General features: G+C 62.7%; 53 protein-coding genes (2 of these 53 running past the window's edge). 43 read left to right on the top strand and 10 right to left on the bottom strand.

Annotated features, from left to right (window positions below):
* Both clpA and clpS read right to left on the bottom strand, forming a co-directional pair.
* A protein-coding gene (gene clpA / locus XalbCFBP2523_RS01230; protein ID WP_045760663.1) for an ATP-dependent Clp protease ATP-binding subunit ClpA crosses the window boundary here: on the bottom strand, positions 1-1,672 show its 5' portion. It extends 614 nt beyond the left edge of the window; the window shows 1,672 of its 2,286 coding nt (coding positions 1-1,672); the start codon lies at positions 1,670-1,672; its stop codon lies off the left edge, out of view.
* A gap of 127 nt (positions 1,673-1,799) precedes the next feature.
* Positions 1,800-2,120, bottom strand: a complete 321-nt coding sequence (gene clpS, locus XalbCFBP2523_RS01225) for an ATP-dependent Clp protease adapter ClpS (protein ID WP_045756821.1) — start codon at positions 2,118-2,120, stop codon at positions 1,800-1,802.
* A gap of 144 nt (positions 2,121-2,264) precedes the next feature.
* On the opposite strand from clpS, the gene XalbCFBP2523_RS01220 reads away from it, so the two are divergent.
* The 5 genes from XalbCFBP2523_RS01220 to XalbCFBP2523_RS01200 all read left to right on the top strand — a co-directional run bounded on the left by XalbCFBP2523_RS01220 (position 2,265) and on the right by XalbCFBP2523_RS01200 (position 6,279).
* Positions 2,265-2,723: an NUDIX hydrolase gene (locus XalbCFBP2523_RS01220; protein ID WP_012915954.1), complete on the top strand. Its 459-nt coding sequence runs from the start codon at positions 2,265-2,267 to the stop codon at positions 2,721-2,723.
* Positions 2,720-3,913 carry a tRNA 2-thiouridine(34) synthase MnmA gene (gene mnmA / locus XalbCFBP2523_RS01215; protein WP_012915953.1) on the top strand — a complete coding sequence of 398 codons (1,194 nt, stop codon included), beginning with the start codon at positions 2,720-2,722 and terminating at the stop codon, positions 3,911-3,913. Before XalbCFBP2523_RS01220 ends, mnmA begins: the two co-directional genes overlap by 4 nt.
* Entirely contained in the window at positions 3,910-4,524 is a 615-nt protein-coding gene (gene hflD, locus XalbCFBP2523_RS01210) for a high frequency lysogenization protein HflD (RefSeq protein ID WP_045765700.1), read from the top strand. Before mnmA ends, hflD begins: the two co-directional genes overlap by 4 nt.
* Positions 4,525-4,662: 138 nt before the next feature.
* Complete coding sequence (locus XalbCFBP2523_RS01205) at positions 4,663-5,853, top strand: methyl-accepting chemotaxis protein (protein WP_045765699.1); 1,191 nt, start codon at positions 4,663-4,665, stop codon at positions 5,851-5,853.
* Between the two features lie 123 nt (positions 5,854-5,976).
* A complete protein-coding gene (locus XalbCFBP2523_RS01200) occupies positions 5,977-6,279 on the top strand; it encodes a hypothetical protein (RefSeq protein ID WP_012915950.1) in 303 nt (100 codons plus the stop codon).
* Between the two features lie 46 nt (positions 6,280-6,325).
* On the opposite strand, the gene XalbCFBP2523_RS01195 is transcribed toward XalbCFBP2523_RS01200, so the two are convergent.
* The 3 genes from XalbCFBP2523_RS01195 to XalbCFBP2523_RS01185 form a co-directional block, all read right to left on the bottom strand.
* Positions 6,326-7,645: an ABC transporter ATP-binding protein gene (locus XalbCFBP2523_RS01195; RefSeq protein ID WP_045757993.1), complete on the bottom strand. Its 1,320-nt coding sequence runs from the start codon at positions 7,643-7,645 to the stop codon at positions 6,326-6,328.
* A gap of 16 nt (positions 7,646-7,661) precedes the next feature.
* Entirely contained in the window at positions 7,662-9,416 is a 1,755-nt protein-coding gene (locus XalbCFBP2523_RS01190) for an ABC transporter permease (RefSeq protein ID WP_045765698.1), read from the bottom strand.
* Between the two features lie 579 nt (positions 9,417-9,995).
* A complete protein-coding gene (locus XalbCFBP2523_RS01185; RefSeq protein WP_407070978.1) occupies positions 9,996-12,827 on the bottom strand; it encodes an EAL domain-containing protein in 2,832 nt (943 codons plus the stop codon).
* 118 nt (positions 12,828-12,945) lie between these two features.
* On the opposite strand from XalbCFBP2523_RS01185, the gene XalbCFBP2523_RS01180 reads away from it, so the two are divergent.
* Positions 12,946-15,045, top strand: a complete 2,100-nt coding sequence (locus XalbCFBP2523_RS01180) for a PAS domain-containing sensor histidine kinase (RefSeq protein ID WP_045765697.1) — start codon at positions 12,946-12,948, stop codon at positions 15,043-15,045.
* A 4-nt stretch (positions 15,046-15,049) separates the two neighbouring features.
* Positions 15,050-16,774, top strand: coding sequence for an EAL domain-containing protein (locus tag XalbCFBP2523_RS01175; protein WP_012915945.1), 1,725 nt, complete (start codon positions 15,050-15,052; stop codon positions 16,772-16,774).
* A 101-nt stretch (positions 16,775-16,875) separates the two neighbouring features.
* Here XalbCFBP2523_RS01175 and XalbCFBP2523_RS01170 read toward each other — a convergent pair whose 3' ends face one another.
* The 4 genes from XalbCFBP2523_RS01170 to flgA form a co-directional block, all read right to left on the bottom strand.
* Positions 16,876-18,063, bottom strand: coding sequence for an ATP-binding protein (locus tag XalbCFBP2523_RS01170; RefSeq protein WP_301272240.1), 1,188 nt, complete (start codon positions 18,061-18,063; stop codon positions 16,876-16,878).
* A gap of 129 nt (positions 18,064-18,192) precedes the next feature.
* Complete coding sequence (locus XalbCFBP2523_RS01165; protein WP_012915943.1) at positions 18,193-18,537, bottom strand: flagellar protein FlgN; 345 nt, start codon at positions 18,535-18,537, stop codon at positions 18,193-18,195.
* Positions 18,534-18,851 carry a flagellar biosynthesis anti-sigma factor FlgM gene (flgM, locus tag XalbCFBP2523_RS01160; RefSeq protein WP_045765696.1) on the bottom strand — a complete coding sequence of 106 codons (318 nt, stop codon included), beginning with the start codon at positions 18,849-18,851 and terminating at the stop codon, positions 18,534-18,536. Before flgM ends, XalbCFBP2523_RS01165 begins: the two co-directional genes overlap by 4 nt.
* Before the next feature lie 66 nt (positions 18,852-18,917).
* Complete coding sequence (flgA, locus tag XalbCFBP2523_RS01155; protein WP_045756820.1) at positions 18,918-19,562, bottom strand: flagellar basal body P-ring formation chaperone FlgA; 645 nt, start codon at positions 19,560-19,562, stop codon at positions 18,918-18,920.
* 121 nt (positions 19,563-19,683) lie between these two features.
* Here flgA and XalbCFBP2523_RS01150 point away from each other — a divergent pair, with 121 nt between their 5' ends.
* From XalbCFBP2523_RS01150 to XalbCFBP2523_RS01090, 13 genes are all read left to right on the top strand, one after another.
* A complete protein-coding gene (locus XalbCFBP2523_RS01150; protein ID WP_045757250.1) occupies positions 19,684-20,628 on the top strand; it encodes a chemotaxis protein in 945 nt (314 codons plus the stop codon).
* Between the two features lie 145 nt (positions 20,629-20,773).
* Positions 20,774-21,172 (top strand): flagellar basal body rod protein FlgB, encoded by a 399-nt coding sequence (gene flgB, locus XalbCFBP2523_RS01145; protein ID WP_012915939.1) that lies wholly within the window; start codon positions 20,774-20,776, stop codon positions 21,170-21,172.
* Between the two features lie 3 nt (positions 21,173-21,175).
* Positions 21,176-21,583, top strand: coding sequence for a flagellar basal body rod protein FlgC (flgC, locus tag XalbCFBP2523_RS01140; protein ID WP_012915938.1), 408 nt, complete (start codon positions 21,176-21,178; stop codon positions 21,581-21,583).
* Between the two features lie 41 nt (positions 21,584-21,624).
* On the top strand, positions 21,625-22,305 hold the full coding sequence (locus tag XalbCFBP2523_RS01135) for a flagellar hook capping FlgD N-terminal domain-containing protein (protein ID WP_012915937.1): 681 nt from the start codon (positions 21,625-21,627) through the stop codon (positions 22,303-22,305).
* Between the two features lie 25 nt (positions 22,306-22,330).
* Complete coding sequence (flgE, locus tag XalbCFBP2523_RS01130) at positions 22,331-23,554, top strand: flagellar hook protein FlgE (RefSeq protein ID WP_045765695.1); 1,224 nt, start codon at positions 22,331-22,333, stop codon at positions 23,552-23,554.
* 175 nt (positions 23,555-23,729) lie between these two features.
* Positions 23,730-24,485: a flagellar basal body rod protein FlgF gene (locus XalbCFBP2523_RS01125; RefSeq protein ID WP_045765694.1), complete on the top strand. Its 756-nt coding sequence runs from the start codon at positions 23,730-23,732 to the stop codon at positions 24,483-24,485.
* A gap of 94 nt (positions 24,486-24,579) precedes the next feature.
* On the top strand, positions 24,580-25,365 hold the full coding sequence (gene flgG / locus XalbCFBP2523_RS01120) for a flagellar basal-body rod protein FlgG (protein ID WP_012915934.1): 786 nt from the start codon (positions 24,580-24,582) through the stop codon (positions 25,363-25,365).
* A 23-nt stretch (positions 25,366-25,388) separates the two neighbouring features.
* Positions 25,389-26,087: a flagellar basal body L-ring protein FlgH gene (flgH, locus tag XalbCFBP2523_RS01115; protein ID WP_012915933.1), complete on the top strand. Its 699-nt coding sequence runs from the start codon at positions 25,389-25,391 to the stop codon at positions 26,085-26,087.
* An 8-nt stretch (positions 26,088-26,095) separates the two neighbouring features.
* The gene (locus XalbCFBP2523_RS01110) at positions 26,096-27,214 is read left to right on the top strand and encodes a flagellar basal body P-ring protein FlgI (protein ID WP_012915932.1); all 1,119 of its coding nucleotides are present in this window, start codon (positions 26,096-26,098) and stop codon (positions 27,212-27,214) included.
* Between the two features lies 1 nt (position 27,215).
* Positions 27,216-28,418 carry a flagellar assembly peptidoglycan hydrolase FlgJ gene (locus XalbCFBP2523_RS01105; protein WP_045765693.1) on the top strand — a complete coding sequence of 401 codons (1,203 nt, stop codon included), beginning with the start codon at positions 27,216-27,218 and terminating at the stop codon, positions 28,416-28,418.
* An 11-nt stretch (positions 28,419-28,429) separates the two neighbouring features.
* A complete protein-coding gene (gene flgK, locus XalbCFBP2523_RS01100; RefSeq protein ID WP_045757990.1) occupies positions 28,430-30,304 on the top strand; it encodes a flagellar hook-associated protein FlgK in 1,875 nt (624 codons plus the stop codon).
* Positions 30,301-31,506 (top strand): flagellar hook-associated protein FlgL, encoded by a 1,206-nt coding sequence (flgL, locus tag XalbCFBP2523_RS01095; protein ID WP_045765692.1) that lies wholly within the window; start codon positions 30,301-30,303, stop codon positions 31,504-31,506. Before flgK ends, flgL begins: the two co-directional genes overlap by 4 nt.
* Before the next feature lie 734 nt (positions 31,507-32,240).
* Positions 32,241-33,425, top strand: a complete 1,185-nt coding sequence (locus XalbCFBP2523_RS01090; protein WP_045765691.1) for a flagellin — start codon at positions 32,241-32,243, stop codon at positions 33,423-33,425.
* 98 nt (positions 33,426-33,523) lie between these two features.
* Here the strand turns inward: XalbCFBP2523_RS01090 and XalbCFBP2523_RS17305 are convergent, their stop codons facing one another.
* Positions 33,524-33,655, bottom strand: coding sequence for a hypothetical protein (locus XalbCFBP2523_RS17305; RefSeq protein ID WP_268989570.1), 132 nt, complete (start codon positions 33,653-33,655; stop codon positions 33,524-33,526).
* Between XalbCFBP2523_RS17305 and fliD the strand changes: the two genes are divergently transcribed.
* The 23 genes from fliD to XalbCFBP2523_RS00975 all read left to right on the top strand — a co-directional run.
* Positions 33,624-35,018, top strand: a complete 1,395-nt coding sequence (fliD, locus tag XalbCFBP2523_RS01085) for a flagellar filament capping protein FliD (protein WP_045765690.1) — start codon at positions 33,624-33,626, stop codon at positions 35,016-35,018. The two genes, XalbCFBP2523_RS17305 and fliD, sit on opposite strands and share 32 nt — an antisense overlap.
* Positions 35,019-35,175: 157 nt before the next feature.
* Positions 35,176-35,595 (top strand): flagellar export chaperone FliS, encoded by a 420-nt coding sequence (fliS, locus tag XalbCFBP2523_RS01080; protein ID WP_012915926.1) that lies wholly within the window; start codon positions 35,176-35,178, stop codon positions 35,593-35,595.
* On the top strand, positions 35,592-35,900 hold the full coding sequence (locus XalbCFBP2523_RS01075) for a hypothetical protein (RefSeq protein ID WP_045765689.1): 309 nt from the start codon (positions 35,592-35,594) through the stop codon (positions 35,898-35,900). Before fliS ends, XalbCFBP2523_RS01075 begins: the two co-directional genes overlap by 4 nt.
* Positions 35,897-36,475 (top strand): PilZ domain-containing protein, encoded by a 579-nt coding sequence (locus XalbCFBP2523_RS01070; RefSeq protein ID WP_045765688.1) that lies wholly within the window; start codon positions 35,897-35,899, stop codon positions 36,473-36,475. Before XalbCFBP2523_RS01075 ends, XalbCFBP2523_RS01070 begins: the two co-directional genes overlap by 4 nt.
* A gap of 91 nt (positions 36,476-36,566) precedes the next feature.
* A complete protein-coding gene (locus XalbCFBP2523_RS01065) occupies positions 36,567-37,199 on the top strand; it encodes a response regulator (RefSeq protein WP_012915923.1) in 633 nt (210 codons plus the stop codon).
* A 270-nt stretch (positions 37,200-37,469) separates the two neighbouring features.
* Positions 37,470-38,870: an RNA polymerase factor sigma-54 gene (gene rpoN, locus XalbCFBP2523_RS01060; RefSeq protein ID WP_045765687.1), complete on the top strand. Its 1,401-nt coding sequence runs from the start codon at positions 37,470-37,472 to the stop codon at positions 38,868-38,870.
* A gap of 14 nt (positions 38,871-38,884) precedes the next feature.
* A complete protein-coding gene (locus XalbCFBP2523_RS01055; protein WP_012915921.1) occupies positions 38,885-39,268 on the top strand; it encodes a response regulator in 384 nt (127 codons plus the stop codon).
* Positions 39,265-40,752: a sigma-54 dependent transcriptional regulator gene (locus XalbCFBP2523_RS01050; protein ID WP_045765686.1), complete on the top strand. Its 1,488-nt coding sequence runs from the start codon at positions 39,265-39,267 to the stop codon at positions 40,750-40,752. The genes XalbCFBP2523_RS01055 and XalbCFBP2523_RS01050 overlap by 4 nt, the downstream gene beginning before the upstream one ends.
* 289 nt (positions 40,753-41,041) lie before the next feature.
* Positions 41,042-42,211, top strand: coding sequence for a DegT/DnrJ/EryC1/StrS family aminotransferase (locus XalbCFBP2523_RS01045; RefSeq protein ID WP_045765685.1), 1,170 nt, complete (start codon positions 41,042-41,044; stop codon positions 42,209-42,211).
* Entirely contained in the window at positions 42,208-42,432 is a 225-nt protein-coding gene (locus tag XalbCFBP2523_RS01040) for an acyl carrier protein (protein ID WP_012915918.1), read from the top strand. Before XalbCFBP2523_RS01045 ends, XalbCFBP2523_RS01040 begins: the two co-directional genes overlap by 4 nt.
* A 3-nt stretch (positions 42,433-42,435) precedes the next feature.
* Positions 42,436-43,476 (top strand): ketoacyl-ACP synthase III, encoded by a 1,041-nt coding sequence (locus XalbCFBP2523_RS01035; RefSeq protein WP_045765684.1) that lies wholly within the window; start codon positions 42,436-42,438, stop codon positions 43,474-43,476.
* Between the two features lie 2 nt (positions 43,477-43,478).
* On the top strand, positions 43,479-44,240 hold the full coding sequence (locus tag XalbCFBP2523_RS01030; protein WP_045765683.1) for an SDR family NAD(P)-dependent oxidoreductase: 762 nt from the start codon (positions 43,479-43,481) through the stop codon (positions 44,238-44,240).
* A gap of 14 nt (positions 44,241-44,254) precedes the next feature.
* Positions 44,255-45,016: an SDR family NAD(P)-dependent oxidoreductase gene (locus XalbCFBP2523_RS01025; protein WP_045766700.1), complete on the top strand. Its 762-nt coding sequence runs from the start codon at positions 44,255-44,257 to the stop codon at positions 45,014-45,016.
* Positions 45,013-45,660 (top strand): NeuD/PglB/VioB family sugar acetyltransferase, encoded by a 648-nt coding sequence (locus XalbCFBP2523_RS01020; RefSeq protein WP_045765682.1) that lies wholly within the window; start codon positions 45,013-45,015, stop codon positions 45,658-45,660. Before XalbCFBP2523_RS01025 ends, XalbCFBP2523_RS01020 begins: the two co-directional genes overlap by 4 nt.
* A 24-nt stretch (positions 45,661-45,684) precedes the next feature.
* Complete coding sequence (locus tag XalbCFBP2523_RS01015) at positions 45,685-46,824, top strand: aromatic ring-hydroxylating oxygenase subunit alpha (protein WP_045765681.1); 1,140 nt, start codon at positions 45,685-45,687, stop codon at positions 46,822-46,824.
* Entirely contained in the window at positions 46,821-47,438 is a 618-nt protein-coding gene (locus XalbCFBP2523_RS01010; protein WP_045765680.1) for an acetyltransferase, read from the top strand. Before XalbCFBP2523_RS01015 ends, XalbCFBP2523_RS01010 begins: the two co-directional genes overlap by 4 nt.
* A 173-nt stretch (positions 47,439-47,611) precedes the next feature.
* Entirely contained in the window at positions 47,612-48,745 is a 1,134-nt protein-coding gene (locus XalbCFBP2523_RS01005) for an FkbM family methyltransferase (protein ID WP_045765679.1), read from the top strand.
* 225 nt (positions 48,746-48,970) lie between these two features.
* Positions 48,971-52,495 (top strand): glycosyltransferase, encoded by a 3,525-nt coding sequence (locus tag XalbCFBP2523_RS01000; protein WP_045765678.1) that lies wholly within the window; start codon positions 48,971-48,973, stop codon positions 52,493-52,495.
* Between the two features lie 241 nt (positions 52,496-52,736).
* Positions 52,737-53,099 (top strand): flagellar hook-basal body complex protein FliE, encoded by a 363-nt coding sequence (fliE, locus tag XalbCFBP2523_RS00995; protein ID WP_012915908.1) that lies wholly within the window; start codon positions 52,737-52,739, stop codon positions 53,097-53,099.
* Positions 53,100-53,110: 11 nt separating this feature from the next.
* The gene (gene fliF, locus XalbCFBP2523_RS00990) at positions 53,111-54,820 is read left to right on the top strand and encodes a flagellar basal-body MS-ring/collar protein FliF (protein ID WP_045765677.1); all 1,710 of its coding nucleotides are present in this window, start codon (positions 53,111-53,113) and stop codon (positions 54,818-54,820) included.
* A gap of 10 nt (positions 54,821-54,830) precedes the next feature.
* Positions 54,831-55,820, top strand: a complete 990-nt coding sequence (fliG, locus tag XalbCFBP2523_RS00985) for a flagellar motor switch protein FliG (RefSeq protein WP_012915906.1) — start codon at positions 54,831-54,833, stop codon at positions 55,818-55,820.
* Complete coding sequence (locus XalbCFBP2523_RS00980; protein ID WP_045765676.1) at positions 55,817-56,434, top strand: FliH/SctL family protein; 618 nt, start codon at positions 55,817-55,819, stop codon at positions 56,432-56,434. The genes fliG and XalbCFBP2523_RS00980 overlap by 4 nt, the downstream gene beginning before the upstream one ends.
* On the top strand, positions 56,431-56,779 hold the beginning of the coding sequence (locus XalbCFBP2523_RS00975; RefSeq protein ID WP_012915904.1) for a FliI/YscN family ATPase. 1,028 nt of this gene lie beyond the right edge of the window; the window shows 349 of its 1,377 coding nt (coding positions 1-349); its start codon is at positions 56,431-56,433; its stop codon lies off the right edge, out of view. The genes XalbCFBP2523_RS00980 and XalbCFBP2523_RS00975 overlap by 4 nt, the downstream gene beginning before the upstream one ends.

The raw sequence follows: 56,779 nt of genomic DNA, 5'->3' as shown, positions 1-56,779 counted from the left end.
CGATTTTCTCGGTCAGCAGGCCCCCTTGGTCGAAACCAACATAGCCTGGAGGCGCGCCGATCAGCCGGCTGATCGAATGCGGCTCCATGTACTCGGACATGTCGAAGCGTACCAGTTCGATCCCCAACTGCAGCGCCAGTTGCTTGGTCACCTCGGTCTTGCCGACGCCAGTGGGACCAGCAAACAGGAAATTGCCGATCGGCTTCTCCGGATTACTCAGGCCCGAACGTGCCAGCTTGATCGACGACGCCAGGGTCTCGATCGCCGTATCTTGACCGAAGATCACCATCTTGAGGTTGCGCTCCAGGTGCTGCAGCACGTCCTTGTCGGTGGCGCTGACCTGCTTGGTCGGAATCCGCGCCATCTTGGCGACGATGGTTTCGATCTCCTCAATGTCGATCAATTCCTTGCGCTGGCCTTCCGGCAGCAGCCGCTGCCGCGCCCCGGCCTCATCGATCACGTCGATCGCCTTGTCCGGCAGCAGGCGGTCGCCAATGTGCTTGACAGACAGGTCGACGGCAGCCTGCAGCGCTTCATCGGCGTAAATCACACCATGATGCGCCTCATATTTGGGCTTGAGTCCCTGCAAAATCTCGAAGGTTTCGCCCACCGTCGGCTCGACGATGTCGATCTTTTGGAAGCGTCGAGCCAACGCACGGTCCTTCTCGAAGATACCGCGGTACTCCTGGAAGGTGGTCGAGCCGATGCAGCGCAACTCGCCCGAGGACAGCGCTGGCTTGATCAGGTTGGAGGCATCCATGGTGCCGCCGGATGCCGAGCCGGCACCGATGATGGTGTGGATCTCGTCGATGAACAGCACCGCATTGGGAACCTTCTTCAACGCACTCAGCACGCCCTTGAGGCGTTTTTCGAAATCGCCGCGGTACTTGGTACCGGCGACCAGTGCGCCCAGGTCCAGCGAAAAGATCACCGCATCGGCCAGCACCTCGGGCACGCTGCCTTCGACGATGCGCTTGGCCAAACCCTCGGCGATAGCGGTCTTGCCCACGCCAGCCTCACCCACGTACAGCGGGTTGTTCTTGCGACGGCGGCATAGCACCTGGATGGTGCGTTCGATCTCGTCGGCACGACCGACGAGGGGATCGATCCGGCCGTTGCGCGCCTGTTCGTTCAGATTCGTGGCGAACTCAGCCAACGCATCTCCTTTGGGCTCGCCCTCGCCCACCTCGCTCCTGGCTTCTCCGTCGACGGATGGTGAGGCATGTTCGCCTTCCTCGCCCATTTTGGCGATGCCGTGCGAAAGGTAATTGACGATATCCAGCCGGGTGATGTCCTGCTGGTTCAGGAAATACACCGCATGCGAGTCCTTCTCGCCGAAGATCGCGACCAACACGTTGGCGCCAGTCACTTCTTTCTTGCCGGAGGACTGCACGTGATAGACCGCACGCTGCAAAACCCGCTGAAACCCCAGCGTCGGCTGGGTATCGCGACCGTCATCTTCGGCCAACCGCGCCACCGAGGCGTCGATGGCCTGTTCCAGATCGTTGCGCAGGCGATCGACATCTGCTCCACATGCCTTGAGCACGGCTTGCGCAGACGGATTATCGAGCAGAGCCAATAGCAGGTGTTCGACCGTCATGAATTCGTGACGGGCTTCCCTGGCGCGCTTGTAACACTGGCCGATGGTCTGCTCTAGATCTTTGCTGAACATGATTCACTCCGACGTCTATTGCCGACAATATTTGGCTTGAGTTGCGAATTACCACAACCGTATCGGATCAGTGTGTTCAGACCGCGTTAGTGTGTCCTAGCAGGCCGATGACCGACGCCTAGCACTATCAGGTTTTTTCCATCGTACACAACAGGGGGTGCTGGTTCATCCGCGAGAACTCGTTCACCTGAGCCACCTTGGATTCAGCCACCTCTCGGGTGTAAACGCCGCACACTCCGCGACCGCGCGTATGCACATGCAGCATCACCTGGGTGGCCCGCTCCAGATCCAAGGCAAAAAACTGCTGTAACACGGTCACCACGAACTCCATCGGGGTGTAATCGTCGTTCAGCAGCAGCACTTGGTACATCGGCGGGCGGGCGGTCTCCGGCTTGCCGGCCTCCACCATCACGCCATGGTCGTGCTCAGGGGAATTCTTACGGGGCATCGCGCAATTATATACGCCCCCTGTCCAGCGGGATTGGACGACCGCAAGCACTGCCCGCACAATTCTCTTCCCTCCGATAGCGTTTCGCATGCATCCGACGATTGCGATGGATACCGAACTCAACGACGGCAAGGACGCGCTCTGATGACACTGGCAATGTCACACTGGCAGCCCGATGTGACCGTGGCCACCATCGTGGCGCACGATGGCCGCCTGCTGCAGGTGGAAGAGGCCATTGGCGGCGCGTTGGTACTGAACCAGCCTGCTGGTCATCTGGAGCCAGACGAAAGCTTGGTGGAGGCCGCAGTGCGCGAGACACTGGAAGAAACCGGCTGGCAGGTGCGCCCAACCGCGTTCATCGGCGCCTACCAATGGAAGGCTGATAATGGCCGCCATTACCTGCGCTTCGCTTTTGCTGCCGAGCCGCTGGCACACAACCCACAGCGGCCGCTGGATACCGGCATCGTGCGCGCGTTGTGGATGACCCCGGCCGAGTTACAGCGCGCCAGATCGCGCTGGCGCAGCCCGCTGGTGTGGCAGACCGTGGCCGATTTCCTAGCCGGGCAACGCTATCCGTTAGATTTGGTGCGACAGTTGGCATGAGCACAACACGCATCATGGTCGGCGTCTCCGGGGGGGTGGATTCGTCGGTAGCGGCTTGGCAACTGGTGCAACAGGGGCACACGGTTTCTGGGCTGTTCATGCAGAACTGGGCAGACGACGGCAACGGCGATGTGCACGACAGCGCGAGCATCGCTGAAGACAGAAAACCAAAAGCGACCACATGCCGCGCCGAAGCAGACCGACGCGATGCGGTGGCGGTCTGCGGAATGCTCGGCATTCCATTCCATTTTCGCGACTTCTCCAAAGAATACTGGCAAGGCGTATTCGCACACTTCCTCGCCGAATACGCCGCTGGGCGCACTCCCAACCCGGACGTACTATGCAATCGCGAGGTCAAGTTCAAGCATTTCCTAGACGCGGCACGCGACCTTGGCGCCGAGCGGATCGCGACCGGCCACTACGCGCGGGTGGCATTCGTCGATCGCCGTTGGCGGCTGCTGCGCGGGCTGGATCGCAACAAGGACCAAAGCTATTTCCTGCACCAGTTGGGCCAGGCACAACTCGCTGCGACCCTGTTTCCCGTGGGCGAGCTGCCCAAGGAACAGGTGCGACGCATCGCCCGCCAGGCGGGTTTGCCGACCCACGCCAAGAAGGACTCCACTGGCATCTGCTTCATCGGCGAACGCGACTTCCGCACATTCCTCAGCCGCTACCTGCCGGCCCGGCGCGGCGAGATCCGCGACCCGCACGAGCAGATCGTGGCCGAGCACCCCGGCGTGTTCTATTTCACCCTGGGCCAGCGCGAAGGCCTAAACATCGGTGGCGTACGTGGCCGCGCCGCAGCGCCGTGGTACGTGATCGGCAAGGATGTGGCGCGCAATGTGCTGTACGTCGACCAGGACCGCGACAGCCCCCATCTGATGGCCACACAACTGCGCTCGGAAAGCGCCCATTGGATTGCCGGCGCACCGCCAGCGCGGCACTTCGCATGTCGTGCGCAAACCCGCTACCGGCAAGCCGACGAACCGTGCATGGTCGAGATCCGCGATGATGGCACTCTGACGGTACAGTTCACGCGTCCGCAACGGGCCGTGACTCCGGGGCAATCTCTGGTGCTGTACCAGGGCGAGGAGTGCCTGGGCGGAGCCGTGATCGCCACCACCGATGCCCCGCTGGAGCGCCGCCTGGCGCAGCGGACGCCTGCAACACACGAGGACACCAACCGATGATCGACACCATGGACACGCGTATGCTGGCGCTGGCAGGCATGGCCCAGGCCCTGCAACAGGTACGCCGCATCGCCGAAACCGGCCATTCGGAGGCATCGCTGGTGCGCACTCTGCTCGACAGCGTGTTTCGGATCGATGCACCGAGCGCGGAGGCGGTTTACGGCCACCGCAGCGACTTGGTGCCTGGCATGCGCTTATTGCACCAGTACTTTCGCAACCAGGGTCAGGACGAGGTCCTGCCACGGCTGGCGATGGCGGTAATCCAATTGGAGCGCCGTCTCGTCAGCGACACCGAAACCGACGCCAAAATCAGCGTCGGCATCGCCCGGACCGCCTTGCTGCTGAAACAGCATGGCGACAGCACACATCCTGAGGTGATCGAAGCACTGGGCCAGCTCTATGCTGGAACTATCAGTCACTTACGTCCTCGGGTGATGGTGCAAGGGAATCCACACTATCTGGGTCAGGCGGGGGTGGTCGCGGAGATCCGTGCCCTGCTGTTGGCCGCAGTGCGCTCTGCGGTACTATGGCGACAGCTGGGCGGTAGTCTGTGGGATTTCCTGCTTGCCAAGCGGCGCATGCGCGAAGCCGTGGACCTGGCACTGCGCTGAACGTCAACGCTGACGCCACCACAGGCTGGCCGTATTAGGTTACGTATCCGACAACCGCGCGACGATCAGCGCGAGGCCGCACCTAAAGAGCGCGACGGGGCGGCCGATACTGCAATCGTGACTTTGCCGAGAACGTCCATGTATTCACGCCTACTGATCCGTCTGGCCGCTCCGCTTGCCCTGACGCTGCTGTTCCCCATTGCTGCCGGCTTGGATTGGCCAGCCCCGGTCCGCTGGGCCATTCTCACCACGATGACGTTGAGTTGGTTGGGCTTCGCCGCCTGGACCGCATACAGCCAAAGCCGGCGCTCGCCGGAGCAGGCCAAAATCATGCGTGAACAGGATCAGTTGCTGAACGAGCTGCGGAGCTTCGTGGGCAATGAGATCGATGGGTCACGCAGCGATATCGAACGTGCCCGCGAACTGATCCGCCAGGCGGTCAGCGGCCTGGGAAACAGCTTCGAAGCGATGAATCGCAAATCCCGTCAGCAGAGCGTGGCGCTGGCACGGATCGTGGATCGCACTGGCGAAGATGGCGGTACAGGGGTGGACGTGGCCCGCTTCGCCCAACATGCCAGCCAGCGCATGGAACAGTTGGTGGAAGCGCTGGAACAAGTCAGCGGCCAGAGCACCACCACGGTGCACTACATCGACGACATGTCGCAGCACCTGGACGGCATCTTCGCCCTGCTGGAGGATGTCAAGTCGATCGCCGACCAGACCAACCTGTTGGCGTTGAACGCGGCCATCGAAGCGGCGCGCGCCGGCGAAGCGGGCCGCGGCTTCGCGGTGGTGGCCGACGAGGTACGCAATCTGTCCGAGCGTTCCACCACCTTCAACGAGCAGATCCGCAAGCTGGCGCACAGCTCCAAGGATGCGATCGCCAAGGTGCGCGAGACGGTCTCGCACATGGCCTCCCGCGACATGGACCGCTCCCGCGAGGCCCGTGCCGAGGCAGCGGCGATGTTGGATAACGTGGCCGCGATCAATCACTCCCTCGGCGACAGCATGCGCGAGATCTCCGAATGCGGTCGCGCCATCGACAGCAGTGTCGCCGAAGCCGTGCGCGCCCTGCAGTTCGAGGACATCGCGACCCAGGCGCTTGGCGGCGTGCATACCCACATGGACCGACTGGCCGCGATCAACCGCGAAGCAGTGGCCCTCCAGGAACTGTTGCACCGCAACGGCGGAGTATTCGACAGCGAACTGATCGATGCGCTGCAGCGGGTCGGTAAGCGTCTGCGCGATATGCGTACGGAATGGGAGCGCCCACCGCACAAGCCGGTGGCACAGCAGAGCATGGGCGCAGGCACGGTGGAATTGTTCTGAGCCTGCCGTGACCATTTCCGCGCTATGAACCGACACGTCCCCGGCTCTACCGGGGCGTGTCGTCTATGCCCTACCCGCTTGGCCTAGCCGATGTATTTCCAGTCCCTATCCAGAGGTGCGGTCATGTCCTGCGATGAGCGCAGCGATCCGCGCGACCCGGCACCGGACGCACCGGTACCGGACGCAGTTGCTCCAGCAGTGGCACTGCGTCAGCAGACGGGCAGCATACTGCGCAGATTGGAAACACTGGCCCAGGCCGAGCTGTACCAGATGCGCATAGCACGCCCCTCCATGCCGCAGGGCGCCTGCATTGCCGACAGCGTATGGGCCAGTCTGGCCTGGGACATGGGACTGAACGGAACCGCCATCGACGCTGCCGGCACACCGGCTCCGATCGTCGATTTTGTCTTGCACGACATCGACTAAGCGATTCTCGCCGCTGTCACGTTGACGTCGCTGATTCGCGTCCCCTTCAAGTCGGATTTTCCAACGAGAACAAGTCCGCCTGCTTGTCGTAGGCGAAATATTCGGCGTAGCGCGCCCAGCTGGTCACCGCCTGCACGGTTTCCATCGCGTAGTCCTCTGACATGTGATCCTCCAGTTCGTCGCGGAAGCGGCGTGCCGGCGCATGGTGCGCTGGGCGCTCGTCGAGCACGCGACGGATGTGCGCGGCCAGCGGCACATAGGTCGCTAGGTGCTGGGCAAACAGTTGCTTGCGCGCATCGGTGCCGAGTTCGGCGAAGCGCTGCCCCGCAGGGGTCAACTGCAGATCGCCCTGTTCGAAGACGGCAAAACGCAACAATTGCAGGGTCTCGGCAATCGGGAAAAGCTCATCGACTTCCAATTGCAGGCTGGCCGCCAGTGGCGGCAAGTCGGCGCGGCCATGGTAAGGCTCAGCTGCAACCGCCTCGATCAGGCCAGCCAGAAGATTACTCGACACCCGCGGCAGCACCATGGCGATGCCGCTACCGGGGAACACGCCCTCGCGCGCATGCGGCCGCTGCGGGCTGGACGTCATGCGCGCGTAGATGTCGTCGACCAGCGCGCGGAACGCTGGCGCCAGGCGATTGCGCGGCTGTGGCAGCGTGACCTGGATCTCGCCAATCACTCGCCCCGGATTGGCACCGAAGATCACGATACGGTCGCACATCAACACCGCTTCCTCGATGTTGTGGGTCACCATCAGGATCGATTCGATCGGCATGCGACCTTCCGACCACAGATCCAGCAGGTCGGTGCGCAAGGTTTCGGCTGTCAGCACGTCCAGCGCAGAGAAGGGCTCGTCCATCAGCAGCAGCTTGGGGCGCACCACCAGCGCCCGCGCCAGACCCACGCGCTGGCGCATGCCTCCGGACAACTCCTTCGGGTAAGCGCCTTCGTAGCCATCCAGGCCGATCAGGTCGATCGCTGCCAAGGAGCGGCGGCGCCTTTCGTCGACCGCCACCCCACGCGCCTCCAGTCCCACTTCCACGTTCTGCAGTACGGTCAACCAAGGGAACAACGCGAAACTCTGGAATACCATCGCAATGTCGTCCGGCGCTTGATCCGGCGCAGCGTCGCGGAAGGCAATGCTGCCGGCGCTGGGCTGTAGCAAGCCGGCGATGGCACGCAGTAAGGTCGACTTGCCCGAACCGGAACGGCCGAGTAGACCGACGATCTGCCCAGAGTTCAGGGTCAGGTCGACGTCCTCCAGCACCACCAACGGGGTTGCCCCGCCCTTGTCGTAGCTCTTGCGCACACCCTGTACGCGGACCAGCGGGGCGCGCTCGGGAGCGCTTGCGGAAAAGCTCATGATCGGTCTCCCTGGGTCAGTCGAAACGCAGGCGGCGTTCGGCGAAGACATATAGCCGCCGCCACACCGCACGATTGAAGATACTCACGAACAGCGACATCACCGCCACGCCGAGCAGAACCCGTGCGCCGTCGCCAGCAGCGGTGGCACGAGCGATATAGGAGCCCAGGCCGTAGGCCTGCACATGGCGATCTCCCCAACTGGCAAGTTCGGCCACGATGCTGGCATTCCAGGAGCCGCCAGAGGCCGTCAGCGCGCCAGTCACGTAATACGGGAAAATGCCCGGCAGAATCACCCGCCGCCACCATGTCCACGAGCGCAGCCGGTAGATGGTGGCGGCCTCGCGCAGGTCGGTGGGAAAAGCACTGGCGCCGGCAATCACATTGAACAGGATGTACCACTGCGTCCCCAATATCATCAGTGGCGACAGCCAGATGTTCGGATTGGCGCCAGTGGCGACGATCGCCAAAACCGCAAACGGGAATAGGACGTTGGCGGGGAACGCGGCCAGGAACTGCGCCAACGGCTGCACCCGCTGCGCCACCTTCGGACGTAGACCGATCCAGACCCCAATCGGCACCCATACCAGGCTGGCCAGCGCAATCAGTACCACCACCCGCAGCAACGTGGCCAGGCCGCCGCAGAACGCATCGCCCAGATCGTGCAGACTTAGATGGCGGCGGCCGTAGTCGAAGGCGAACCAGGCCGCAGTCAATCCCGCGGCAGCCAGCGAGACACTCCAGAAGCGATCACCCCAGATCGCGCCGCGCCCCCGGGACGCCTCCGCTGTGCTCACCGACGCTCGTCGCGGCGCCCATCGCAGCAGCAAAGTGCGCTGCCAGGCCCAGGACAATGGCGCGGCCAGGCGCTTGACCAGGCGTGTGCGCCGAAGCAAGTCGTACAACCAGGACTGCGGCTTGTTCTGCGAGGCGGTCAACTCGGCACGGAACTTGTCCGACCAGGCAACGATGGGGCGGAACAGCAATTGGTCGTACAGTGCGATCAGCACCGCCATCGCCAGGACCGCCCAAGCGACCGCGCCGAAGTTGCGCTGGCCGATCGCCAGTGCCAGATAGGCGCCGATGCCAGGCAGCTCAAGGGTGTGATCGCCAACGGTGATGGCCTCCGAAGCGACGACGAAAAACCAACCGCCGGACATCGACATCATCATGTTCCAGATCAGCGACGGAGTCGCATAGGGCGCTTCCAGCCGCCAGAACCGCTGCCAGGCGCTCATGCCGAAACCTCGGGCCACCTCGTCCAGATCGCGCGGCACATTGCGCAGGGACTGGTAGAACGAGAACGCCATATTCCAAGCTTGGCTGGTGAAAATGGCGAAGATCGAGGCCAACTCGGCGCCGATCTGCCGCCCTGGGAACAGGCCAAGGAAGAAAGTCACGGTGAAGGTAAGGAAGCCCAGCACCGGCACCGACTGCAGGATGTCCAGGGCTGGCACGATCACCCGCTCGGCGCGTCGGCTCTTGGCTGCCAGAGTCGCCACCACGAAGGTGAACAACAACGAGGCCGCCATTGCCGCAAACATACGCAAGGTCGTGCGCAGGCCATACTCAGGTAGTTGCCACAGGTCTAGCGACACCGAGGTTGTGCCGGGCGGCGGCAGCGGCGCGCGCATGTCGGCAGCACCGTGCAGCAACAGCACACCCAACCCCAGCAGCAATGCGAACACCATCAGATCGTGCAGGTTGGGCAACACACCGGGACGTATCTCGCTCTGTCCGGGCGCGGAACGGTCACGAACGAATGGAACCATATGGAAGATCCGGCAAAGGCGGCAACAAGCCGCGGCAATTGAAAAATACGCTGGCGCGATCGCGCAGCCGAACGCTCAGTCTGAGCGGGAAAAATGTACGCTGCGGGTCAACCCCTTTCGGCGAGTCCCTACGCGATAACGGACGACCGGCATGCGGCAGCGCGCACGCGCCTGTATCGCTGGGCTGAGGCGCGCCGCAGCGCACGCCAGCGCAGGTGTGGAGACGGACTAGCCGTCCTCGTGGTAGCGGGCAATAGCAATCGCGATGACAGGCACATGGACGGCTCCGGATGCGGAAATGCCATAGGCCAACGCTTGGAGTCTTCGCGGATCGAGCTTGCGTCTTGCGGAAATCGCGCCAGCATCGCAACGAGGCTAGCGAATGATCCCGTCCTGAGCGGACGGGACCCATCTGGGACAACCCAGACCATGGCAATCCTGTCAGCTCGGCAGCTGCAGCAGCTTCGGTCTAGGATGACTGTCCAAGGTGAGTGGCCTCTGGCCGGGAACGATGGGGGCGCAGTATAGCCAGCCCATCAGCTACCGCAAGTCCAGCCCGTGATCAGGGCTGGCGTACATTCACGGCGTCGCCAGCTCCAGGCACGGTTGAGATGCCGATACGGCATGCTGGCGCGCACGCAACCATGCGGCCAGTTCACGCGGCGGTAGCGGCCGCGAGTGCAGATAGCCCTGGATTTCGTCGCAGCCCTGTTCGCGCAGCAGCTCATCCTCCTGCACTGTTTCAACCCCCTCTGCCACCACCTGCATCCCCAATGCGTGACCCAGTTGCACGATCGCCTGGGTGACCTTGGCGGTACCGCTGTCGTGCAACATGTCCTGCACGAAGCTGCGGTCGATCTTGAGCCGTTGCACTGGGAAACGATTGAGGTAGTGCAAATTGGAAAATCCGGTACCGAAATCGTCCACCGCCAACAGTATGCCTTCCTGCTCGAACAGTTCGAAGCAGCGCCGTAACGATTCACTGTCGCGGATCAAGGCGGACTCAGTCAGTTCCAGTTCCAGTCGCTTCGGAGACCAACCGTTGCGCTGGCATAGCTCGATCACCCGCTCGGCGAAGCCACGGTCACGTAACTGCATCGCCGAGACGTTGACCGAGATCCGGTCGAAACTCAGCCCGGCCTCATGCCAGGCTGCTGCCTGGCGGCAGGCCTCGCTGATCACCCAGTCGCCCAGGCGCACGATCTCCCCGCACTCTTCCGCGATCGGGATGAATTCGGCCGGATTGCAATGGCCATGGCCAGGACGGTACCAACGCAGGAGCGCTTCGATCGCCGGCGGATGCCCCTCTACCGTATGCACCAGCGGCTGGTACACCAGCGAGAATTCCTCGCGGTCCAGCGCTCCATGCAGCGCGTGCTCGATCTCCAGACGCCGCTGCGCGCGTAGCAACACGTCCTGGCTGTAGTAGTGACAGGTATTGCGGCCGGATTCCTTGGCCGCATACATCGCCGCGTCGGCTGCGCGCAGCAGACTATCGAAATCCTGACGTCCCTCTTCCATCAGCGCGATGCCGATGCTGGCACCGATTTTGATGACGTTCTCGCCATTGGGCAACGGCTCGGCCAGCGCCGTGATTAGCTTGCGGGCGACGTGTCCAGCGTCGCCGGGTTCGGCCAGATCGCGCAATACCAGAACGAACTCGTCACCGCTTAAGCGAGCCAACAGGTCGCTGGTACGCAGTTGCTGGTGCATCCGCGATGCGGCCAACTTCAACAAGGCATCGCCAGCGGCATGACCGAAAGAATCATTGATACTTTTGAAACCATCCAAATTGACGAACAGCATCGCCAACGTGCTGCCTCGTTCTATCGCATCGTGCATTGCCTTTTCGGACTGTTCGCGCAATAATTGTCGGTTCGGCAGTCCGGTCAACAGATCGTAGTGCGCCAGCAGTTCGATGCGTTCGTTGGCCTCGCGTTCGTGAGTGATGTCGCGAAACAGCACCACGAAGCGAGGCGGTAGACCATCGCGTTCGTCCAGCTCGATCAGGACCTGCACCCAGATACGCTGGCCCGACGGACGATGGAAACACAGGTCCAACTGCTCCGGAAGACTACCTTCGACGATCCGCGCTAACGCAGCCTCGAACGCATCGCGCGAGTCTTGTGTGTATAGCGAAAGCGCCTGGTCAAGCTCGATGGTTTCCTTGCGCAAGCCGTGGATGCGATAGCACTCCTCGGTCCACTGCATCCGCCGGGTGGACACTTCGATCTCGCAGCCACCGATCTTGCCTAGCGCCGAGACACGGTTGAGTAGTTCGGTACGCCAGCGAATCAGCGCATCGGTCTGGCGCTGCTCGGTGATGTTCTGGACCTGGCCTAAAACGCGTTGAATGGTGCCGTCGCCCTCCAATTGCGGCTGTGCCCAGACCCGCAGATGCAACGGCGCTTGACTGCCAAGCGGCAGTTCCACATCGAAATTGACAGGTTTTTTATCGCTCAACATGCGGCGCCAGATCGAGACCAATTGCGCCGACGAATCACGACTGAGCAGACGCAGCCAACCGCGGCTGTTCGGCACCTGCTGTTCGTTCAAGCCAGTGACACGTTGGAACTCGTGCGAGCACCAGAACTGGTCATGTCGCGGGTCCCAGGACCAACTTCCCATGCCAGTCATGCGCTGTGCCTCACGCAGCAAGGTCTGTTGGTCAAGCAGACGCTGCTCCAAAAGCTTCTGTTCGTGGATATCCGTATGCGTGCCAACCATACGCAGCGGACGACCGTCGGCGGTCCGCGCTACGATCCGGCCACGGTCCAGGATCCAGTGCCACTGCCCGTCCTGCCCGCGTAGGCGGAACTCGCACATATAGGTCGCGGTACGACCCTCGAAATGGGCACGGATCGCCTGTTGCAGGCGTTCCTTGTCCTGGCCATGTACGAGCGGCAGCAAGCTGTTGAAACCGTGGACCGGGGCGTCGCCAGCGTAACCAAGCATCTGCTTCCAGCGCTCGGAACGGAAGATCTTGTCGCTGGGAATGTCCCAGTCCCATAGGCCGTGGTCAGCACTGTCCAGAGCAATCTCCCAGCGCGTGGCGCCATCGCTACCGACCGGCTCGGGAACGCTCAAGGTGTAAGCAAGCAGGGCGCCGCTCTCGTCGCGTACGCAGCGCAACCAACCGTCCAGTCGCCGCCCAGCGGTACCCGGCAGCGTGCAGGCCAGCATGTTCTCACCATCGACCAGTCGCTCGCGCACGTCACGCATGAGCTGGGCATAGGCCTCCACGGTGCGCGGCAACCCCAGCATCTGCGCTGATTGGTTGGCAGCCAGGGGCCTACCTTCGGCGTCCAGCAGGACAAGTGCCGAGGTAAGCGGATGCTGCAGCAAGCTTGCAATGAGGCCTTGATCCACGCCCAGATGCTCCGTTTCGCCACGCAGAATAGCTGTGGACATGGGGGATAGCGGCACCTAGCAGTATTAATTGAGCGCTGGAAGCCGGCGATGGGCCGCAGCGTCCATCAACGGCTAAGATGTTCGCCAGAGACGAATCACTGCAACGGGCTGCCGGAGCATGCAATCACCACACGAGAGCTCTCCACCTGCCCAGGCACCATCCGGCATACGCCTGGCAAAACGGTTGGATCGCGGCATCTGGCGCACCGTCCTGTTGTACCTTGCGCTGGGCCTGCTCTGGTCGATCGCCAGCGAGTTGCTACTCGCCTATTTCGTGAAAGACTCCGCAACTCTGGTTGCCTTACAGTTGCTGAACGAAGCTCTGTTCCTGGCGCTGACCGCGATTGCCCTATACCGCTTGCTACATCCGCTGGTCCGTGGCGCGATGCAGTCACATGCGCGCTTGGCACTGTCCGAAGCCGGTTACCGGCAGATGTTCCAGACCAATTCCAGCCCCATGCTTGTCTACAACCTGGAAAGCCTGCGGGTCATTGACGCCAACCCCGCCGCGTTGACCTTCTTCGGCTGGTCCCACGATGAGTTTGTCGGGCTGGAACTAGCGAAGTTATGGCCGCCCAGCGTCAGCGCGCGCATGGCGGAGGTGATCGAGACAATCCGGCAGTCGCCGTCCAAGACCAGCGTGGTCGCCGAACCGTTGTGCATGCGCGACGGCAGCCAGCGCATGGCCGAGGCCCGCAGCAGCAGCCTGGACTACCAGGGACACCAGGCACGCCTAGTGGTCATCAGCGACCGTAGCGCCGAATACGATGCGCAGCAGCGCCGCGATCAAGCCTTGCAACACCTGCAAGAGGCGCAAGCCATCGCGCGCCTTGGGTCGTGGCAACTTGACCGGGCCAGCGGCCTTGGCACTTACTCCGACCAAGTCTACCGCATGCTGGGACGGGGTGTACCGGAGCATGTACGGCAGCATCGTCTGGATGAGTTACTGATCCCCACCGATGTCGCCTCGCAGGCGCGCCTCCAGCGCGTAATCGAAGATCTGTGCGGCACCAAGCCACTGCAACTGGACATGCTACTGCCAGTGCTGGCAGCCGATGGTCAGGCGCGCATGTTGCATCTGCGTGCCGAGTCGGCCAACGACGAGCACAGCGCCGCCTGCGTACGCGGCACCCTGCAGGACGTAACCGAACACGAACGCTCCAGGCGTCTGCTGCACGAGCGCGAGGAGCAGTTTCGCGAACTGGTGCGGGTGCTGCCGGACGGTGTGGTCATCCTGCACCAGGAACATGTGATGTACGCCAATGCCGCCTGTGCCGTGCAGTTCGGTTACGATGGCGAGAACCTACTAGGGGAACCATTGCAGAGCCTGGTGGACAGCGCCAGCCTGGCGCAGGTACGCGAGCAGATGGGCACTGTCGGGGCCAAGGGCGAGCCCGGCGTCGCTGCGCGCATGCGCCGCCGCGATAACTCATTGTTCCACGCTGGGTTATCGTTCGGTAACGTCCGCTACAGCGGTCGCGATTGCAAACTGCTGATTGTGCGCGATCTCAGTGAGCCCGAGCGCATCCGCGATGCGCTGGCGCAGAGCAACCGCGAACTGCAGGCGATGGCACGGCGTCTTTTTTCGTTGCAGGAAGATGAGCGCCGCGCGATTTCGCGCGACCTGCACGACGACATCGGCCAGGCGATTACCGCCATGAAGCTGTCCGCGCATGCCGCACTGGACGAAACCGATGCCGCACGACGCCGCGAGGATCTCGCCGAGATCGTGCAATTGGCCGACAGCAGCATCACCAAACTGCGCAACCTGTCTACCCTGCTGCGCCCTCCGCAACTGGACGCGCTAGGCCTGGAAGCGGCATTGCGCTGGCAAGCAGGCATGCTGTTTCGCGCTTCAGCGGTGCGCCTGCATCTGGAGATCGCGATGCTGCCCGAGCGCCCTAGCAGTGAGGTCGAGCAAGCCTGCTTCCGCATCGCTCAGGAGAGCCTGACCAACGTACTGCGTCATGCCAGCGCCGGTGAGGTGCGGATGACGCTGAGCGACGAGCAACACTGTCAGCTGCACCTAGAGGTGGTCGATGATGGCGATGGCTTCGATCCGACCGGACCGCGTGGTTTAGGCCTGATCGTGATGCGCGAGCGGGCGCAGAGCGCCGGCGGTACCCTGCAAATCGATACCGCCCCCGGCACCGGCACCCGGGTGACACTGTATCTGCCCTACACCACCGCGACGACGCCCCCCTCACTTGGATCTTGACTCGATGTGGAATCCCGCTGCCGCCAACACTGCGGACGACGAACTGCCCTCGCGCCTGGGTGCCGGACACCCGGCGCTGACCGGAATGATCGCCGAAGCGCTGGCAGGCGGACCGGGGGTGATGCTGCTTCACATCGACATCGACCACTTCGCCTCGATCAACGAGAACATGAATCCGGAGGTCGGCGATCAGGCTTTGGCCCTGCTGACGCACCGGCTACAGGCCCACCTGCGTGGCCGTGGCTTGCTATGGCGCCACGGCAGCGACGAACTGGTCATGGCGGTGCCGCGTACCGCTGACGTACCGGCAGCGGAAACATTCGCCGAGGAAATTCGCCAACAGATCGAACTGCCGCTTTCGGTGCTGCCCTACACACTCTTCATGACCGGCAAAATCGGCGTGAGCCTGTGCCCGGAACATTCGACCCGTCTGTCCACTCTGCTCGACTATGCCGAGGACGCGGTCTATCAAGCCGCACGCGAAGGCGGCAACCTGGTTCGCCTCTATGCCGCCGATGGCCAGCCCAGCGCGCACAGCGAAAGCATCATCTCGCGGCAGATCATCGACGCCATTCCCAACGGCGAGCTGCGCCTGCGCTACCAACCGATGGTCAGCGCGCGCGACGGTCGCGTGGTCGGCATGGAGTCGCTGCTGCGCTGGCAGTCACCGACACTGGGAATCCTCGTCCCCGAGCGCTTCATGCGCACCGCCGAGCGCCTGGGGGTGATCGTGCAGATCGGCACCTGGGTGATGGAAGGCGCATTGCGCCAGGCGCGGCTGTGGCGCGACCAGGGTTTCGACGACTTCACCATCGCGGTCAATGTGTCCACTTTGCAACTGCTGCGGCCGACCTTCTTCAACGAAGTCATGTCGGCGCTGCAAGCCGCCGGCGTGCCGCCGCAAATGGTGGTATTGGAGATCAACGAAAGCGCGCTGACCAACAACGTCAATTTCGTCTACGAGACCCTGGCCAACCTGTGCCACGAAGGCATCAGCCTGAGCCTGGACAACTTCGGCACCGGCGATTCCAGTCTCAGCGCGCTGGTGCGCTATCCGGTGGACAAGCTCAAGATCGACCGCAGCTTCATCAAGAGCGCACCTGCCGGCAACCGCGAGGCGGCGATCGCCCGCGCGATTATCGCCATGGGGCACCAGTTAGGCATGGTGGTGATCGCAAACGGCGTTGAATCGCAGGCGCAACTGGGTTTCCTGCGGCGCAACGACTGCGACATCTTCCAAGGCTACCTGTTCGGTGAACCGATGTCGGCCGAAGCGGCGGGCATGGCGTTGCGGCGCCGTTACCTGCGCCCGGAGTCCTTCGCCGAAACTCGACCAGACCGCACACTGCTGTTGCTGGACGACGAGGAAAACGTACTGCGCTCGCTGGTCCGGCTGTTCCGCCGCGACGGCTACCGGATCCTTGCCGCCGGTAACGTCCGCGATGCCTTCGATCTGCTTGCCACCAACGACGTGCAGGTGATCTTGTCCGACCAGCGCATGTCCGACATGAGCGGCACCGAGTTCCTCGGCCGGGTCAAGATGCTCTACCCCGATACCATCCGCCTGGTGTTGTCCGGCTACACCGACCTCGCTACCGTGACCGATGCGATCAACCGAGGAGCGATCTACCGCTTCCTGACCAAACCCTGGAACGACGACGAACTGCGCGAGCACATCCGCCAGGCGTTCCGCACACACGACGATCAACGCAGGGATGGACAACTATGAGGTAGCGACGGCACTGGTGTGCAAAACCCAGGGAAAGTATCGGTCGCCATGTGTACATGTCGCCCTTGCTATCGACGTCGCAGGTGACGAGCCCAGCGACATCACTTGGGCTGACGCACCGGAATCACGATTCTGAAGGTCGAACCTTCACCGACACTGCTGGACACGTCAATACGGCCATGATGCTTGTTGACGATGCCGTAGGAGATCGACAGGCCCAGCCCGGTACCACTGCCGACCGGCTTGGTGGTGAAGAAAGGATCGAAGATGCGTTGCAATAGATCGGCCGGAATACCAGCGCCGGAGTCCTTGAACTCGATCCAGACCTGATCGCCATCCTGACCGGTACTGACGACGATGGTGCCACGCTCCCCGATCGCCTGGCCAGCGTTGAGCAACAGGTTCATGTACACCTGATTGAGCTCCGATGGCAGGCACTCAACCAGCGGCAAATTGCCGTAGTGGCGCTCCAGGATAACCTTGTACTTGAGCTCGTTCCAGATGATGTTGATCGTGGATTCAAGACCCGAATGCAGATCCACCAGCTTCCATGAGTCCTCGCGACCGGAATACGAAAAATCCTTGAGATCGCGAACGATGCTTGTCACCCGCTCGATACCCTCGCGCGACTCGGCCATCAGTTGCGGCAGATCGCGGCTGATGAAGTCGATGTCGAAGCGGTTGCGGATGTCGTCGATCTCCGGAATCAACGCCTTCGGTTCCGGCGCGCGCAACGCGCGCTCGTATGCTTCGATCAGGGTGAACAGGCTGCGTAGATACTCTTGCAGGCTGCCCAGATTGGAATGGACATAACCGATGGGATTGTTGATCTCGTGGGCGACGCCAGCGGCAAGTTGGCCAATAGAGGCCATTTTCTCCGACTGCAGCAGCTTTTCCTGCGCGCCGTTCAGACGCAAATACGCTTGACGTAATTCGTCGTGGCGGCGCTGCAATTCCTGCTCGTAATCCTGCTGCCCTTCGATGCCCTGGATCAGCATCAGGTAATGGCCATCATCGACACCGAAGCCGACCTGAAAATACAGATGCGCCAGCACCACGCGCTGCTCGGTCGGTAAGCTTCCACTCCAACGGCCACTGTTACGCGCCTGCGACAGCGCATCGCCAGGCAGCCATTGCCCCAGATGCGCGCTCAGCGTGCCGGCATCCACGCCGGATAGATAACCGCGAGCGGCCCTGTTGGCGAACACCAATTGACCATCGGCGCGGAACAGCACCACGCCTTCGTACAACAGTTCGCTTAGCGCAAACAGTTGCTCCCTAGGCGGCAGGACAACCGGGGCAGCGGAATCGATATCGACGAAATTCACGACAATGGGCGGCGGGTGGTCGACGGACGTTCAATATACGCCGTTGCCGCCGCTACGTGCGCGCGCCCCCGACGAAGGGGCGCGGGGATATCAGGCGATAGCCAGATGACGCTGCGCGAGCGGCGTGCTCGATTGGCCTTTGGCGTCATAGGCCGAAGCACTCTCGCTGCGGCCCAAGTGACGCAGTGCCCAATTGACTTCACGCCGACGTCGCGCCAGTAGCGCGCCATTGGCACGATTGGCGTCGGCCAGCTCGCGTAGACGCAATTCCACCTCGGCGCCAGCCGGCACGTCCGCTTCCAGTGCGCGCAATGCGGCCAATTTGGCGCTGGTCGCCTGCATCAGACCTTCCACATTGTGATCCAACAACGCTTGCCGTTCACCGACGAGCGCGTCGCTAAGTTCCTGCAAGGGAGTGGTCACAGATGTGTTCATGCGCGGAGTTGCCTATCCATATCGATCATCCGGCTGGCAATGGCCTCCGGGTTGATCGTGTAGCTACCGTTCTGCAACGCGGTGCGGACTGCTTCGACGCGCTGCTTGTCAACCGCCGGGGCGGCCGCCAGTTCGCGTTGTATGTTCTGTAGTCCGGAGGCTTCGCCGGTCAGGCGTAGGCTATCGGTGGCGGCTGTTGCACCAACCTCACGGCTCTGCCCTTCCTCGGATGCGCCAGAGGCGCTCTTGGTTCTGACAGACGACGTGCGGTGTGTGGCCGAGGTCGATAAAGTACCTTCAATTTTCTGGCTCATCACGCTGATCCTGCTACGGGTTCGAATGTGATAACGGCGTTACGATCCAGAACTTTAGGGGATTTGTCATCGCGTCACCAAAACGTCTCCATTTTGTGACACAGTTCCCTGAACAATGCGGCGAGACGACAAGTTTTCGACGGTCACCCGCTCGTTTTCCCCCGCATCGCTCATAGCTCGGCCGGCCATACGTACTTCCAGCCCCCCCTTGCGTGCCACCAGTGCCACATTATCGCCGCGTCGGACCAACCGCGGCGAGACCAAATCGCCGAGCGATAGCAAGGTGCCGGCAGGCAAGGTCCGCCGGACCAGCTTGCCCACCGCCACTGCCGGGTCGGTCATCACGGCCCCGACGATCCGCGCAGCATCGCGCTTCTCAGGGACGATATCGGCAGCACCGATGGTCTCTCCAGCGGTCAGACCGCGCGCCAACACCAATACCTGCTGCATGCGCCGAACCTTGACCGGCACAAACAGCCGCCAGCCAGCATCGCGCGGACAACTCACTTCTACCGTCGTGGTACCGGTCGGCAGGGCTTGCAGCGGCACCGGACACAGCGGCACCCGAACCGCCGGGTCCAGCGTCGCCTCAGCTTCAGCCCCTGGACCTAGGGTCGACAGTGCTGCCGCGCGGATCGTTTCCACCGGCTGGAATTCATCGGCCCAGGCGGGCGTGGCCGCAAGCAGCATCAGCAACAGGATCGGACGCATCGCCGTATCTCTTCTCGTGATTAAGTGTCGCCTCCTCAGTGCAAACAGTGTGCCGCGATTCGGTGCGATCAATACCCGACACAGCCTCAAGTTCCACTGCGCTGGCGCCGATATGAACGCCATGTCGCACGATCTGCTCAACCGAATCGACCAGCGCACCCGCTTGGCGGGCCACAATCGGCTTGCCTTGCTGTTGTTCAGGCTGGGCGGTCGTCAGCTTTTTGGCGTGAACGTCTTCAAAGTGCAGGAAGTCTTGCGCCGGCCGGAGCTATTCCAGGTACCGGGGCTGCCACTGCAATTTTCCGGTGTCGCCGATGTACGCGGCCGCTCGGTGCCCGTGCTCGACCTAGGTCTCGCCATCGGCCACCCGGAGCGCGAACCCAACACGGACGCAGGGCCACGCTACATTGTCGTCACCGAGTTCAATCGCTCGGTACAGGGCTTTCTTGTCAGCGGCGTGGAGCGCATCGTCAACATCGCGGTGGAGGATATCCATCCGCCACCGGAGCTGGGAGCAGAGTCCAGCTATCTGACCGCAGTGACACGCTTCCAGGGCGAACTGATTCAGGTGATCGACGTGGAAAGCGTCTTGGCCGACATTGCCCAGACGCGTACGGAAGCGCAGATCGACCCGTCGTTGGCACTCACCGGCCGGCAATTGCAGGTCTTGGTGGTAGACGACTCGCGCGTGGCCCGACAGCAGATCCGTAGCGTACTCGACCAGCTCGACGTGGGTGCGACCCTGCTGTCGGACGGTCGCCAGGCACTGGACCACCTCTTGCAGATCCACGCCAGCGGCGAGAATCCAGCGGATCGCTACGCCATGGTGATCTCCGACATCGAGATGCCAGCGATGGACGGCTACACGCTGACGACGGAAATCCGCCGTCACCCAGGTCTGTCTGGGCTATACGTGCTGTTGCACACCTCGCTCTCTGGGGTGTTCAACAACGCGATGGTCGAGCGCGTTGGGGCCAATTCCTTCGTCGCCAAGTACAGCGCCAACGAATTGGCCGACTACGTACTGGCGCGACTGCGGGTCGTCGCCGAGGCTCGGGCCGCTTAATCCTAGGCGCTGACGGCATGCCGGCGCCGACGGTACATCCGGCCGCGAACAATTGACCCGATAGGTCTGCTCCGCTAAAGGCGGATGCTCAGTTTGGCACACGACTTGCCTGTGGTTTCAGCAACGAACCGCGGGACCGCGTGCCATGTCCAATCCGATTTCATCCTATTTTGGCGTCCACGGCGACGCCCTGCCGCTGCGCGAGCAACGGATGAAGCTGATTGCCAGCAACATCAGCAACGTCGATACCCCCGGCTACAAGGCACAGGACCTGGATTTCGACGCGGCGATGCGCGCCGCACAGGGTCAACGCGAAGGGACCCAACTCGAGGTCACCGACAGCCGCCACATCGCGGTCGGGGGCGATGGCCTGAACCCGTTCCAGATCACCCGCGAGTCCAGCCAGCCCAATTTGGACGGCAACACCGTGGACCCGGACGCCGAACGCGCCGCCTACGGCCGTGCCGCGCTGGAATATCGCGCCTCGCTAAGTTTCATCGATTCCAAGGTGCGCACTATGCTCACCGCGATCACGGGCCAATAAGCCATGAGCAATCTGCCGATCTTCGACGTCGCCGGCTCCGCGCTGCAAGCACAGTCGGTGCGAATGAGCACTATCGCCAGCAACTTGGCCAACGCCGATTCGGTGGCCGGCTCGGCCGAAGCGGCCTACAAACCGATAGAACCGATCTTCCAGGCGGTGCGCGACCCGCACGACAGCGCGCTGACCGGTGTCAACGTCAAGGAAATCAGCCAAAGCAAGGATCCGCCGATCAAGCGTTACGAACCCGGCCATCCGCTCGCCGATGCAGACGGCTACATCTATTCGCCGGACATCGATCCGGTCTCGCAGATGGTCAACCTGATCTCCGCCTCGCGCAATTACCAGGCCGGCGTGGAAGTCCTCAACACCGCCAAAGAACTGGCGCTATCCACCTTGACCATCGGCCGCTGAACCGTCCTCATTCCGTCGCCTCATTCTCCCGGGAATTCCATATGACCAACGTTGCTTCCTCCACCGATACGTATTCGAGCCTGGGGCTGAGCGCCGCGAGCAACACCAGCACCACCGCCAGCAGTAGCCCGGCACTCAAACAAGCCGACTTTCTGAAGCTGATGACCGAGCAACTGCAACATCAAGACCCGCTCAAGCCGATGGACAACAGCCAGATGGTGTCGCAGATGGCGCAACTGTCCACCGTGCAGGGGATTGGCGACCTCAACAAGACCGTCACGGCGCTATCGGCATCGATGAGTACCGATCAAGTTCTGCGCGGCGCCAATCTGATCGGGCACAAGGTGCTGGTCCCGTCGGCGAGCCTGCCGCTAGGGAGCGATGGCGCTGCCGGCGGGATGGTCGCGGCCACCAGTGCCGGCGTAGTCAACCTTACCGTCAGTGACGCCAACGGCAAGGCGATCAAGCAGATCAGCGTGGCGGCCGACAAGGCCGGTCAGATCCCCTTCAACTGGGATGGCACCGACGCCAACGGCACACGGATGCCCGCAGGCACCTACAGCGTCACCGCCACGCAGAACGACACCACAGGCGCCACCACCACACTGTCCACCTACGTTCAAGCGCCGGTCGAAAGCGCCATCATCGGTTCGGACGGCATCTATCTCGATCTGACCGGGCTGGGCACTACGCCGCTGTCGAACGTCATCCGCGTCAGCTGAGCCAGCCAATCCACAGGAGTCCACCATGGGTTTCAACACTTCATTGTCAGGCATCAAAGCCGCCAATACCGACCTCAACGTCACCGCCAACAACATCGCCAACGTCAATACCACCGGCTTCAAGAGTTCGCGTGCCGAGTTTGCCGACCAGTTCACGGTCAGCGGCTACGGCCTGGCGCGCAATGCCGTCGGCTCCGGCGTGCGGGTCAGCAACGTGGCCCAGCAATTCTCGCAGGGCAACATAGATCCGACCGGACGCAACCTGGACCTGGCCATTTCCGGTTCGGGTTTCTTTACCCTATCCAACAACGGCGCCCGGGTCTATTCGCGCGCCGGCAATTTCCAGACCGATGCCAATGGCTACGTGGTCAACCCGCAGGGCGCCAGATTGCAGGTGTTTCCGCCCACAGCCAACGGCAATGGCTTCGCAGTCGGCACCCTGAGCGACCTGCAGTTGCAAACCACCGACAGCCCACCAAATCCGACCAGCACGGTCAACCTGATGTTCACCCTGCCCGGCAACGCCCAACCGCCGACGGTCACCACGTTCGACCCGAACAACGCCAACAGTTACAACAGCTCCACCGGCGGCACCACCGTCTACGACTCACTGGGCGTGAGCCACATCCAGACCTCGTATTTCGTCAAGACCGCCACCCCCAACCAGTGGCAGGTCTATAACTACATAGATGGTGTCGCCGCAGGCGGTGCAAGCACACTGCAATTTTCCGGCAGTGGCATGCTCACCAGCCCCGCCGACGGCAAAATCACGCTGGGCAGCTTCACCCCTAGCACCGGCGCAGGCCCCCTCAACCTCACATTGAACGTCACTGGTTCAACGCAGTACGGCGAAACCTTCGCCTTGCGCGGTGCCTCCCAGGACGGCTACGCCAGCGGCAAGCTCAACTCGATCAGCATCGATTCCACTGGCGTCGTCTTCGCGCGCTACTCCAACAATGCCGACAAGGCATTGGGACAGGTCGCGATGAGCAACTTCGTCAATCCGCAAGGCTTGACGTCGTTGGGCGATAACGCCTGGGCGGAAAGCTCGGGATCGGGTGCTCCTCGTACCGGAGTAGCAGGCTCGTCGGACTTCGGCAGCGTGCAATCCGGTGCGCTTGAGTCCTCCACCGTCGACCTGACCGAGCAGCTGGTCAACATGATCGTGGCCCAGCGCAACTTCCAGGCCAACTCGCAGATGATCTCCACCCAGGATCAGGTCACCCAGACCGTCATCAATATCCGTTGACGGCTGAAGCCGAGATTGGGAACTCGGGGCCTGAAATTCGCTAAATCAAACGCTGTAGGGGACGCGGATCGATACGTCGCGCTGCGTCCTTCTCCTGATCGTTTAAGTACTTCCACTTCGCGCCTTTCCGGGTCCCCAGCCCAGAGACCCGAATCCAGGCTTTCGAGGATTTCCCATGGACAAAGCACTCTACGTCGCCATGACCGGCGCCCGCGCTTCGCTGCAGGCGCAGGGCACGGTGTCGCACAACCTGGCCAACGTCGAGACCGCCGGTTTCAAGGCGCAGCTCGCCAATACCGAGGCATTCCGCATTCAGGGTAGCGGCTACCCGTCACGCATCGACGCGCTGCATATCGACCAGGGCTTCGACCGCGATGTCGGCGCCCAGCAGGTCACCGGCAATCCGCTGGATGTCTCGCTAGTTGCCAATAATTGGCTGGCGGTACAGGCGAGCGACGGCAAGGAGGCGTATACCCGTGGCGGTGAATTGGCACTGACCGCGAACGGACAACTGGTCACCGCCAGTGGCCGTGCGGTACTCGATACCGAGGGCAACCCGATGTCGATCCCACCGCATCAGTCACTGGAGATCGGCAACGATGGCACCGTCTCGATCGTGCCATTGGGCGAAGGACCACAGGCGATGAGCGCGATCGGCACGCTGAAAGTGGTGACTGCACCGGCGGATCAGCTCACCCGCCGCCCCGACGGACTGATGCGCAATATCAGCGAAGATCCGACCAAAGCCTTTCCACTTGCCACCGGCACCGCACTGCACACAGGCGCACTGGAAGGCAGCAATGTGGATGCCGCTGGTGCGCTGGTGCAGATGATCCAGTTGCAACGCCAGTTCGAAATGCAAGTGAAAGTGATCAAAAACGGCGACGAAAACGCGCAGTCGGCCAACACCCTGCTGCGCCTGAGCGGCTGAGGCCACCGCCGGCGCGGTGTTTGGCACGGCGCATGCATCAGTCTTCATGCACCCCGGCACAGCTCGGGGACCATTCTTCAGAGGAACTCGGGTCATGAATCAGGCTTTGTGGGTCGCCAAGACCGGCATGGATGCGCAGCAGACACGTATGTCGGTCGTCTCCAACAACCTGGCCAACACCAGCACCACCGGCTTCAAACGCGATCGCGCCAGCTTCGAAGACCTGCTGTACCAACAGCGGCGTCAACCCGGCGGTGCCAGTTCGTCGCAGACGCAGTTGCCCTCCGGCCTGCAGTTAGGAACTGGCGTGCGTGTAGTCGCCACCTCCAAGGATTTCGAGCAAGGCAGCCAACAGCAGACGGGGCGGGCATTGGATGTGATGGTCAACGGTCGCGGCTTCCTTGAAGTGCAGATGCCCGACGGCACCTCCGCCTATACCCGCGATGGCAGCTTGCAGGTCAACGCGCAGGGCCAACTGGTGACCAACAGCGGTTACGCCATACAGCCAGGCATCCAGATTCCGGAAGGTGCGCAGTCGCTGACCATTGGCAACGACGGCACGGTCAGCGTGCAGGTCCCAGGCTCCGCCGCCGCGCTGCAAGTCGGCTCGCTGACCCTGACCGACTTCATCAATCCCTCGGGACTGCAAGCCACCGGCCAGAACCTGTACGTGGAGACCGCCGCCTCAGGTCCGGCACAAAGCGGTACGCCCGGCCTCAATGGCCTCGGCACCACCGTGCAGGGCGCCTTGGAAGGCAGCAACGTTAATGTGGTGGAAGAGCTGGTGAGCATGATCGAAACCCAGCGGGCCTACGAAATGAACGCCAAGGCGATCTCCACCACGGACGCGATGCTCGGCTACTTGAACAACAACGCCTGATCCCGCCGTTTCCGGAATCCGCCATGTCACACCTGTCCTCTCTCTGCTTCTCCGCCGCGCTGTTGTCGGTCCTGCTCGGCGGCTGCGCCAATTTGGGCGTCGCTGCCGGCGACATGCGCCCGTATTCGCCGATGGCACCGATCGTCCCAGTGGTCGCACCGCAGGCACAGCCCAGCGCCGGCGCGATCTACGCCGCCGGCCCTGGCCTGTCGCTGTATTCGGACCGTCGTGCCCGCGATGTCGGCGACTTGCTGACCATCACGTTGGTGGAAAGTACCAATGCCAGCAGCACCGCTGGCACCAGTATCAGCAAAAAGGACAGCGTGAAAATGGCCACGCCGACCCTGCTCGGCACCCCGTTCACGATCAACGGCACCGACGTGCTCAATAACTCCACCAGCGGCGATCGCAGCTTCGCCGGCAAGGGCAACACCGCGCAAAGCAACACCATGCAGGGAAGCCTGACCGTGACCGTGATGCAGCGCTTGCCTAACGGCAATTTGGTGATTCAGGGCGACAAAAATCTGCGTCTGAACCAGGGCGACGAACTGGTGCAGGTGCAAGGCATCGTCCGCGCCGCCGACATCGCCCCGGACAACACCATTCCCTCCAGCAAGGTCGCCGACGCGCGCATCGCCTACGGCGGTCGCGGCGCGGTGGCGCAGTCCAATGCCATGGGCTGGCTGAGCCGTTTTTTCAATTCACGCATTTCGCCTTACTGAGACCTACCATGACCCTCCTGTCCCTGCCCTGCCGCCTGCTCGCCGCGTTTGCGCTGTGCACAAGCCTGGTCGCCCCGGCCGCGGCCGAACGCATCAAAGATCTTGCCCAGGTCGGCGGCGTGCGCGGCAATGCGCTGGTCGGCTATGGCCTGGTGGTCGGCCTGGACGGCAGCGGCGACCGCACCAGCCAAGCGCCATTCACCGTGCAGAGCCTGAAGAACATGCTCGGCGAGTTGGGCGTCAACGTGCCGGCGAACGTCAACCCTCAGTTGAAAAACGTCGCTGCGGTGGCGATCAGTGCGCAACTGCCGCCATTTGCCAAGCCGGGCCAGCCGATCGACGTCACCGTATCCTCGATCGGCAATGCCATCTCGCTGCGTGGCGGCTCTTTGCTGATGACACCGCTGAAGGGCGCCGATGGTCAGGTCTATGCGATTGCTCAGGGTAACTTGGTAGTCGGCGGCTTCGGCGCACAGGGCAAGGACGGTTCGCGCATCTCGGTCAACGTGCCCAGCGTCGGCCTTATCCCGAATGGTGCAACCGTGGAGCGCGCATTGCCGGACGTGTTCGGCAGCAGCAGCGAGATCACCCTTAACTTGCACCAGGCCGATTTCACCACCGTCTCGCGGATGGTCGCGGCGCTGGAAAATACCTTCGGCCCCGGCAGTGCACATGCCGTGGACGGCTCCACCGTGGCGGTACGCTCGCCAAGCGACCAGAGCGCACGCATCGGCCTGCTGGCGCGGATCGAAAACGTGGAATTATCGCCCGGCGCGGCGCCGGCCAAGGTCGTGGTCAACGCTCGTACAGGCACCGTGGTAATCGGCGCGCAGGTGCGGGTCAGCCCGGCGGCGATCTCGCACGGCTCGCTGACCGTCACCATCAGCGAAGGCACCGATGTCAGCCAACCGAACGCGCTGAGCAATGGCCAGACCGTGGCGACGCCGAAATCGACCATCACCGCAACCAACGAAGGTAGCCGCATGTTCAAGTTCGAAGGCGGCACCTCGCTGGATCAAATCGTGCGTGCAGTCAACGAAGTCGGTGCCGCGCCCGGCGATCTGATTGCGATTTTGGAAGCGCTCAAGCAGGCCGGTGCCCTGAGCGCGGAGCTAGAGGTGATCTGACATGCGCATCTCGTCCTCGCCCCTCGACCTGCACGCCAGCACCCAGAACGATCCCGCCAAGATCGACAAGGTGTCGCGCCAGCTCGAAGGACAGTTCGCGAACATGCTGGTCAAGAGCATGCGCGACGCCAGTTTCGGCGACTCCCTGTTCCCGGGCGAGAACCAGACCTTTCGCGACATGTACGACAAACAGTTGGCTAAAGGCTTGACCGACGGTAAGGGTCTGGGCCTGTCGGCACTGATCGCCAAGCAACTCGGTGGCGGCCAACCTAGCGCAGCGCCAGCCACCAATACCGCGATCGGCGCGGCCAAAGCAGCCAAGGCTTATTCGCTGGTATCAGACCGGGGCAGCCGCGCCATTCCCCTGCAAGACGGCGCCACCGCCGCGGCAGACGGGACCGAAAGCGGTCCGTTGAGCGGCATGAGCGTGGCCGGGACGCCACAGCATCCGGTCGAACAGGTGCTGGACATGATCGCCGGTCGCGACAGCAACGCCCAGCGTCAGTCGTTCGGCGGCAACCCGGTCGACGGCAGTGCCGGCCTGTCCTGGGACAGCACAGATGATCGCTGGTCGAACGTCCAGAAACCTGCCGATAGCGCCACAGCGATCGATCCAAGCGCCGCCGCCGCGGCCAACGCAGCGGCTGCAAGCCTAGGCGAACGCACACCGGAAGGTTTCGTCGCCAGGATCTGGAACCATGCGCAAAAAGCCGCGCACGAGCTGGGAGTGGATGCGCGGGCACTGGTCGCGCAGGCTGCACTGGAAACCGGTTGGGGTCGCCATGGCATGGCCCACAACAACAGCCCCAGTTCGAACAACATGTTCGGGATCAAAGCCACCGGCTGGAACGGAGACCGCATCACCGCCAACACCCACGAATATGTGGACGGGGTCAAGCAATCGCAGACTGCGGACTTCCGTGCCTACGCTTCGCCAGCGGACAGCTTTGACGACTACGTGCGCCTGCTGAAAACCAACCCGCGCTACCAACAGGCGTTGAAGGCCGGCACCGACATACGCGGCTTCGCGCAGGGCCTGCAGCGAGCGGGTTATGCCACCGATCCGTCCTACGCGTCCAAGATCGCCGCCATCGCGGCGGGACCGATCGTCGGCCGTGCTGTGGCGGCAATCGGCAACGCGGCTGCCAGCGGCATTGGCATGATCGCCAGCAGCGTCGATCCCTCCAGCATCATGCGACGCTGAGGTAGCCATCCATGTCCGTCATGTCCACCGGTACCGGCGCACTGCTCGCTTTCCAGCGCGCACTGCAAACCGTCAGTCACAACGTCGCCAACGCCAATACCAATGGCTACAGCCGGCAGCGCGCCAGTTTCGCCACTAACGTGCCGAATCAGTTCGGCAACTACTACGTCGGCAATGGCACCCACATCAGCGATATCTCCCGCGTTGCCGACCAGTTGGCGATCTCGCGCCTGTTCGATAGCACCGGCGAAGCGGCACGACTGAAGCAGTTATCGGACATGTCCAGCCGCGTCGATAGCGTTTTTTCCGACAAGGCCACCGGCATCGCCGGGCCGTGGTCGAACTTCTTCGACGCCACCAGCAGTTTGTCCTCCAGCGCCCCCACCACCGCTAACCGACAGAACTTGCTCGACAGTGGCAATGCGCTGGTTACCCGATTCAAGCAACTCAACGGCCAGATCGATTCGCTCAACAACGAAGTTAACGGTGGATTGGTGTCGGGCACCACCGAGGCCAACGACCTGGCCACCGAGATCGCCAAGATCAACGGCCAGATCGGCAGCAACGCCACCGATGCCTCGCCGGATTTGCTGGATCACCGCGATCAGCTGATCAGCCAACTGGTCAGCTATACCGGCGGCAGCGTGGTCCAGCAAGACGGCGGGATGATGAACGTCTACACCGCTGGCGGCCAGGCGATGGTGGTCGGCACCACCGCGTCGGTCCTGGTGACGACACAGGATCCCTACCAACCGCAGCGGCTGCAGATCGCGCTGAAGACCCCTGGTGGCTCGACCCCGCTGAGCAGCCAGGCGCTTGGCGGAAAGATCGGCGGCTACCTGGAATTCCGCAGTTCGGTGTTGGATCCGACCACGGCCGAGTTGGGCCGCATCGCCACCGGTCTGGCCAGCAGCTACAACCAGCAGCACAAAGCCGGCATGGACCTGTACGGCCAGATGGGCGGCAATTTCTTCAACCTGCCCCCACCGACCGTGGACGGCAACAGCGCCAATACCGGCAATGCGGCGTTCACCGCCAACGTCAGTGATGTGAGCAAGCTCGACGGGCAGAATCTACTGCTCAGTTACAACGGCAGCACGTGGAGCGCCAGCCGCGCCGATACCGGGGCGAGCGTGGCCATGACCGGCAGCGGCACCAGCGCCGATCCGTTCGTGGTGAATGGCGTGTCCTTACAAGTTTCAGGTACCGCCGCAGCGGGAGACAAATTCCTGCTGCAGCCCACCGCCAATGCCATCAATAACTTGTCCGTCGCCATCACCGATCCCTCGCGCATCGCGGCGGCCACACCGATCAAGGCCACGGTCAGCCTGAGCAACCAAGGAACCGGCATCGTCAGCAAAGTGCAGGCGGTGGATGCCACGAACGCCAACCTGTTGACGCCGTCCAACATCGCGTTCGTCGATGCCACCCATTACACCATCGATGGGACCGGGCCATTTGCCTACACCGCCGGGCAAACCATCAGCGCCAACGGCTGGAGCTTGACCCTGGACGGCAAGCCCTCCTCCGGCGACAGCTTCGCGGTCAGCCCGACTGGTCCCGGCTCCAGCGACAACGGCAACGCCCAACTGCTCTCTCACTTGGACGATGCCAAAGCGCTCAACGGCGGTACCATCACCCTCAACGGCGCGGTCTCCGGACTGAGCACCACCATCGGTTCGGCAGCGCGTCAGGCGCAATATTCATCCGATGCACAAAATGTGATCCAGAGCAATGCTCAGGATGCACGCGATTCGCTTTCCGGGGTGAATCTCGACGAGGAGGCGGCGAACATGCTGCAGCTACAACAGGCCTATGAAGCGGCTTCGCATATCATTTCCACCGCAGACACGATGTTTCAATCCATTCTGAGTGCGATCCGATGAGTACTCGTATCTCTAGCGGAATGATATACAACCAGTCCCTCAACACGATGCTGGACAAGCAAGGCAGGATCGCACACCTGCAACAGCAGTTGTCCACCGGACAGCGCCTGGTCACCGCCGCCGACGACCCGGTCGCCTTTGGCACCGCGGTCACCATGGATCGCGCGGACGCCGCGCTTGCCCAGTTCGGCCAAAACGCCAACATCGTGCAGAACCGACTCAACCTCCAAGAGAATGCGCTATCCCAGGCCGGCAACCTGATGGCCCGCGTTAATGATCTGACCGTGGAGGCCAACAGCGGGGCTTTGAATACCTCCAACCGCCAAGCGATCGCCTCGGAACTCAAGACACTGCATGACAGCCTGCTCAGCCTGTCCAACAGCACCGACGGATCCGGTCGCTACCTGTTCGGTGGCACGGCAGACGGCAATCCGCCATTCACCGTCGTGGGCGGCCAGGCCGTCTACAATGGCAACCAGACCCAGCGCAGTGTGGAGGTCGCGCCGGATACCAAGGTCAGCGACACGCTGCCCGGCAGCGAGATCTTCATGCGTGTCCGCACCGGCGACGGCAGCGTCGATGCGCACGCAGGTGGCAGTAATACCGGCACCGGCCTACTGCTGGACTTCAGCCGCGACGGCAGCAGTCCGGGGTGGAACGGGAGCAGCTATAGCGTGGTGTTCAGCGACCCCAACACCTACCAGGTGAAAGACAGCAGCGGTACCGTGATCAATACCGGCACCTACACAGCTGGTGAAACCCTTAATTTTGCTGGTCTGAACATGCACTTGGACGGCGCCCCCGCCGCTGGCGACAGTTTCCAGATCGGCCCCTCGACCAACAAGGATGTGTTTTCCACCATCAATGACTTGGTCAACGTGCTGAACACCGATCCGGTCACACCGACCGGCAAGGCCGCGCTGCAGAACGCGCTGCAATCGTCAATGCGCGACATCAGTCAGGCAACCTCGAAGATAAGCGCTGCACGCGCTTCTGGCGGCGCGCAGTTGGCGGCGATCGACAATGCAAGCGATCTGCGCTCTGCCAACGATGTCTCGCTGAAAACTTCACTGTCCTCGGTACGCGACCTGGACTACGCCGATGCCATCTCCAAGTACCAACTGGAACAATCCGCGTTGAAAGCGGCGCAGACCATCTTCACCCAGATGCAGTCGATGTCGCTGTTCAACATGATCCGCTGAGGCACGATCATCGCGCCGCCCCCTGGGCGTTGTTGCGTGGGATGCCTCCGCCGCGCTACCTGAGTGAATGGGGGCAGCGCTCGATATCGCCGGACTGACGCCGTGCGGCCCAGCCCGCGACCGCTGCATTCGTCACATTTTTCCAAGCCCCTAGGCGGCAGTGCATCGACCTGTTTGGCGAACTCTCCCGAGTCATGCCGTTTGACTTCGGCAATACCTAGCACCCAGGGAATCGTCGTGAAGGGCAATCATCGGGCGATGTGGTGTGTCGCCTTGCTTGCCGCGCCCAATCGGATTCGCCCCGATGTCCACTCTTTCACTGTGCGTGTCCAGGCTGGTACGGCCCCGATCCAGGCCGACATCCACCCACATGTTTATACATGGTTCAAGATCGCGCTTTAATGCACTTCAACTCGTATATGGAAAAAATGGGAACCCGGTAACGTATCCAGATGCTGTAACCGTTATACAAAGATCGTCATTGCAACCAGCGTCACAAACAATCCGCATGGATCGCTAAAGTTCGTCGAACTGCTGCCGAAACAAGCTCTTCGCCAAACGCCCGAACTACCTATTCCATTTGGATCAGCATGTTTTCCGCAGCAAATCGCTAAAGCTTGCCATCACGCCGCCGTTATTTACCTCAGCAGCGGCAAAGGCCAATTGATGGCCCCCCTGCGGAGGCTCCAGGCACCGATGGGTTGCCGGATAAATCGCTTAGAGGAGATATCAAAATGGCACAAGTAATTAACACCAATATTATGTCGCTGAATGCTCAGCGCAACCTCAATCTGAACAGCGCCAACCTGGCGACGACGATTCAACAGTTGTCGACAGGTAAGAGAGTGAACAGCGCCAAGGACGACGCTGCCGCCATTAATATCGGCGAGAATTTCACTACCCAGATCAACGGCCTGAACGTCGCTGGGCGCAACGCCAACGATGGCATCTCGCTGGCGCAGACCGCCGAAGGCGCGATGGTCGAAATCGGCAACAACTTGCAACGCATCCGCGAGCTGGCGGTGCAATCAGCCAACGCCACCAACTCCACCAACGACCGTCAGGCGCTCAACGCGGAAGTCACTCAGCTGACCTCGGAAATCGACCGCGTCGCCAACCAGACCGACTTCAACGGCACCAAGTTGCTGAACGGGTCATTCACCGGCGCACTGTTCCAGGTCGGCGCCAACGCCGGCCAGACCATCGGCATCAACACGATCGTCGATGCCAACATCAATGTGCTGGGCAAGACCGGCTTCGCCGCCACCCAGACCGGTTCGGCCGCGTTGGCCTCCGGCACCGCGACAGCCAGCGGCAGCTTCTCCGGTATGGTTGTCAACGGCATCAACATCGATAGCGTCAGCGTGGCCACTGGCGACGTCGGTTCCGATGTGTCCACCAAGATCGCCGCCGCGATCAACAACAAGATGGACCAGACCGGCGTCTACGCCTCGGTCGACAGCACCTCCGGCGCGCTGAAGCTGGAATCGATCAAGGGTGGCCAGGACTTCTCGTTCACCGCGGGCTCCGCCACTGGCGCCACCGGCATCACCTTCAGCAATGCAGGCATTACCGCTGCCACCGCCGCGGCAGGCAGTACGAACTACGTGAAGGATCTGGACATCAGCACCTTTGACGGTGCGCAGAAGGCGCTGAGCATCGTCGACAACGCGTTGAAAGCGGTGAACTCCTCGCGTGCCGACATGGGTGCGGTCCAGAACCGCTTTACCTCCGCCATCGCCAACCTGAGCTCGGCCTCGGAGAACCTGTCGGCATCGCGCAGCCGCATCATCGATACCGACTACGCCAAGACAACCGCCGATCTGACCCGCGAGCAGATTCTGCAGCAGGCCGGTACCGCGATGCTGGCACAGGCCAAGTCTGCTCCGCAGAGCGTGCTGAGCTTGCTGCAAGGCTAAGCAAAGCGATATACAAGTCACATCAGGCCCACCCGCAAGGGTGGGCTTTTTTTTACCTGCGGATTGATGGCACAAAAATTGCTTCCACATCCCGACAATCACAAATTGTAGACAAGACACTCAAGCATCGACGTCGCCTGCCGATAGTTCTCCCAAGCGCTGGCCATTCCTGTGCCAGTCACCGTAAGGAAGGCCACCATGGCTGCTACTTCTTCAATCATGTCGTCCATCGGCTCTGGCCTGGACATTCCCACCTTCGTCGCCAATCTGGTCGCCCAAGAGCGCGCGCCCCAGCAAGACCGGATCAACAAAGACGGCACCGCATCGACTGCACAACTCTCGGCACTAGGGACGATCAAGGGCGCGATGTCCAATCTGCAGACCGCGATCAAATCCCTCTCCACCAGCGCCGATACCGGCGCGTTCAATGCCACTGTCGCCGATGGCGCCGGGTATACCGCCAGCGTCACCTCGAACGCCACTGCGGGCAATTACAACGTTGAAGTGGTCAGTTTGGCGCAAGCGCAAAAGCTAACCTCGGCGGCTTATGCCAGCACCGCGACGGTCGGTAACGGCACATTGACGATCGCCTATGGCACTAACTCGCTCAATGTCACCATCGTCCCAGGCAGCACACTCAACGATATCGCCGCGGCGATCAACAAGGCCGCCGGGGGCAAAGGTGTGAGCGCCAGCGTGGTCAACGCCGACGATGGCAACCACCTGGTCCTCAATGCGGTAAGTACCGGAACGGCAGGCGCATTGACCGTCACCGCTTCTGGTGGCGACGGCGGTCTGGCCGCATTAACCTATCCAAGCAGTAGCAGTAGTAGCAGTAGTAGCAGTAGTAGCAGTAGTAGTAGTAGTAGTAGTAGTAGTAGCGCCAGTGGCATGACCCAGAATACCGCCGCCACCAACGCGGTCGTGCGCGTCGACGGTTTTACACGCACCTCCAGCAGCAACTCCATCGCCGATCTAGCCCCTGGCGTCGTCCTGAACCTGACCAAGGCCATTCCGGGCAGCACGTTCAAACTCAACATCGCCAACGACAACAGCGCGTTGAAGGGAAATTTGACTGCCCTCGTCAGTGCTTACAACGCAACCAATACCGTGCTGAACTCCTCCAGCGACTACAATGCAACCACCAAGACATCCTCCCCGTTGACCGGCGATGCGATGGTGCGTGGGCTGCAGCAATCATTACGCAAGCAGGTCAGCGACAACATCACCGCCCTCGGCGCGCTAGGGGTCACCATCGACAAGGACGGCGTGATGAGCTTCGACAGCGGCAAGTTCGACAGCGCGATGGCCAGCAACTCTGCTTCGGCCAAGAGCATGTTCGGCGCCAATGGCAGCTTCACCTCAGGGATGAACACCCTGCTCAACGGCAATCTGGACGGGACCAACGGGACACTGACACAACGCACCAACGCGCTCAACAAGCACATCAGCGACCTGACCGATCAACTCAGCGACCTGGACAAACGCATGTCGACGCTGAGCGACCAGTACACTGCCAGATTCAGCGCAATGAATACACTCGTCGCACAAATGCAATCCATTCAAAGCAGCCTTGCCCAACAATTTGGATAATGAAAATCGCGTCAAAAAAGCTCAAGTCCACATGCATTCCAGCCGATATATTATTTAGTAGCAACAGTCATTTCGGACTGGCAGCATGCAACCGCAGCGGCATCTTTGCCGTCAACGGTGACAATGCGATGCAATAGGTCACTTGAGGGAGTTTCATATGTATGGTTCCAGTCGCCAATGTGCCGAGCAGTATCGCAAGATGAGCATCTCCACCAGCATTACCGATGCGAACCCGCACAAGCTGGTGGCGATGTTGTTCGATGGTGTCTGCCAGCGTATCCGCCAAGCACAGGCATCCATGGCACAAGGCGACCAAGCGCGCAAAGGCAAGGCGATCGGCCAGGCCTGCGCCATCGTCAGCCATCTCAACGGCTCGCTCGATCATCAAGCTGGCGGTGAGATCGCCAACAACCTCTCGGCTCTGTACGATTACGTGATGCGCCGACTGACCGAAGCCAACCTGCATAACGACGAAAGCGCGCTGATCGAATCGTTGGAATTGCTCAGCGAGATCAGCGGCGCCTGGAACGCCATTCCGGTGCAACAGCGGGAACTGACTGAGGCCGCTGTGGCATGAGTACTCCAACCATCAGCATCGCCTCGTTGCATGCCCAACTGACCCAGTTGCAGCAGGTGCTGAAGACCGACGAACATGCCCTTGCCGAGCGCATTGTCACCGATCACGCGGAGCAACTTCAGCAATATCTGCAACAGGACGGCGCGGACATCTCGCGTGAAACATTGCAAAAACTGCTGCAACGGCAACAAGCTGTGACCGCGCAGATGGTTCAGTTACGCGACGAGGCTGCCGCTTGGCTACGCGCCAATCGCTATTTCAACAATGCCACCCGCTTATATTCGCAAGCTGGATTACTGAGATGAACGGCGTGTCCGACGGCACCTTGCACCATCGTGCCGAGACCGAACTGTTCCACGATACCCTGAGCTGCGAACTGACATTACCTGCCGACTTTCTGCTCGGGCCCGGCATTGGCCGCTTGGGCGCAGCCGAAACGCTACTGAGAGGACTCGCCCAGGTCGAGGATCTGCGTGCAGAGGACGGTAGCGACGAGCGCGGCGAAGCCTCCCTGCACTTGCAGCGCATGGACGCCAAGCTCGACCTGATGCTGGTACTGCTTGGCCGGTTGGCCCGGCAACACGAAGACACACTGCCGCTGCGCCCATTGCGTTGGTCGCGGCGCGGTATCCGGCTGGAGTTGGGGAAGCACTCTGGCGCCCTCGCGGGGGCTGCAGGCCTGCTCCGGCTGCAACCGTCCGACTGGCTGCCCGATCACTTGGAACTGCCGGTACAGGTCCTGGACGAAGCCACTGACTCGGGCCGTTTCCATCTCTGGCTACAATTCGAGACACAACCGCCAAGCATGGAAGAAGCGATGGAACGTCATCTGTTTCGCCTGCACCGCCGACAGATCGCCGACAGCAAACGTGCCCGCTGAGCAGGCGCCACCTGCCCACTGCACCCCGGCAAGGTTGGCGGCAGCCACCGACTGGGCTAATGTGCGATTCCTGAAAGAAGGATCTTGCACCGTGCGAGTCATCATAGTCGACGATCACACCCTGGTACGTGCTGGCCTGAGCCGGCTGCTACAGACGTTCGCGGACGTCGATGTGGTCGCCGAGGCCAGTAATGCCCAGCAGGCGCTGGACCTCACGGTCCTACATCGCCCCGATCTGGTACTGATGGATCTTTCCCTACCCGGACGCAGCGGTTTGGATGCGCTCACCGATGTCCTGCACAGCGCGCCTAAAACCCGTGTGGTGATGATGTCCATGCACGATGACCCGGTACACGTGCGTGATGCGCTGGACCGCGGCGCCACCGGCTTCGTGGTCAAGGACGCCGCGCCATTGGAATTGGAACTAGCGCTGCGCGCGGCCAATGCGAACCAGATGTTCTTGAGCCCGCAGATTTCCTCCAAAATGATCGCGCCGATGCTCGGGCGCGAACGCCCAGTCGGCATTGCCGCACTCTCGCCACGGCAACGCGAGATCCTGCGCCAGATCGGTCGCGGTCAAAGCAATAAAGAAATCGCATCGGACCTGGGCATCAGCGTCAAGACCGTGGAAACCCATCGCGCGCGGATGATGGAATCGCTCGGTTGCAGGCGTGCCAACGATCTGGTGTTGCTGGCCGCGCGCCACCAGAACGAGTTGATCTGAACCGTCGTGACGTCATCCCGACACCTGGCGCTGGCATGACGTTTGCCTGTACCCGGTGAACGACGGCACCACACCGTCGGCTCTCCGCCCCGTCTGGCTTGACACCGTCGACAGTCCGACGTTCCTGACAAGTCTGTCAGGATTTCCCCTACATGCCGTCAGGAATTTGACCACTTCGCTCAGAAACCCCCTGATTCTGTTACCGTCGGATGGCAAGCACTATGCATTCCATAGGCGCTGAAGGTTTTGCGTCGAGCCGAGGAAGTTCGCATGAAGCCGACCGTTTCCGCCCAATTGGGCCAACAACTGCATCTGACACCGCAACTCTTGCAGTCGATCCGACTGCTGCAGCTCGATGGTTTGCAATTGGAAATGGAGATCCGACGCGCGCTGGAAAACAATCCGCTGCTGGAACTGGAAGAACCCGAAGCGGAGACCGAAGCAGAGACCGGGGTCGAAGCGATCCTGCAAACTGCGGCATTCGACGAATTACCGGAATCCTCGATGTGGGATGTCCCGGCCACGGGCTGGAACGAAGGCGAAGACGACCGCCTGCAACACATCGCTGCTGGCGAGTCCAGCGACCCGCACCTGCGCGTACTGCAACGGCTGGCGCTGGAATTGCCCCCGCGCGAGATTGAAGCAGCCGCGTTCTGGCTGGAGCACTGCGACGATGCCGGTTACCTCGACGACGCGCTGGACACGCTGACCCTACTCGCATGCGCGCGCCTGGATCTGTCCGCCGCGCAGGTGGAAACGGCGCGCCAGCGCCTGCTGCACGGCGATCCCGCCGGACTGGCCGCCTGCGATTTGCGCGAGTGCTTGCACGTACAACTGCACGATCTGCCGGGTCCAGTCCCCGGCCGCCATTTGGCCGCGCGCATCCTCGATGGCGACCTGCACCTGCTGGCCAGCCACGACTACGCACTGCTGGCACGCAAGCTCGACGCTGAAGCCGAAGATGTCCGCGCGGCGGTCCGGCTCATCCTGTCGCTGCAACCGCGCCCCGGTGACAGCCTGCAACCGCAGGATCTTGGCCATGTGATCCCAGACGTGGTCGCCTGGCAAGCCGACGGCAGCTGGCGTGTGGCACTGAACCCGGCAACCACCCATCGTGTCAATATCAATCCCATGCACGAGCGCGCCCTGGCCGAGGCCGGCGAGGCGGCGCAGCCGCTGCGCGAAATGCTGCAAGAGGCCCGCTGGCTGACCCGCGGCCTGTCGATGCGCTACGAGACCCTGCTTCGCACCACGCGTAGCATCGTCGAACGTCAAGCCGCATTTCTGAACAAGGGCGAAGAGGCCATGGCGCCACTGACCCTGAAAGAAGTGGCCGATGCGATCGGCATGCACGAGTCCACCGTCTCGCGGATCACCACCGGAAAATATCTACAAACGCCGCGCGGCACCTTCGAGCTGAAGCACTTCTTCGCCGTGCGCCTGGAAGGCGCGGCGGTGTCCGGTCAGGCGGTGCGCGCGATGGTGCGACGGCTGATCGAATCCGAGCCAAGCAGCCGACCGCTAGCCGACGAGGCGATCGCTGCGCTACTGTCGCGTCAGGGGGTAAACGTGGCCAGGCGTACCGTGGCCAAGTATCGTGAACAATTGGATATCGCTCCGGCACGCGAGCGCCGCCGCGGCAGCAAGCCGCTATTGGCCCGCACAGGCTAAGGGAACTACCGCACATGAACAAATTGTCCGTACTTCTGGTCGACGACCACGAGGGCTTCATCAACGCCGCGATGCGCCACTTCCGCAAGCTCGAATGGATGGACGTGATCGGCAGCGCCGCCAATGGCCTGGAAGCCATCGAACGTTCCGAGTCGCTACGCCCGCAAGTGGTGCTGATGGATCTGGCGATGCCGGAAATGGGTGGACTGCAGGCCACCCGCCTGATCAAGACACAGGACCAGGCACCCTATATTGTGATTGCCAGCCATTTCGACGATGCCGAACACCGCGAGCACGCCATGCGTGCCGGGGCCGACAACTTCGTCAGCAAGCTGTCCTATATCCAGGAAGTGATGCCGATCCTGGAGGGGCTACGTACCGAAGGAGTACCGACATGAGCGAATCGCGGATCCTGGTGATCGATGACGACGCCTTACGCGCCGAGCGTACTGTCAGCCTGCTCGAATTCATGGATCTCAACCCACGCTGGGTCACCGATGTCGCCGACGTCCAGCCTGGTCGCCACCGCCAGACCGAGTGGATGGCGATCCTGGTCGGCGGGCTAGAGGACCAAGTGCAGGCCGATGCATTTTTCGGCTGGGTCGCACGCAGTCCGTTGCCACCCCCAGTGCTATTACTCAAGGACGACGCCCAGGCGTTCGCACAACGGCATGGTCTGCACGAGGCGAATGTGTGGCAACTGGAAGCACCGCTGCGCCATGCGCAACTGGAGACACTATTGCGCCGCGCCAGCCTCAAACGCTTGGATGCCGAGCACCAGGCCGGCGCCGCACAAGACAACGGGCCAACCGGCAATAGCGAGGCGGTCACCCTTTTGCGGCGGCTGATCGACCAAGTGGCTGCCTTCGACACCACGGTCCTAGTGCTCGGCGAATCCGGCACCGGCAAGGAAGTCGTGGCCCGCGCAATCCACCAGAAATCGCCGCGCTGCGACGGCCCATTCGTCGCGATCAACTGCGGCGCGATCCCGCCAGACCTATTGGAAAGCGAACTGTTCGGCCACGAAAAAGGATCCTTCACAGGCGCTCTGAGCGCGCGCAAGGGTCGCTTCGAGATGGCAGAAGGCGGCACGCTGTTGTTGGACGAAATCGGCGACATGAGTCTGCCGATGCAGGTCAAACTGCTGCGCGTACTGCAGGAGCGTAGCTTCGAGCGCGTCGGCGGCAACGTCACCATCCGCTGCAATGTACGGGTGATCGCAGCGACCCACCGCAACTTGGAAGAACGCATCGCCGACAACCAATTCCGGGAAGACCTTTTCTACCGCCTCAACGTGTTCCCGATCGAGATGCCGGCGCTGCGCGAACGCAACGACGATCTGCCCGCGCTGGTCCACACCATCGCCGCGCAACTGGCACGCACTGGACGCGGCGAGGTACGCTTTTCCGAAGAGGCGCTGCAAGCATTGTGCAACTACGAGTGGCCGGGCAACGTGCGTGAATTGACCAATCTGGTCGAACGCTTGGCGGTCTTGCATCCGGGCAGTCTGGTGCGGGTGCAGGACTTGCCGGCGCGTTACCGCGGCGATTTCGCCTCCTCAATCGACGTCTCTGCGCCACCGTCGCCGATCACGACAACGGAACCACGGCGGCTACCCAACGTGGTCGACCTGCGTACCGGCGGCAAGCTGCATGGCGAGTACTCACAGGCTACGCAGGTGGCTGCAACGCTGCCGGAAAGCGGGCTGGATCTACGCGGACACATGGCCAACATCGAGTTGGCGCTCATCAACGAGGCGCTGGAGCGCACCCAGGGTGTGGTCGCGCACGCAGCGCAGTTGCTGGGTCTTCGCCGCACCACACTGGTCGAAAAACTGCGCAAATACGGCATCGACCGCGATCAGGCCGAACTGGCCAGCTGATACCACCAAGGGGACGGCCACCGATACACGCCGCCGTGGGGACGGCATCGGCACGTCACGCCCCTGGGAATACTTGCCGTCGTGGCATCCAGACGCTGTCACCAGAGGGATTGTCTACGCAAGCAGACGCTGGCCAGCTGCGGCATGGTCTGCATGCCTGTCGCATGTGTCAGTGTGTTCTGGAGAGAGTGGACAGGCATCAATGGCATATGGCTTGCTTCACCTCGCAGTGAACCGGTCGCATACATCCGCGCCCTTGGATTCTCCACCCGTCGCCAGGCAGGCCACCATGCCCATTCCCGTCACCAGTCCGCTGCTGCCGCCCCTGGAGGAGTTCGTACCGTATCTGGAAAAGATCTGGCGCAGTCGCATCCTGACCAACGGTGGCGACATGCACCAGGCACTGGAAAAAGCGCTGGCGGATTACCTGGGCGTCAGCCATCTGGCGCTACTGACCAACGGCACACTGGCCTTGCTCACCGCACTGCAGGCGCTACGCATCACCGGCGAGGTCATCACCACGCCCTACTCGTTCGTCGCCACTACACATGCCCTGTTGTGGAAAGGGATCAAGCCGGTGTTCGTCGACATCGACCCACTGACGATGAACCTGGATCCGCTCAAGATCGAGGCGGCGATCACCCCGCACACCACCGCAATCATGCCGGTGCATTGCTACGGCACGCCCTGCGACACGGCAGCAATCGAGCGCATCGCCGACACCTACAACCTCAAGGTCATCTACGACGCCGCGCATGCGTTCGGGGTCAAGGACGCGGGAGGCTCGCTGCTGCGTCACGGCGACCTGAGCGTGCTCAGCTTCCATGCCACCAAGGTGTTCAACACCTTCGAAGGTGGCGCCATCGTGTGCCCGGACGCGAAAACGTACCAACGCATCAGCCGGCTGAAGAACTTCGGTTTCGTCGATGAAACCACCGTGGTCGCTACCGGCATCAACGGCAAGATGAGCGAGATCAACGCCGCGTTCGGCCTGCTGCAACTGCAACATATCGATGCCGCACTGGCGCAGCGCGGCGCGATCGATACGCATTACCGGCGACGCTTGGAGCAAGTGCCTGGAGTCCGCTGCCTGCCGCCACGTGCGCCAGGGCTGGCCAATTACGCCTCGTTCCCGATTCTCATCGAAGAGGCGTTTCCATTGAACCGCGACGCCCTGCATCGCTTGATGCGCAGCCACGGCATTGTGGTCCGGCGTTATTTCTACCCGCTGATCAGCGATTTTCCCATGTACCGCGGCCTGCCCTCGGCGGCCCCCGCAGGGCTGCCGGTTGCCCGGCAGATGTCCGAGCGGGTCCTGTGCCTGCCGATCTATCCCGGTCTGACTCCGGAACAGGTCGACGCAATCGCCGACCTGATCGCCGCGGCGGGCGACATCGCACCCGCTTCAACGTCCAGTTACACCCCTTCCTCTTTCGCAAATTCCATGGAAACAGCATGAGCCAAGCCGCATTTATCGAAAACTTCCTGTCTGCGACGGATTTTCAGACTCCGGTCGAAGTGAACCTGGAAACCGTGTTGCGGGCGTTGCCCGAATGGGATTCGCTGGCGGCGTTGGGGGTCATCGTGATGTTCGATATGGAATACGGCAAGACCATCACCGGCGAGCACCTGACTGCGGCCATCACCGTGGGCGATCTCTATCAGCTGGCCGAGGCATAGTCCATGCCCACGTCCACGCTGCACAACGTGCGTTTTGCCGGCATGGCGACCTGTGTCCCGAAGCGGGTCGTCTCCAATCTGACCGATTGCCGGCCGCAGATCCGTTCCGAGCGCGAGCGGCTAGTGCGCAACATCGGCATCGAAACCCGGCGCATGGCCGCGGATTGGCAGTGCTTTTCCGATTTGGCTTTCGATGCAACACAGGTGCTGCTGGAACAACTGCAGTGGCAACGCGAGGACATCGATGCGCTGATCGTGGTCACCCAATCGCCGGACTATCCGGTCCCGGCGACCGCAATCATTCTGCAAGACCGACTCGGCTTGCCGCACACGACCGTCGCCTTCGACGTCAACCTGGGCTGCTCGGCGTATCCGTTCGGGATCAATCTCCTTGGCGCAATGATCGCCTCCGGCGGGGTCAAGAAAGGGCTGCTGCTGGTCGGCGACCGCAGCGCCACCTTCGACGATCCGATCTTTTCCGATTCCGGCACCGCGACCGCGCTGGAATTCAGCGCCAATGCGCCGCCGATGTACTTCGATCTCAACAGCGATGGCAGCGGCCACCGCGCGATCATCCTGCCGGTGGGCGGGCATCGCGAGCCAATCGGGGTACAGCATCTGATGCCCTACCGTGCCGACGAAAACGACTACTGGCACCGCGGCGTGGACTTGCAACTGGACGGGGTGGCGGTGCTCAGTTTCTCCACCCAGCGGGTGCCGCCAGCAGTGCAGAAACTGCTCGACTACAGCGGCGTGCCCAAGGACCAGATCGACTACTTCGTGTTCCACCAGGCCAACCGGATAATCAACGAGACCATCCGCAAGAAGCTGGGCCTGCCAGCGGACAAGGTTCCCTCCACCCTGCACGACTTCGGCAACACCAGTGGCGCCTCGCTCCCGGTCACCATGACCGCACGGATCAACAAGCAACTGGAGTCCGGCCGCAAGCGCGTGCTGCTGTGCGGCTTCGGCATCGGCCTGTCGTGGGGCACCTGCCTGGTGGACATCGAGGGCGCCGTGTTTCCCGATTTGATCGAGTCGTGAGTATGGCCCCTGCCGCAAACACAGACGCCTTTGCACTCAAGGGCAAGACCATCCTAGTGACCGGCGCCTCCTCCGGCATCGGCGCAGCCGTCGCCACCTTATGCTCACGGCTGGGGGCCACGCTGGTGTTGAATGGACGCGACGAGACGCGGCTGCAGGCGGTGGCTTCCATCCTGCACGGCAGCGAACACCGCACGGTCGCCGGCGACCTGACCGAGGAGGCGACCCGCACCCGCCTGCTTGAAGCCGCCGAGCGTTACCACGGCCTGGCCTCGTGCGCCGGCATTGCCGCGCTGGTGCCGTTCCGGATGGCCGCCGAAAAGCATTTGCAGCAGATGCTGGCGGTGAACTACCTGGCGCCGATCCTGCTGACACAGCAGTTGCTGGCCAAGCGCCGCCTGCACGAGGGGGCGGCGCTGGTGTACGTGTCCGCCTTGACCGCACGTGCGGCACCACAGGCCAGCGCCGGTTACGGCGCATCCAAGGCGGCGCTGGAAGCCGCGGTGCGCTCGTTGGCGCTGGAACATGCCAGACATCGCATTCGCGCCAACTGCATCGCCCCAGGCTACGTGGACACGCCGATGCTGAGCAGGTTGGGCAGCACCGCGGACATGGACGACAAGATTGGGCTGACTCCGTTGGGACGGATCGACCCGAACGATATCGCCAACGGCGCCGTCTACCTGCTGTCCGACGCCAGCCGCTGGATTACTCGCAGCACCTTGACCATCGACGGCGGGATCTCCCTGCCGATCCGCCTATGACCCTGGAGAACCCCATGTCCGTTGCTGATGCGACATCCGGACTGCTGCGCGAGCTCTACGGCGTACACGACAAGACCGTGCTGGTCACTGGCGCATCCAAGGGCATCGGCGAAGCCGTGGCCAGGGCCTGTGTCAGCGCCGGGGCGCGCCTGCTCATCGCTGGGCGCGACGCAGCGCGGCTGCAAGCCGTCATGGACACATTACCCGGTGAAGGCCACCGCGTATTCGCCGGCGACCTGAGCGATGCGGCCACAGTGCAACGGCTGGCGACCGAAAGCGGCCCGCTCGACGGCGTAGTCCATAGCGCCGGCATCCGCGGCCTATCACCGATGAAACTGGTCAGCGAGAGCTTCCTCAACGAGGTGATAACGATCAACTACATCGCGCCGACGATGCTCACCCGGCATCTGCTCGCGCGCCAGTCGCTGCGTCCCGGTGGTTCCATCGTCTTCCTCTCCTCCATTGCCGCGCTCACCGGCACCGTCGGCGTCGGTCCCTATGCCGGTTCCAAGGCCGCGCTGATCGGCATGTTGCGGCCGTTGGCTCTGGAACTGGCGCGACGCAAGATCCGTGCGAATGCACTGTGCCCTGGCCTGGTCGAAACCTCGTTGATCAACGAGGACAAGGCCTGGTTCGAGGAAAGCCGCAAGCGCTATCCGCTCGGCATCGGCGCCCCCAACGACGTGGCCCTGGCATGCCTGTACTTCCTCTCCGACGCCAGCAGCAAGGTGACCGGACAGGCCTTCAGCATGGACGGCGGCGTGGAATTCGCATGAATGACAGCCCTCCTCAACACGTGCTGATCATCGGCGCCGGCGGCTTCGGCCGCGGCATCGCGGCGATGGCCCGCCATGACGACCCGGCCTACGGACACGCCTGGGACATCAAGGGCTTCCTCGATAGCCGCAGCACCTTGGCGACGACCAGCCCCTGGCCGATCGTCGGCGAGCCGGATAGCTACGCGCCAGTCCCCGGCGACCTGTTCGTGTGCGCGCTCGGCGAGCCGGCCGCACGCCGCCGCTACAGCCAGCCACTGCTGGCGCGCGGCGCGGACTTCATGGTGCTGCGCCCACGCCTGCGCGAGGCCTCGCCCACCGCGATCGGGCGCGGCAGCCTGTTCGAAGTCGGCGTATCGATCGGCGCGGACTGCCGCATCGGCGAGTTCGTCACCATCCTCGCCACCACCATCATCGGCCACGACGTGGTCATCGGCGACTACGTACAGATCGGCAACTTCGTGTTCGTCGGTGGCGGCGTCACCATCGGCAGCGACGTGGTCATCCACCCGCATTCCACCCTGATCCCCGGGATCACCATCGGCGATGGCGCGGTGATCGGCGCCGGCAGTGTGGTGGTCAAGGATGTGTCGCCGCAGGTCACCGTGGCCGGTAATCCGGCGCGCGTCATCTTCCAACGTTGATACTGGCGACCAGGATCCTCGCGCATGCCCCGTCACGCACTCGACGCCACGCACTACACCAGCCCGGACACCTTTCGCCTGGAGCAACAACGGCTATTCGGTCGGCTATGGATCTTCGTCGGCTTCGCCTCGCTGGTGCGCGAGCGCAACCAATTCTTCGCCCGTCAGGTCGCCGGCGTGCCGGTGCTGGTGCAACGCACCGACGCTGGCATCCGCGCCTTCCTCAACCAATGCCCGCACCGGCAATCGGCGATCCAGAGCGAACCCCACGGCAAACGCCCCTTGGTGTGCCCGTACCATGCCTGGTCGTTCGGCGCCGAGGGCGAGCTGCGTGGGTTGCCCAATTCCGGCCTGTACCAATTCACCGCAGAGGAAAAAGCCGGCATCTGCCTGACCAAGCTGCACCTGCAGCAGGTCGGTGAACTGCTGTTCGTGAATCTGGCCGGACAACCGTTGCCATTGGAGGAACAATTTACTCCGGAGTTCCTGGAGAACGTACGCGTCGCGTCCTCACACCTGGATTCGCAGATCATCTACAGCTGCCATCGCGTGCGCTACAACTGGAAGCTCAACATGGAGAACGTGAAGGACTACAACCATCTACCGTTCATCCATCCAAAGACCTTCAATCCGCTGATGACCGCCACTCCCAAGTCATCCGCTCAGGTGGAACGGCCGGCCGAAGTGCCATCCGTGGTCGAGCAGTTGCTGCAAGCAGGCCACGCCCCTACCCTCGATGCGCTGAGTTTCCCTGCCAAGGCGGAGATGGCCGACCACGACAATTGGTACCGCCCACTGTGCGAGCGCTATGGCGAGGATTCCGCGTTCTACAACTGGTTCGTCTATCCGAACGTCAACTTCTACAGCGTACGCGGCGACTCCTTCGTGCTACAGCAGTACGACCCGATCTCGCCCAATGAAACCGACTACCACCTGTGGGTGGCTACCGCGCGCCGCAAGAACGAGCGTACCGATTTCACTGCGTTGCTGAGTACATTGATCCGCATCGAGCATCAGGTCATCGCCGAGGACACCGCCGTGTTGGAACGCCTGCAAGCGCACCTCGGCCCCCATTCCCCAGCGAGCATGCACGGCGACTACGAAACCGAACTGGTCCGCCAGCACCTGTGGTACCGCACCAACGTGCTGGAGGAAGCACGATGAAAACGTTGCTGCTGCTCGGCGACGGCAGCGCGCTGGAACAAGCACAACGCACCGCGCAGGCGTGTGGTTTGGTCCATGTCAGCCTCGCGCTGCACTCCTCCGACCGCTACAACTTCGACCTGAGCGAACTGCACACTAGCCATGCGGCGGCGGACACTGAAGTGTTCGTCGCGCTCGACGAACGGGCGGTCAATCAGTCCCGACACAAGCTGCTGGCCGACGTGCGTCTGGCCGGCTACCGCACCATCGATCTGGTCTGGCCGCAGGCGCATCTCGATGCCGGCGTGCGGCTGATGGGCAATGTGTACGTGGGGCCTGGCTGCAATCTCGCGGCGGGCAGCAGCATCGGCGCGGGTACCTGGCTGGAACGGCAGGTGATTGTCGAACAGGATGTACGAATCGGCGCCTGCGCCACACTGCATGCCGGCGTCCATCTTGGACGCGGCACTCAGATCGGCCAAGGCAGTACCCTGGGCAGCGCCAGCATGACCCGCAGCGACAGCAAGATCGGCCGGCATTGCGAATGGTTGCTTCCTGGGATGCTCCCGGAGGTATTGCCCGACCGTTGCTTTTACGATGCGCTGATGCCGAACGGAGCACGGATTCTGTGCTGACAGCACACAGTGGTTGCACGCTAATGACCTAAAACCGTCCAGTAGCAAGACATTGCAACGTTATACAAGTATGGGAGAGCGACATGGCTGGGCTTCCAAGCTTGCCAATGCTGGCAACTGTTCTGGCGACCATCGCAGCAATCTCCACCAACCCCCATCTCCCGAGTGCATCCATGACCGACACCTCAAGCACGCCTCGTGACGAAACAGACCTGATTGCACACTGCGCAGACGCGGGCGGCGCGATCTTTATGGCACCCAGCTCGACTCTCGGTGGGATCTATGCAACCCATGCGGCGGCGGCTCTGGTCGAGCGCGCTCCGGGCATCAAGATCATTGCCCTGGACGATGTGCTGTATAAGGGGCATATCGCCGACATGGGTTTCAGTGATATCCGGCCTACCAACGCGTTCCGGAACGACCCGAGACTGGCGGCGCTACCCACCATCAACTGCGCATTCATGCCGACCGCATGGCTGTACTTCGCGCAATTGCAAGGCGCAGGCAGCGGGCGCCGCATCGATCTTCCGGAGCTGTTGTACGCCCTGGATATCCCACTGGTGTATCAGACCGGTCGTATAACCCGCGAGCTGACCCTAGCACACAGCGCGCAATTCGCCGCACTACGCGAACGCCTCGCCGATCCCCTGAGCATGCGCACGCTCGATGCCGTGCTGCAAATGCGGATGAACGGCGACCGGCGACCGTTGCTGGACGTGCTGTGCCCGATGGAGCAGGAATACTTCTCCGTTTACCCCACCAACGCACATCCGCTGCGGATCGGTGCGAACGAGCACTACGTGGACATCGGCGCCTACCGCGGCGACACGGTGAAGAAGTTTCGCGCCGCCTCGCGCCATGGCTACGCATCGATCCACGCGTTCGAGCCGGATCCGGCCAACTTCGCCGCGCTGCAACGCGACCTCGCGGACGATGCCGGGCGCACGGTCCTGCACAATGCAGCGGTCTCCGATGTCGCTGGAACCCTGGCCTTCCACGCGGAAGGCACCATGGGCAGCCGGCTCGATGCCAACGGCACGGTGATGGTTCCAAGTGTCCGCCTGGACGACCTGATCGAACGCGCCACGATGCTGAAAATGGATGTGGAGGGATTCGAGCCGCAGGTGCTGCGTGGCGCCGCCGGACTAATCCAGCGCTGCCGCCCGCGCATGGCCATCACCTGCTACCACCACGCGCTCGACCTGCTGGAGATCGTCGCCGTCCTCGACCAAATCCTGCCGGATGCGCAACTGCGTCTGCGCCAGTATGCAATGTACTTCTTCGATACCGTCCTCTACGTGGAATAACCGCGCGGCGCGTTTGCGCATGGCGCAGATCAAAAACTGCACGCCGCTATCGAACGCAGGACGCTGCCCTCCCGTATCGACAAAAGTAAGCAAGCGAAACCACCGAGCCTGGTCAGCAGCATGCCGCCACCGCGACGCTGCGCAAGGACCGGCATACATGTTGCATCGGGCATGGATCGGGCGCGATGCGCTCCATGTCATTTCTTTTGAGACGGCCTAGCGTTTATGAGTCCCCTCCCCCTGGTCAGCGTGGTCATGCCGGCCTACAAGGCACGCTACTTCGAGCAGACGCTCGACAGCGTACTCGCGCAGACCTACCCGACGCTGGAGCTGGTGATCTGCGACGACAACCCCGATGACGCGATCGCGGCCATCGTGGAGCGCCGTCGCGCCGACGCACGCCTGCCGATCCGCTACCACCGCAACCCGAGCCGCTACGGCGAATTGGGCAGCACCGTGCGCGGCATCGCGCTGGCCGAGGGCGAGTACCTGAAGTTCCTGCACGACGACGATGTGCTGGAAACGGACTGCATCGCGGCGCTGGTCGCCGCCATGCGCAGCCACCCGAATGTGGTGCTGGCCTCGTCGCGGCGCCAGCGCATCGGCAGCGACGATGCACCACTAGAAGACATCCCCGCCACCGCCTTCCCATTCGCAGACGATGTGCGGCTGGACGGTCCGCAACTGCTGTCCTTCCTCGCCGACCACACCATCAACTTCATCGGCGAACCCAGTTGCGTGCTGTGCCGGCGCCGCGATTTGCTGGAGTTCGGCGATCAGTTGATGTCGTTGGACGGCCGGGTGACGCATTGGGTCGGCGACCTGTCGATGTACGCCAAACTCCTGCATCGCGGCGATCTGGCTTTGCTGGCCAAGCCACTGACCCGCTTTCGCGTGTCGCAAGAACAGTACAGCCAGACCGGCCGCGATCAGCCGGGGATCGGCGATCAGGGCCACGACGATTTCCGCCGCGGCGTGCGCGCGATGGGCTGGTATCGAGGAGATGGCGACGTGCGTCTGGTCGGGGTGACGCCCTTGGCCGGCGGCAGCACCGCACCGGTAGACCTGATACAGGCCATCCAAACCGCCTATGCACGTAGCCGCATACAAGACGCCTTACGCGACTGGCAGGCGCGCCGGCAACCGACGCCGGTCCAACGCGCGCTCATCGACGCACGCATGGCCGCACTGGGCGGCCCGGCACGGCTCGCGGTGCTGATCGATGCGCGCGCAACCGAGATCGCCGCCGTGGACACGACGCTGCACAGCCTGCTGCTGGACGGCGCCGCTTTCGTCCACCTGCGCGTCCTCGTCCTCAGCGAGGGCACCGCGACGCCGTGGCCGGACCCGAGGGTGCAATCGCTAGCGCCGCTGGCAGCCAACGCCGATGCCGCCGCGATGAACGCCGCCGTGGAGGCAAGCGCGGCGAGCGACTGGTGCCTGCGCGTCGTCGCTGGAACCCGCTTCTGCGCGGGCGGCCTGCTGCGCCTGCTGCTGGAACTTGCCCAGCATCCGCAGTGCAGCGCGCTGTATGCGGACGAATGGCTGGCGCTGGACGCACAGACCCTGGCGCCGGTGCTGCGCCCGGACCCGGACCTGGATCTGTTGCTGGGCAACCCGCTCGCCACCGCTGGCCACTGGATTTTCCGCCGCACCCTGGTCCGCGAACTGGGGGGTTTCGATCCCCGCTACGACGGCGCCAGCGAACTGGAATTGATCCTGCGCCTGTTCCTGCGCGATGCCGGCGCCAGCATCGCGCATCTAGCCGAACCGCTGTTGATTACCTCACCGGCACCGGCCGATGCCGGCGCTGACGCCCGCCAACAGGCCATCGTGGCGCATCTGCTGGCACGCGGTTACACCGACGCCAGGGCCGATGCGCTGCCAGGCGGACTGTGGCGAATCGACTACGGCCACGCCCAACAGCCGCCGGTCTCGATCGTCTTGCTGGGACAGGACAATCTATCGGCACTGCAAAGTGTGGTGGTCAGCCTGCTCGAGCACACCACCTACCCGGCTTACGAACTGCTTCTGGTCGACAACGTCAGCATCGCACCCGCCATCACCCAATGGATGCAAGCCGTGGCCGAGTTGGGCAACGGCCGCATCCGCGTGTTCGCGCTGGAACAACGCGTCAGTCAGGCCGAAGCCCGCAATCTGGCGGCGACGCAAGCACAGGGCGAGTACCTGTTGTTCCTGGACGCTGACAGCAATCTGGTCCAGGGCAGTTGGCTGCACGCACTGATGAACCACGCACAGCGTCCGGAAGTGGGCATCGTCGGCGCCAAGGGCGTTTCCAGCGATGGCGCGATCACCCACGCCGGGCTATTGCCGGGCCTGCTGCGTGACGCCGGCCACGCGTTTGCCGGCGAGGCGATGGCACAGCCTGGCTATATGGGTCGGTTGCAGGTGACGCATCGTTACAGCGCCGTCTCCGAGCGCTGCCTGTTGGTGCGGCGCGCACTGTTCGAGCAGTTGTCGGGCTTCGACGCCGCCGCGTTCGGCACAGGCGGCGCTGATGTGGATCTCTGCCTGCGTGCCGCGGCGCAGGGCCAATGGACGCTCTGGACACCCGATGCGCTGCTGCTGCAACCCACCGCAGCAGCGCGTGCGGACGCCGCCACTGATGCCCTGCTACAGCGCTGGCTACCGGCAATGGCGCACGACCCCGCCCATTCGCCCAGTCTGAGCCTGGACCAGCCTGGCGGCTTCAAATTGGGCGAATCCGATTTTTCCTGGCAGCCACTTTCGTGGAAGCCCTTGCCGCGCGTGCTGGCGCATCCGGGCGATGCGTTCGGCAGCGGTCATTACCGCGTGATCCAGCCATTTCAGGCGCTCGCCACCGCCGGACAGATCGATGGCGTTTACTACGCACGACTGCTCGATCCGGTGGAAACCGAACGCATCGGCGTCGACGCGGTGATCGTGCAGCGCCGGGTCGGCGATGCGGAACTGGCGCAAATGGAACGACTACGCCGCTTCTGCGACACATTCAAAGTCTACGAACTGGACGACTACCTCCCCAACCTGCCATTGAAGAGCGTACACCGCGCGCAGATGCCCAAAGACGTGCTGCGTTCGCTGCGCCGTGCCGCCAGCCTGGTGGACCGGGTGGTGGTGTCCACGCCGGCCCTGGCCGATGCCCTTGCCGGCCTGCACGCGGACATCCGGGTCGTGCGCAATCGCCTGGCCCCGGATATGTGGGGCGCATTGGCCGTACCGGCACGCGCGATCTCGGACAAGCCACGGGTCGGTTGGGCCGGTGGCGCCAGCCATACCGGCGATCTCGAACTGATCGCCGACGTGGTCAAGGCATTGGCCGGCGAAGTGCATTGGGTCTTCATGGGCATGTGCCCGGAGCGGCTGCGCCCGCATGTGGCCGAGGTGCATGCCGGTGTGGACTTCGCCCGCTATCCCCAGGCCCTGGCCGCGCTCGAACTGGATCTGGCCCTGGCGCCGCTGGAAGACAACCTGTTCAACCGCTGCAAAAGCAACCTGCGCCTGCTCGAATACGGTGCCTGCGGCTACCCGGTGGTGGCCAGCGACCTGCCACCCTACCGTGACGGTGGACTGCCCACGACCTTGGTGAAGAACCGTTTCCGCGACTGGGTCACGGCGATCCGCGCGCATCTTGCCGATGACCACGCGCGCACCGCGGCAGGCGCCGCACTGCAAGCCGCAGTAAAACGCGACTGGATGTTACAGGGTGCAAACCTGGAGGAATGGCGAACGGCCTGGTTGCCCGACTGAACGCCGCCCAGCAACGCACTGCGAACCAGGCCCCCGTTCACCTCACCAGTGAAGTCCAGCACTGTCGCTACCTCCACCGACAGCGGCGTCAATCGCCTGGCATGCCTGGCGTTGGCAGCGCACGCCGCCGCGTCAGGAAGTCGACGCGGCACATGTCACTCCCGACAGTCGACCTTGCCAACAGTTTAGGCACACGGTTTGCATTGCTGGATGGGCCGCCTTCCGGCATGGACTTTCACGTATGAGCGACTCCATCAGCTCCATTCTTTCGCAAATCCGCAGCTACCAGGGCCAAGTCGGCCAGGCAGCCCCGGCGCGGGTGGGCGATACGGCGCGTAGTAATGCGATCGAGGGCCTGACCGGCAACCAGGGCGTCCAAGGTCCGAGCTTCAGCGAGACCCTGCGCAACGCAATCAGTGGCGTCAACGAGGCTCAGCAGAACTCAGGCAATCTTGCCAAAGCATTCGAATTGGGAGATCCCAATGCCGGCCTGGCCAAAGTCATGCTGGCCGCACAGCAGTCCCAGGTGGCGTTCCGCGCCACGGTGGAAGTCCGCAACCGACTCGTCCAGGCGTACCAGGACGTGATGAACATGCCGCTGTAAGGTAGAAGACGATGGCGCTTGCGCTCAGCAAAGAAACAATCAACAGCGAAAAAGCGGGCGCCTGGTTCGATCGCCTGCAGAGCCTACAGATCACCCGACGCATCGGCTTGATGGCGATGATCGCGGTGGCCGTGGCTGCTGGCCTGTTCGTATTTTTCTGGTCGCAGAAACCGGACTACACCCCGCTGTACACCGGCCTGGACGAGAAAGGCACGGCCGAGGCCACCGACCTGCTGCGCACCGCGCAGATCCCATTCAAGCTCGACCCGAGCACCGGTGCGATCACCGTGCCGCAGGAAAAACTCTACGACGCCCGGTTGAAACTGGCCGGCTCCGGCCTGACCGACAGCAGCGGCAACATGGGCTTCGAAGTGATGGAAAAAGATCCGGGCTTCGGGGTCAGCCAATTCGTGGAGAACGCGCGCTACCAGCACGCATTGGAAACCGAGCTGGCGCGTACCATCGCCAGCCTGCGCCCAGTGCGCGAGGCGCGAGTACACCTTGCCATCCCCAAGCCGAGCGCGTTCACCCGTCAGCGCGAAGCCGCCAGCGCCTCGGTGGTGCTGGAACTGCGTGGCGGCAATACCTTGGAACGTAACCAGGTCGATGCGATCGTCAACATGGTGGCCTCCAGCATTCCGGATCTATCGCCGAACCGGGTGACCGTGGTCGACCAGAGCGGACGCATGCTGACCATCGCCGACCCCAACAGCGACGCCGCACTCAACGCCGCCCAGTTCGACCAGATCCGCCGCCAGGAAAGCTCCTTCAACCAACGCATTCGCGAGTTACTGGAACCGATGACCGGCCCCGGTCGGGTCAATCCGGAAGTCAGCGTGGACATGGACTTCTCGGTGACCGAAGAAGCACGAGAGCTGTACAACGGCGATCCGCCCAAGCTGCGCAGCGAACAGGTCAGCGACAGCAACACCAGTAAGGGCGGTCCGCAAGGCGTACCGGGCGCGACCAGCAACTCGCCTGGTGCCACCCCGACAGGTCAGCCAGCCGCCGCAGGTACCCCGGCTGCTGCGGCAGGGGCAAACCAGCAGGCCGCCAACCCGACCGAGAGCTCCAAGAGCGCTACCCGCAATTACGAACTGGACCGCACCCTGCAACATACTCGCCAGCCAGCAGGCCGGATCAAGCGGGTGTCGGTCGCGGTGCTGGTGGACCATGTGCCCCGGCCCGGTCCCAAGGGCAAGATGGTCGAACAGGCCCTGAGCGCGGCCGAACTGACGCGTATCGAAGGGCTGGTCAAGCAGGCGGTCGGCTTCAACGCCGAGCGCGGCGACACCGTCTCGGTGATGAACGCTCCGTTCGTGCATGAAGCCACGGAAACCACCGACAAACCCAGTTGGTGGCAGGATCCGCGGGTGATGAGCGGATTACGTATGGTGCTCGGCGCCGCCGTGGTGTTGGCGCTGCTGTTCGGCGTGCTGCGCCCAGCGCTGCGCCAGATCGCCGGGCCAGCCCCGGCGGCCGGCGCCAAAGACAACGACAACGCGACACCCCACGATGCCAAGTTGTCGATGCTGGAAGACGGCAACCCGATGCTGCAGTCGCTGGGCGAAGACACCGCCAGCATCGCCGGCAGCGGCAATCCCGCCATCGCCCTGCCCGACGCTTACGAAGAACGTCTGCGCCTAGCCCGCGAAGCAGTCAAACAGGATTCCAAGCGCGTGGCGCAAGTCGTGAAGGGATGGGTGGCCAGTGAAGCCTGAGGCAAGCCCGATGAATGGCACCCAGCGCGCCGCGGTGCTGCTGCTATCGCTCGGCGAGGCTGATGCGGCGGAAGTGCTCAAGCACATGGACCCCAAAGAGGTGCAGAAGATCGGCATCGCCATGGCCACGCTGACCGGCATCTCGCGCGATCAAGTCGAGAAGGTGATGGAGGACTTCAATGCCGAGCTCGGCAGCAAAACCTCACTGGGCGTGGGTGCTGACGACTACATCCGCAACGTGCTGGTACAGGCATTAGGCGCCGACAAGGCCGGCAGCCTGATCGACCGCATCCTGCTCGGGCGTAACACCACCGGCCTTGACACGCTGAAGTGGATGGACCCGCGCGCGGTCGCCGACCTGGTGCGCAACGAACACCCACAGATCATTTCCATCGTGATGGCGCATCTGGATAGCGACCAGGCCGCAGAGGCGCTGAAGTTACTGCCCGAACGCACCCGCGCCGACGTGCTGATGCGCATTGCGACCCTCGATGGGATTCCACCGAATGCGCTCAACGAGCTCAACGAGATCATGGAGCGGCAGTTCTCCGGCAACCAGAACTTGAAATCATCCAACGTCGGCGGCGTCAAGGTCGCCGCCAACATCCTCAACTTCATGGAGAGCGGCTCGGACCAAGGCGTGCTGGCAGCGATCAGCAAGATCGACGCCGACCTGGGCAGCCGCATCCAGGATCTGATGTTCGTGTTCGACAACCTGGTCGAACTGGACGACCGCGGACTACAGACCATGTTGCGCGAGGTCAGCGGCGACCGCCTCGGTCTGGCCCTGCGCGGTGCCGACATCAAGGTGCGCGAAAAGATCACCAAGAACATGTCCCAGCGTGCCGCCGAAATCCTGCTGGAAGACATGGAAGCACGCGGCCCGGTGCGTCTGTCCGACGTAGAAGCGGCGCAGAAGGAAATTCTTGCCATCGTGCGACGCCTGGCCGATGAGGGTGTGATCGTCCTCGGCGGCAGCGGTGCGGAGGCCATGGTATGAACGGCAACGTTGTGCGCTGGCTGGCGCCGGAACTGGACGCACCACCACCATCTGCGGCACTCGAAGAGACACTCCCTGAAGTACCGGTACTGCGACCGCCAAGCCTGGAAGAAATCCAGGCAATCGAGGCGGCAGCCCAACACGAAGGTTTCGAACGCGGCCACGCCGAAGGCCTGGCTCAGGGACAATCGGAAATCCGCCGCCTCACCGCACAGATCGAAGGCATTCTGGACAATTTCTCGCGTCCACTGGCACGGCTGGAAAACGAGGTCGTCGGCGCACTGGGAGAATTGGCGGTACGCATCGCCGGCAGTCTGGTCGGTCGCACCTACCAAACCGACCCGGGATTGCTCTCGGAACTGGTCGGCGAAGCACTGGACGCGGTCGGCGGCGCGCATCGCGACGTCGAGGTGCGCTTGCACCCGGACGACATCGCCGCGCTGACCCCGATGCTGACATTAATGGACGCAGGCATCCGGCTAGTGCCCGACCTGAGCCTGAGCCGCGGCGATCTGCGTGTACACGCCGAGTCGGTGCGGATCGACGGCACCCTCGATGCGCGTCTGCGTGCGGCGCTGGAAACGGTCATGCGCAAGTCCGGAGCCGGGCTATGAGTGCGCTGTTCGGCACGCATCCCGGCGACTGGCTGGAAGCACGCAACCTGCGTGTCGCCACACGCCTGGGCAATCTCGACCTGGACCCGGCAAACGGCCGTGGGCTGATCCGCGAGGGTATCCTGCGCCGCGCGGTGGGCTTGACCCTGGAAGCAGTCGGCTGCGAAGCGCCGATGGGCGCCATCTGTAGGGTCGAGGTCGATGGCGGCTGGGTCGATGCCGAAGTGGTCGGCTTCTCCGGCGAGCGCACCTCGCTGATGCCCAGCGCCGAGACCCATGGTTTGCTGCCCAACGCGCGGGTGGTGCCACTGCATCGCCGTGGCGGCGTGGAAGTCGGCGAAGGCC

Origin of the sequence: Xanthomonas albilineans, from assembly GCF_002939705.1 — a bacterium.
Taxonomy (GTDB): Bacteria; Pseudomonadota; Gammaproteobacteria; order Xanthomonadales; family Xanthomonadaceae; genus Xanthomonas_A; species Xanthomonas_A albilineans.
Note: the sequence above shows the minus strand (reverse complement) of the source record. Positions and strands in the feature narration are given on the sequence as shown.

Excerpts from the sequence above, each read along its gene's own strand:
- XalbCFBP2523_RS01150 (WP_045757250.1), top strand. The coding sequence starts at position 19,684 with ATGTCGCACGATCTGCTCAACCGAATCGACCAGCGCACCCGCTTGGCG.
- XalbCFBP2523_RS01205 (WP_045765699.1), top strand. The coding sequence starts at position 4,663 with ATGTATTCACGCCTACTGATCCGTCTGGCCGCTCCGCTTGCCCTGACG.
- XalbCFBP2523_RS01000 (WP_045765678.1), top strand. The coding sequence starts at position 48,971 with ATGAGTCCCCTCCCCCTGGTCAGCGTGGTCATGCCGGCCTACAAGGCA.
- flgC (WP_012915938.1), top strand. The coding sequence starts at position 21,176 with ATGAGCAATCTGCCGATCTTCGACGTCGCCGGCTCCGCGCTGCAAGCA.
- XalbCFBP2523_RS01045 (WP_045765685.1), top strand. The coding sequence starts at position 41,042 with ATGCCCATTCCCGTCACCAGTCCGCTGCTGCCGCCCCTGGAGGAGTTC.
- XalbCFBP2523_RS01075 (WP_045765689.1), top strand. The coding sequence starts at position 35,592 with ATGAGTACTCCAACCATCAGCATCGCCTCGTTGCATGCCCAACTGACC.
- XalbCFBP2523_RS01135 (WP_012915937.1), top strand. The coding sequence starts at position 21,625 with ATGACCAACGTTGCTTCCTCCACCGATACGTATTCGAGCCTGGGGCTG.
- flgL (WP_045765692.1), top strand. The coding sequence starts at position 30,301 with ATGAGTACTCGTATCTCTAGCGGAATGATATACAACCAGTCCCTCAAC.
- XalbCFBP2523_RS01110 (WP_012915932.1), top strand. The coding sequence starts at position 26,096 with ATGACCCTCCTGTCCCTGCCCTGCCGCCTGCTCGCCGCGTTTGCGCTG.
- hflD (WP_045765700.1), top strand. The coding sequence starts at position 3,910 with ATGATCGACACCATGGACACGCGTATGCTGGCGCTGGCAGGCATGGCC.
- flgA (WP_045756820.1), bottom strand. The coding sequence starts at position 19,562 with ATGCGTCCGATCCTGTTGCTGATGCTGCTTGCGGCCACGCCCGCCTGG.
- XalbCFBP2523_RS01105 (WP_045765693.1), top strand. The coding sequence starts at position 27,216 with ATGCGCATCTCGTCCTCGCCCCTCGACCTGCACGCCAGCACCCAGAAC.
- fliS (WP_012915926.1), top strand. The coding sequence starts at position 35,176 with ATGTATGGTTCCAGTCGCCAATGTGCCGAGCAGTATCGCAAGATGAGC.
- XalbCFBP2523_RS01165 (WP_012915943.1), bottom strand. The coding sequence starts at position 18,537 with ATGAACACATCTGTGACCACTCCCTTGCAGGAACTTAGCGACGCGCTC.
- flgG (WP_012915934.1), top strand. The coding sequence starts at position 24,580 with ATGAATCAGGCTTTGTGGGTCGCCAAGACCGGCATGGATGCGCAGCAG.
- XalbCFBP2523_RS01030 (WP_045765683.1), top strand. The coding sequence starts at position 43,479 with ATGGCCCCTGCCGCAAACACAGACGCCTTTGCACTCAAGGGCAAGACC.
- XalbCFBP2523_RS01025 (WP_045766700.1), top strand. The coding sequence starts at position 44,255 with ATGTCCGTTGCTGATGCGACATCCGGACTGCTGCGCGAGCTCTACGGC.
- flgK (WP_045757990.1), top strand. The coding sequence starts at position 28,430 with ATGTCCGTCATGTCCACCGGTACCGGCGCACTGCTCGCTTTCCAGCGC.
- flgB (WP_012915939.1), top strand. The coding sequence starts at position 20,774 with ATGTCCAATCCGATTTCATCCTATTTTGGCGTCCACGGCGACGCCCTG.
- XalbCFBP2523_RS01190 (WP_045765698.1), bottom strand. The coding sequence starts at position 9,416 with ATGGTTCCATTCGTTCGTGACCGTTCCGCGCCCGGACAGAGCGAGATA.
- XalbCFBP2523_RS01195 (WP_045757993.1), bottom strand. The coding sequence starts at position 7,645 with ATGAGCTTTTCCGCAAGCGCTCCCGAGCGCGCCCCGCTGGTCCGCGTA.
- XalbCFBP2523_RS01020 (WP_045765682.1), top strand. The coding sequence starts at position 45,013 with ATGAATGACAGCCCTCCTCAACACGTGCTGATCATCGGCGCCGGCGGC.
- clpS (WP_045756821.1), bottom strand. The coding sequence starts at position 2,120 with ATGCCCCGTAAGAATTCCCCTGAGCACGACCATGGCGTGATGGTGGAG.
- rpoN (WP_045765687.1), top strand. The coding sequence starts at position 37,470 with ATGAAGCCGACCGTTTCCGCCCAATTGGGCCAACAACTGCATCTGACA.
- XalbCFBP2523_RS01180 (WP_045765697.1), top strand. The coding sequence starts at position 12,946 with ATGCAATCACCACACGAGAGCTCTCCACCTGCCCAGGCACCATCCGGC.
- XalbCFBP2523_RS01015 (WP_045765681.1), top strand. The coding sequence starts at position 45,685 with ATGCCCCGTCACGCACTCGACGCCACGCACTACACCAGCCCGGACACC.
- XalbCFBP2523_RS17305 (WP_268989570.1), bottom strand. The coding sequence starts at position 33,655 with ATGGACGACATGATTGAAGAAGTAGCAGCCATGGTGGCCTTCCTTACG.
- XalbCFBP2523_RS01185 (WP_407070978.1), bottom strand. The coding sequence starts at position 12,827 with ATGTCCACAGCTATTCTGCGTGGCGAAACGGAGCATCTGGGCGTGGAT.
- XalbCFBP2523_RS01070 (WP_045765688.1), top strand. The coding sequence starts at position 35,897 with ATGAACGGCGTGTCCGACGGCACCTTGCACCATCGTGCCGAGACCGAA.
- XalbCFBP2523_RS01090 (WP_045765691.1), top strand. The coding sequence starts at position 32,241 with ATGGCACAAGTAATTAACACCAATATTATGTCGCTGAATGCTCAGCGC.
- XalbCFBP2523_RS01050 (WP_045765686.1), top strand. The coding sequence starts at position 39,265 with ATGAGCGAATCGCGGATCCTGGTGATCGATGACGACGCCTTACGCGCC.
- XalbCFBP2523_RS01220 (WP_012915954.1), top strand. The coding sequence starts at position 2,265 with ATGACACTGGCAATGTCACACTGGCAGCCCGATGTGACCGTGGCCACC.
- fliD (WP_045765690.1), top strand. The coding sequence starts at position 33,624 with ATGGCTGCTACTTCTTCAATCATGTCGTCCATCGGCTCTGGCCTGGAC.
- flgM (WP_045765696.1), bottom strand. The coding sequence starts at position 18,851 with ATGAGCCAGAAAATTGAAGGTACTTTATCGACCTCGGCCACACACCGC.
- fliG (WP_012915906.1), top strand. The coding sequence starts at position 54,831 with ATGAATGGCACCCAGCGCGCCGCGGTGCTGCTGCTATCGCTCGGCGAG.
- XalbCFBP2523_RS01040 (WP_012915918.1), top strand. The coding sequence starts at position 42,208 with ATGAGCCAAGCCGCATTTATCGAAAACTTCCTGTCTGCGACGGATTTT.
- flgH (WP_012915933.1), top strand. The coding sequence starts at position 25,389 with ATGTCACACCTGTCCTCTCTCTGCTTCTCCGCCGCGCTGTTGTCGGTC.
- flgE (WP_045765695.1), top strand. The coding sequence starts at position 22,331 with ATGGGTTTCAACACTTCATTGTCAGGCATCAAAGCCGCCAATACCGAC.
- XalbCFBP2523_RS01200 (WP_012915950.1), top strand. The coding sequence starts at position 5,977 with ATGTCCTGCGATGAGCGCAGCGATCCGCGCGACCCGGCACCGGACGCA.
- fliE (WP_012915908.1), top strand. The coding sequence starts at position 52,737 with ATGAGCGACTCCATCAGCTCCATTCTTTCGCAAATCCGCAGCTACCAG.
- fliF (WP_045765677.1), top strand. The coding sequence starts at position 53,111 with ATGGCGCTTGCGCTCAGCAAAGAAACAATCAACAGCGAAAAAGCGGGC.
- XalbCFBP2523_RS01055 (WP_012915921.1), top strand. The coding sequence starts at position 38,885 with ATGAACAAATTGTCCGTACTTCTGGTCGACGACCACGAGGGCTTCATC.
- XalbCFBP2523_RS01175 (WP_012915945.1), top strand. The coding sequence starts at position 15,050 with ATGTGGAATCCCGCTGCCGCCAACACTGCGGACGACGAACTGCCCTCG.
- mnmA (WP_012915953.1), top strand. The coding sequence starts at position 2,720 with ATGAGCACAACACGCATCATGGTCGGCGTCTCCGGGGGGGTGGATTCG.
- XalbCFBP2523_RS01125 (WP_045765694.1), top strand. The coding sequence starts at position 23,730 with ATGGACAAAGCACTCTACGTCGCCATGACCGGCGCCCGCGCTTCGCTG.
- XalbCFBP2523_RS01035 (WP_045765684.1), top strand. The coding sequence starts at position 42,436 with ATGCCCACGTCCACGCTGCACAACGTGCGTTTTGCCGGCATGGCGACC.
- XalbCFBP2523_RS00980 (WP_045765676.1), top strand. The coding sequence starts at position 55,817 with ATGAACGGCAACGTTGTGCGCTGGCTGGCGCCGGAACTGGACGCACCA.
- XalbCFBP2523_RS01010 (WP_045765680.1), top strand. The coding sequence starts at position 46,821 with ATGAAAACGTTGCTGCTGCTCGGCGACGGCAGCGCGCTGGAACAAGCA.
- XalbCFBP2523_RS01005 (WP_045765679.1), top strand. The coding sequence starts at position 47,612 with ATGACCGACACCTCAAGCACGCCTCGTGACGAAACAGACCTGATTGCA.